58 protein-coding genes and 1 riboswitch (2 of these 59 running past the window's edge) are annotated in these 55286 nt (G+C 70.0%); of the genes, 15 read left to right on the top strand and 43 right to left on the bottom strand.

The window, feature by feature from the left end:
* The 3 genes from AB0N22_RS03200 to AB0N22_RS03190 form a co-directional block, all read right to left on the bottom strand.
* Positions 1–458: the 5' end (the start) of a PQQ-binding-like beta-propeller repeat protein gene (locus tag AB0N22_RS03200; protein WP_364635995.1), read on the bottom strand. The gene continues 2290 nt to the left of window position 1, outside the view; the window shows 458 of its 2748 coding nt (coding positions 1–458); its start codon is at positions 456–458; the stop codon falls past the left edge of the window.
* Positions 455–1750 (bottom strand): hypothetical protein, encoded by a 1296-nt coding sequence (locus AB0N22_RS03195; RefSeq protein ID WP_364635992.1) that lies wholly within the window; start codon positions 1748–1750, stop codon positions 455–457. Before AB0N22_RS03195 ends, AB0N22_RS03200 begins: the two co-directional genes overlap by 4 nt.
* 70 nt (positions 1751–1820) lie before the next feature.
* Positions 1821–3041: a pyridoxal phosphate-dependent aminotransferase gene (locus AB0N22_RS03190; RefSeq protein WP_364635989.1), complete on the bottom strand. Its 1221-nt coding sequence runs from the start codon at positions 3039–3041 to the stop codon at positions 1821–1823.
* Positions 3042–3187: 146 nt separating this feature from the next.
* Between AB0N22_RS03190 and AB0N22_RS03185 the strand changes: the two genes are divergently transcribed.
* Positions 3188–3793 carry a TetR/AcrR family transcriptional regulator gene (locus AB0N22_RS03185; RefSeq protein ID WP_364635986.1) on the top strand — a complete coding sequence of 202 codons (606 nt, stop codon included), beginning with the start codon at positions 3188–3190 and terminating at the stop codon, positions 3791–3793.
* 34 nt (positions 3794–3827) lie between these two features.
* The gene (locus AB0N22_RS03180) at positions 3828–5426 is read left to right on the top strand and encodes an MFS transporter (protein WP_364635983.1); all 1599 of its coding nucleotides are present in this window, start codon (positions 3828–3830) and stop codon (positions 5424–5426) included.
* Positions 5427–5496: 70 nt separating this feature from the next.
* On the opposite strand, the gene AB0N22_RS03175 is transcribed toward AB0N22_RS03180, so the two are convergent.
* From AB0N22_RS03175 to AB0N22_RS03165, 3 genes are read right to left on the bottom strand one after another with little or no spacing between them, the layout of a single operon-like run.
* Positions 5497–6435 (bottom strand): RluA family pseudouridine synthase, encoded by a 939-nt coding sequence (locus tag AB0N22_RS03175; protein WP_364635981.1) that lies wholly within the window; start codon positions 6433–6435, stop codon positions 5497–5499.
* Positions 6432–6974, bottom strand: coding sequence for a signal peptidase II (gene lspA / locus AB0N22_RS03170; RefSeq protein WP_364635978.1), 543 nt, complete (start codon positions 6972–6974; stop codon positions 6432–6434). The genes AB0N22_RS03175 and lspA overlap by 4 nt, the downstream gene beginning before the upstream one ends.
* On the bottom strand, positions 6947–7348 hold the full coding sequence (locus AB0N22_RS03165; RefSeq protein WP_159540693.1) for a TraR/DksA family transcriptional regulator: 402 nt from the start codon (positions 7346–7348) through the stop codon (positions 6947–6949). Before AB0N22_RS03165 ends, lspA begins: the two co-directional genes overlap by 28 nt.
* A gap of 82 nt (positions 7349–7430) precedes the next feature.
* On the opposite strand from AB0N22_RS03165, the gene ileS reads away from it, so the two are divergent.
* Entirely contained in the window at positions 7431–10574 is a 3144-nt protein-coding gene (gene ileS / locus AB0N22_RS03160; protein ID WP_364635974.1) for an isoleucine--tRNA ligase, read from the top strand.
* 68 nt (positions 10575–10642) lie between these two features.
* Here the strand turns inward: ileS and AB0N22_RS03155 are convergent, their stop codons facing one another.
* From AB0N22_RS03155 to AB0N22_RS03060, 20 genes are all read right to left on the bottom strand, one after another.
* Entirely contained in the window at positions 10643–11437 is a 795-nt protein-coding gene (locus tag AB0N22_RS03155) for a DivIVA domain-containing protein (RefSeq protein ID WP_364635972.1), read from the bottom strand.
* Between the two features lie 123 nt (positions 11438–11560).
* Positions 11561–11857, bottom strand: a complete 297-nt coding sequence (locus AB0N22_RS03150; RefSeq protein WP_364635969.1) for a YggT family protein — start codon at positions 11855–11857, stop codon at positions 11561–11563.
* 3 nt (positions 11858–11860) lie between these two features.
* Positions 11861–12343 (bottom strand): cell division protein SepF, encoded by a 483-nt coding sequence (gene sepF / locus AB0N22_RS03145; RefSeq protein WP_364635966.1) that lies wholly within the window; start codon positions 12341–12343, stop codon positions 11861–11863.
* A gap of 40 nt (positions 12344–12383) precedes the next feature.
* Complete coding sequence (locus AB0N22_RS03140) at positions 12384–13076, bottom strand: YggS family pyridoxal phosphate-dependent enzyme (protein WP_364635963.1); 693 nt, start codon at positions 13074–13076, stop codon at positions 12384–12386.
* Positions 13073–13798, bottom strand: coding sequence for a polyphenol oxidase family protein (locus AB0N22_RS03135; protein ID WP_364635960.1), 726 nt, complete (start codon positions 13796–13798; stop codon positions 13073–13075). The genes AB0N22_RS03140 and AB0N22_RS03135 overlap by 4 nt, the downstream gene beginning before the upstream one ends.
* 2 nt (positions 13799–13800) lie before the next feature.
* On the bottom strand, positions 13801–14973 hold the full coding sequence (gene ftsZ, locus AB0N22_RS03130) for a cell division protein FtsZ (protein WP_364635957.1): 1173 nt from the start codon (positions 14971–14973) through the stop codon (positions 13801–13803).
* 123 nt (positions 14974–15096) lie between these two features.
* A complete protein-coding gene (locus tag AB0N22_RS03125) occupies positions 15097–15828 on the bottom strand; it encodes an FtsQ-type POTRA domain-containing protein (protein WP_364635954.1) in 732 nt (243 codons plus the stop codon).
* Positions 15825–17222 carry a UDP-N-acetylmuramate--L-alanine ligase gene (gene murC, locus AB0N22_RS03120; RefSeq protein ID WP_364635952.1) on the bottom strand — a complete coding sequence of 466 codons (1398 nt, stop codon included), beginning with the start codon at positions 17220–17222 and terminating at the stop codon, positions 15825–15827. Before murC ends, AB0N22_RS03125 begins: the two co-directional genes overlap by 4 nt.
* A complete protein-coding gene (gene murG, locus AB0N22_RS03115; RefSeq protein WP_364635949.1) occupies positions 17219–18292 on the bottom strand; it encodes an undecaprenyldiphospho-muramoylpentapeptide beta-N-acetylglucosaminyltransferase in 1074 nt (357 codons plus the stop codon). The genes murC and murG overlap by 4 nt, the downstream gene beginning before the upstream one ends.
* A 3-nt stretch (positions 18293–18295) precedes the next feature.
* Entirely contained in the window at positions 18296–19510 is a 1215-nt protein-coding gene (gene ftsW, locus AB0N22_RS03110; protein WP_364635946.1) for a putative lipid II flippase FtsW, read from the bottom strand.
* A gap of 46 nt (positions 19511–19556) precedes the next feature.
* Complete coding sequence (gene murD, locus AB0N22_RS03105) at positions 19557–21020, bottom strand: UDP-N-acetylmuramoyl-L-alanine--D-glutamate ligase (protein ID WP_364635943.1); 1464 nt, start codon at positions 21018–21020, stop codon at positions 19557–19559.
* Positions 21017–22084: a phospho-N-acetylmuramoyl-pentapeptide-transferase gene (mraY, locus tag AB0N22_RS03100; protein ID WP_364635940.1), complete on the bottom strand. Its 1068-nt coding sequence runs from the start codon at positions 22082–22084 to the stop codon at positions 21017–21019. The genes murD and mraY overlap by 4 nt, the downstream gene beginning before the upstream one ends.
* A 53-nt stretch (positions 22085–22137) precedes the next feature.
* Positions 22138–23484 carry a UDP-N-acetylmuramoyl-tripeptide--D-alanyl-D-alanine ligase gene (gene murF, locus AB0N22_RS03095; RefSeq protein ID WP_364635937.1) on the bottom strand — a complete coding sequence of 449 codons (1347 nt, stop codon included), beginning with the start codon at positions 23482–23484 and terminating at the stop codon, positions 22138–22140.
* On the bottom strand, positions 23481–24959 hold the full coding sequence (locus AB0N22_RS03090) for a UDP-N-acetylmuramoyl-L-alanyl-D-glutamate--2,6-diaminopimelate ligase (RefSeq protein ID WP_364639190.1): 1479 nt from the start codon (positions 24957–24959) through the stop codon (positions 23481–23483). The genes murF and AB0N22_RS03090 overlap by 4 nt, the downstream gene beginning before the upstream one ends.
* Positions 24960–25277: 318 nt before the next feature.
* A complete protein-coding gene (locus AB0N22_RS03085; protein ID WP_364635934.1) occupies positions 25278–27023 on the bottom strand; it encodes a penicillin-binding protein 2 in 1746 nt (581 codons plus the stop codon).
* The gene (locus AB0N22_RS03080) at positions 27020–27463 is read right to left on the bottom strand and encodes a hypothetical protein (RefSeq protein WP_364635931.1); all 444 of its coding nucleotides are present in this window, start codon (positions 27461–27463) and stop codon (positions 27020–27022) included. Before AB0N22_RS03080 ends, AB0N22_RS03085 begins: the two co-directional genes overlap by 4 nt.
* A gap of 82 nt (positions 27464–27545) precedes the next feature.
* Entirely contained in the window at positions 27546–28493 is a 948-nt protein-coding gene (gene rsmH / locus AB0N22_RS03075) for a 16S rRNA (cytosine(1402)-N(4))-methyltransferase RsmH (RefSeq protein WP_364635928.1), read from the bottom strand.
* Between the two features lie 224 nt (positions 28494–28717).
* Positions 28718–29167 (bottom strand): division/cell wall cluster transcriptional repressor MraZ, encoded by a 450-nt coding sequence (gene mraZ, locus AB0N22_RS03070; protein ID WP_364635925.1) that lies wholly within the window; start codon positions 29165–29167, stop codon positions 28718–28720.
* Positions 29168–29373: 206 nt separating this feature from the next.
* Positions 29374–29763 (bottom strand): DUF3040 domain-containing protein, encoded by a 390-nt coding sequence (locus AB0N22_RS03065; protein WP_364635922.1) that lies wholly within the window; start codon positions 29761–29763, stop codon positions 29374–29376.
* Positions 29750–30520, bottom strand: a complete 771-nt coding sequence (locus tag AB0N22_RS03060; RefSeq protein WP_364635919.1) for a methyltransferase domain-containing protein — start codon at positions 30518–30520, stop codon at positions 29750–29752. The genes AB0N22_RS03065 and AB0N22_RS03060 overlap by 14 nt, the downstream gene beginning before the upstream one ends.
* Positions 30521–30570: 50 nt before the next feature.
* On the opposite strand from AB0N22_RS03060, the gene AB0N22_RS03055 reads away from it, so the two are divergent.
* Both AB0N22_RS03055 and AB0N22_RS03050 read left to right on the top strand, forming a co-directional pair.
* Complete coding sequence (locus AB0N22_RS03055; RefSeq protein ID WP_364635916.1) at positions 30571–31149, top strand: DUF4126 domain-containing protein; 579 nt, start codon at positions 30571–30573, stop codon at positions 31147–31149.
* Between the two features lie 9 nt (positions 31150–31158).
* Entirely contained in the window at positions 31159–32430 is a 1272-nt protein-coding gene (locus tag AB0N22_RS03050; protein WP_364635913.1) for an FAD-dependent oxidoreductase, read from the top strand.
* Here AB0N22_RS03050 and metF read toward each other — a convergent pair.
* Positions 32427–33320 (bottom strand): methylenetetrahydrofolate reductase [NAD(P)H], encoded by an 894-nt coding sequence (gene metF, locus AB0N22_RS03045; protein WP_364635911.1) that lies wholly within the window; start codon positions 33318–33320, stop codon positions 32427–32429. The two genes, AB0N22_RS03050 and metF, sit on opposite strands and share 4 nt — an antisense overlap.
* Positions 33321–33424: 104 nt before the next feature.
* Here metF and AB0N22_RS03040 point away from each other — a divergent pair, with 104 nt between their 5' ends.
* The gene (locus AB0N22_RS03040; RefSeq protein ID WP_364635908.1) at positions 33425–34387 is read left to right on the top strand and encodes a polyprenyl synthetase family protein; all 963 of its coding nucleotides are present in this window, start codon (positions 33425–33427) and stop codon (positions 34385–34387) included.
* Here AB0N22_RS03040 and AB0N22_RS03035 read toward each other — a convergent pair.
* Positions 34362–34778, bottom strand: coding sequence for a barstar family protein (locus tag AB0N22_RS03035; RefSeq protein ID WP_364635905.1), 417 nt, complete (start codon positions 34776–34778; stop codon positions 34362–34364). The two genes, AB0N22_RS03040 and AB0N22_RS03035, sit on opposite strands and share 26 nt — an antisense overlap.
* A complete protein-coding gene (locus AB0N22_RS03030; protein ID WP_364635903.1) occupies positions 34775–35173 on the bottom strand; it encodes a ribonuclease domain-containing protein in 399 nt (132 codons plus the stop codon). Before AB0N22_RS03030 ends, AB0N22_RS03035 begins: the two co-directional genes overlap by 4 nt.
* Before the next feature lie 135 nt (positions 35174–35308).
* Between AB0N22_RS03030 and pknB the strand changes: the two genes are divergently transcribed.
* From pknB to AB0N22_RS03015, 3 genes are read left to right on the top strand one after another with little or no spacing between them, the layout of a single operon-like run.
* Positions 35309–37375, top strand: coding sequence for a Stk1 family PASTA domain-containing Ser/Thr kinase (gene pknB, locus AB0N22_RS03025; RefSeq protein ID WP_364635901.1), 2067 nt, complete (start codon positions 35309–35311; stop codon positions 37373–37375).
* A gap of 4 nt (positions 37376–37379) precedes the next feature.
* Positions 37380–38252, top strand: coding sequence for a DMT family transporter (locus AB0N22_RS03020; protein ID WP_364635898.1), 873 nt, complete (start codon positions 37380–37382; stop codon positions 38250–38252).
* Positions 38253–38256: 4 nt separating this feature from the next.
* Positions 38257–38787, top strand: a complete 531-nt coding sequence (locus tag AB0N22_RS03015) for a carboxymuconolactone decarboxylase family protein (RefSeq protein WP_364635895.1) — start codon at positions 38257–38259, stop codon at positions 38785–38787.
* A gap of 77 nt (positions 38788–38864) precedes the next feature.
* On the opposite strand, the gene AB0N22_RS03010 is transcribed toward AB0N22_RS03015, so the two are convergent.
* From AB0N22_RS03010 to AB0N22_RS02990, 5 genes are all read right to left on the bottom strand, one after another.
* Positions 38865–39338 carry a DUF1990 domain-containing protein gene (locus AB0N22_RS03010; protein ID WP_364635892.1) on the bottom strand — a complete coding sequence of 158 codons (474 nt, stop codon included), beginning with the start codon at positions 39336–39338 and terminating at the stop codon, positions 38865–38867.
* 56 nt (positions 39339–39394) lie between these two features.
* A complete protein-coding gene (locus AB0N22_RS03005) occupies positions 39395–40699 on the bottom strand; it encodes a class II 3-deoxy-7-phosphoheptulonate synthase (protein WP_364639187.1) in 1305 nt (434 codons plus the stop codon).
* An 88-nt stretch (positions 40700–40787) separates the two neighbouring features.
* On the bottom strand, positions 40788–41264 hold the full coding sequence (locus AB0N22_RS03000) for a DUF427 domain-containing protein (RefSeq protein WP_364635889.1): 477 nt from the start codon (positions 41262–41264) through the stop codon (positions 40788–40790).
* Between the two features lie 25 nt (positions 41265–41289).
* Entirely contained in the window at positions 41290–42306 is a 1017-nt protein-coding gene (locus AB0N22_RS02995; protein WP_364635886.1) for a 6-phosphofructokinase, read from the bottom strand.
* A gap of 38 nt (positions 42307–42344) precedes the next feature.
* Positions 42345–43097, bottom strand: a complete 753-nt coding sequence (locus tag AB0N22_RS02990; protein WP_364635883.1) for a lysophospholipid acyltransferase family protein — start codon at positions 43095–43097, stop codon at positions 42345–42347.
* A gap of 78 nt (positions 43098–43175) precedes the next feature.
* Between AB0N22_RS02990 and AB0N22_RS02985 the strand changes: the two genes are divergently transcribed.
* Entirely contained in the window at positions 43176–43952 is a 777-nt protein-coding gene (locus AB0N22_RS02985) for an alpha/beta fold hydrolase (RefSeq protein ID WP_364635880.1), read from the top strand.
* Positions 43945–44346 (top strand): hypothetical protein, encoded by a 402-nt coding sequence (locus AB0N22_RS02980; protein ID WP_364635877.1) that lies wholly within the window; start codon positions 43945–43947, stop codon positions 44344–44346. Before AB0N22_RS02985 ends, AB0N22_RS02980 begins: the two co-directional genes overlap by 8 nt.
* Here AB0N22_RS02980 and AB0N22_RS02975 read toward each other — a convergent pair.
* The 4 genes from AB0N22_RS02975 to AB0N22_RS02960 are packed head-to-tail and all read right to left on the bottom strand — an operon-like array spanning position 44252 to position 46948.
* Positions 44252–45289 carry an ROK family glucokinase gene (locus AB0N22_RS02975; RefSeq protein WP_364635874.1) on the bottom strand — a complete coding sequence of 346 codons (1038 nt, stop codon included), beginning with the start codon at positions 45287–45289 and terminating at the stop codon, positions 44252–44254. The two genes, AB0N22_RS02980 and AB0N22_RS02975, sit on opposite strands and share 95 nt — an antisense overlap.
* On the bottom strand, positions 45289–46236 hold the full coding sequence (locus AB0N22_RS02970) for an ROK family glucokinase (RefSeq protein WP_364635871.1): 948 nt from the start codon (positions 46234–46236) through the stop codon (positions 45289–45291). The genes AB0N22_RS02975 and AB0N22_RS02970 overlap by 1 nt, the downstream gene beginning before the upstream one ends.
* Complete coding sequence (locus tag AB0N22_RS02965) at positions 46233–46517, bottom strand: hypothetical protein (protein WP_364635868.1); 285 nt, start codon at positions 46515–46517, stop codon at positions 46233–46235. Before AB0N22_RS02965 ends, AB0N22_RS02970 begins: the two co-directional genes overlap by 4 nt.
* Entirely contained in the window at positions 46514–46948 is a 435-nt protein-coding gene (locus AB0N22_RS02960; RefSeq protein ID WP_364635865.1) for an SRPBCC family protein, read from the bottom strand. Before AB0N22_RS02960 ends, AB0N22_RS02965 begins: the two co-directional genes overlap by 4 nt.
* Before the next feature lie 133 nt (positions 46949–47081).
* Between AB0N22_RS02960 and AB0N22_RS02955 the strand changes: the two genes are divergently transcribed.
* Positions 47082–48815 carry an AMP-dependent synthetase/ligase gene (locus AB0N22_RS02955; protein ID WP_364635862.1) on the top strand — a complete coding sequence of 578 codons (1734 nt, stop codon included), beginning with the start codon at positions 47082–47084 and terminating at the stop codon, positions 48813–48815.
* On the opposite strand, the gene AB0N22_RS02950 is transcribed toward AB0N22_RS02955, so the two are convergent.
* The 3 genes from AB0N22_RS02950 to AB0N22_RS02940 all read right to left on the bottom strand — a co-directional run bounded on the left by AB0N22_RS02950 (position 48782) and on the right by AB0N22_RS02940 (position 51484).
* On the bottom strand, positions 48782–50029 hold the full coding sequence (locus AB0N22_RS02950; protein ID WP_364635859.1) for a hypothetical protein: 1248 nt from the start codon (positions 50027–50029) through the stop codon (positions 48782–48784). The two genes, AB0N22_RS02955 and AB0N22_RS02950, sit on opposite strands and share 34 nt — an antisense overlap.
* On the bottom strand, positions 50022–50987 hold the full coding sequence (locus AB0N22_RS02945; RefSeq protein WP_364635856.1) for an NlpC/P60 family protein: 966 nt from the start codon (positions 50985–50987) through the stop codon (positions 50022–50024). Before AB0N22_RS02945 ends, AB0N22_RS02950 begins: the two co-directional genes overlap by 8 nt.
* An 8-nt stretch (positions 50988–50995) precedes the next feature.
* Positions 50996–51175: riboswitch (cyclic di-AMP (ydaO/yuaA leader) on the bottom strand.
* Positions 51176–51250: 75 nt separating this feature from the next.
* Positions 51251–51484 carry a hypothetical protein gene (locus AB0N22_RS02940; protein WP_364635853.1) on the bottom strand — a complete coding sequence of 78 codons (234 nt, stop codon included), beginning with the start codon at positions 51482–51484 and terminating at the stop codon, positions 51251–51253.
* 134 nt (positions 51485–51618) lie between these two features.
* On the opposite strand from AB0N22_RS02940, the gene AB0N22_RS02935 reads away from it, so the two are divergent.
* The gene (locus AB0N22_RS02935) at positions 51619–53322 is read left to right on the top strand and encodes a DEDD exonuclease domain-containing protein (RefSeq protein ID WP_364635850.1); all 1704 of its coding nucleotides are present in this window, start codon (positions 51619–51621) and stop codon (positions 53320–53322) included.
* Positions 53323–53331: 9 nt separating this feature from the next.
* Positions 53332–53607 (top strand): Lrp/AsnC ligand binding domain-containing protein, encoded by a 276-nt coding sequence (locus AB0N22_RS02930; RefSeq protein WP_364635847.1) that lies wholly within the window; start codon positions 53332–53334, stop codon positions 53605–53607.
* A gap of 3 nt (positions 53608–53610) precedes the next feature.
* Here the strand turns inward: AB0N22_RS02930 and trpD are convergent, their stop codons facing one another.
* Together trpD and AB0N22_RS02920 are read right to left on the bottom strand one after the other, a co-directional pair.
* Positions 53611–54651 (bottom strand): anthranilate phosphoribosyltransferase, encoded by a 1041-nt coding sequence (trpD, locus tag AB0N22_RS02925; RefSeq protein ID WP_364635844.1) that lies wholly within the window; start codon positions 54649–54651, stop codon positions 53611–53613.
* A 4-nt stretch (positions 54652–54655) separates the two neighbouring features.
* A complete protein-coding gene (locus tag AB0N22_RS02920) occupies positions 54656–55060 on the bottom strand; it encodes a hypothetical protein (protein WP_364635841.1) in 405 nt (134 codons plus the stop codon).
* A 93-nt stretch (positions 55061–55153) separates the two neighbouring features.
* On the opposite strand from AB0N22_RS02920, the gene AB0N22_RS02915 reads away from it, so the two are divergent.
* Positions 55154–55286 carry the start of a heme-copper oxidase subunit III gene (locus AB0N22_RS02915; protein WP_364635838.1) on the top strand. It continues 437 nt past the right edge of the window, so only the first 133 of its 570 coding nucleotides appear in the window; its start codon is at positions 55154–55156; its stop codon lies beyond the right edge, outside the window.

The following is a 55286-nucleotide window of genomic DNA, read 5'->3' as shown; positions in this document are numbered from 1 at the left end:
CCGTCGGAGACGCGGATCGTCGCGAGCTTCGGGCAGTAGCTGCCCTCGCCGTACACGACCGTGAACGTCTTGACGGCTCGGTCGGGCTCCGACACGTAGCAGGCCGTACCGCCCTCGAGGTCGAGGTCCGCGGTCCACAGCTTGTCGCCGGACTCGAGGTCGTAGCCGGAGATGTCGTCAACCGAGTAGCCGACGACCTTGCGGCCGCTGATGAAGGCGCCCGAGCGGCGCTGCACCTGAGCGGTGTCGAGCGAGCCGGTGAGCTCCTCGAGGTCGTCGGACGCCGCCAGCAGCACCTTGGGCTCCAGCGCAGGACCGACGGCCGGGCCACGAGCGGACGGAGCCTTGTCCGGCAGCGGCAGGGAGGGTCCGTCCTTGTCCTTCGTGTCGTCGCCGCCCCCGGTGCAGGCCGCCAGCGCCAGCAGGAGGCCGGCCACCACAGCCGCGAGCCGCCTCATGCGCCCAACCACTTGCGGGTCGCGGCCAGGAGGTCCTTCTCGCTGCGACCCAGCTGCTTGGCCGCGGCCTTGCGGTCCTTGGCACCGTAGAACGCCGCCGCGGTCTCGAACACCGCGTCACGACCCTTCTCGCTGTCCAGGTACTCGTAGACCGCGCCCGCGCACATGTAGTAGTCGTACTCCCGCGACGTCTGGTGGAACTCGTCGTAGCCCTTGAGGGCGACGGACTGGAAGCCGGGGAAGGCCGCCCGGATCCGTCCACCCTCTGCGGCCAGCAGGCCCGATCCGGGACGCTCGCCCCACGTGGCCAGTCCCTCGACGGCCCAGGTCGGGGCGCGGCCCGTGCCTCCGCGCCACTGCTCGGCCAGCACGTGGACCGCCTCGTGGCACGCCACGTCCTCGAAGTCGGGACGGTTGAACGTCCCCTCGTGCAGGCCCACGCGTCCGGTCGCCAGGGGCAGGTTCTTGTTGCCGGCCACCTTCCGCTGCCCACGCGCGAGCTCCATCGGGTCGAGGAACGGGTGGTAGTAGGCGTGCGCATCCGCATCGCCGACGGCCACGCCGCCCCAGAGCTTGCCGTCGATCGCCGGCCACGTGAGGGCGTAGAAGACCTTGCTGACTCCGCTCGGGTTGGGCATGACCTCGAACGCACGCTTGGCGCCGGCCTCGATGCGACCCGCGAACGCCTTGGCGCGCTTGGCGTCCTTGAGCCGGAACACGATCTGGGCGTGCTTGGTCTCGATGGCGTCGATCTCGGCGACGTCCCAGATCGAGGGGTCGAAGTATGCGTCGACATCACCCACGTTGGTGAGCTCGAGCGGGGCATCGGTGGACTTCTTGCGGAAGCCGGCCCGCATGCTCTCCACGACCTGCTGACCGTCACAACCCTTGACGGTGTGGGCGAAGACGAGGTCGCCGTTGTACTCGACGAGGCCACCGGCGGCGTTGCGGGTGCGCCCGCCGGGGAGTCCGATGTACCACTCGCCCTCGATCGTCCCGAGCCGGTCGAAGTTCGCCATGCGACGGGTCCAGCGCTTCTCGAAGTCCTCGAGGGCGAAGCCGTCGGCGTCGATGACGCCCATCAGCTGCTTGACGTCACCTGACCGCAGAGCCTGGTTGAGCCGCCCGGCCAGCTCCTTGAGGTCTGCCTCGTCGACGACGTTGCCCGTCCTCGGCTTGACGATGTTGGGGCCCTTGGGCGACGGCTTGGCACCTTCGCTGTCCTTGCCGCCGCTGCATCCCACGAACAGCAGTCCCGCTGATCCCAGCAGCAGGGTGCGTCGGTCCACCATCTCCATTGATCCCCCAGATCGTCGAAGCGACAGCCTATCCGCGACGCGGAGGCGACGCAGCCCAGGTGGGTCAGGCCTGCCGATAGGTGCTGAGGAAGTTGCCCAGTCGCTGGATCGCCTCGGCGAGGTCGCGGGCCCACGGCAGGGTCACGATGCGCAGGTGGTCGGTGTCCGGCCAGTTGAAACCGGTTCCCTGCGTCAGCAGGATCTTCTCCTGGAGCAACAGGTCGAGCACGAGCTGCTGGTCGTCCTTGATCGGGTGGACCTCGGGATCGAGCCGCGGGAAGGCGTACAGGGCACCACGCGGAGCCACGACGCTGACGCCGGGAATCTTGCGCAGCTCGTTGACCGCCGTGTCGCGCTGCTCGAGCAGCCGGCCACCGGGGAGGATGAGCTCCTTGATCGACTGGTAGCCACCGAGAGCGACCTGGATCGCGTTCTGCGCCGGGACGTTCGGGCACAGCCGCATCGACGCGAGCAGCGTGATGCCCTCGAGGTAGTCGCCGGCGCGGTCCAGAGGTCCCGTCACGACGAGCCAGCCCGCGCGGTAGCCGCACACCCGGTACGCCTTGGAGAGACCGTTGAACGTCAGCGTGAGGACGTCAGGTGCGACGCTGGCCAGCGGGATGTGGACCGCGTCGTCGTAGAGGATCTTGTCGTAGATCTCGTCTGCCATGAGGACGAGATCGTGCTTGCGGGCGAGGTCGGCGATCGCGTTGAGCGTCTCGCGGGAGTAGACCGCACCCGTGGGGTTGTTCGGGTTGATGACGACGATGACCCGGGTGCGGTCGGTGATCTTGGACTCGAGGTCGGCGAGGTCGGGGTTCCAGTCGTTGTCCTCGTCGCAGCGGTAGTGCACGGGCACGCCGCCGGCGAGGTTGGTGACCGCGGTCCACAGTGGGTAGTCGGGCACCGGGACGAGCACCTCGTCGCCGTTGTCGAGCAGCGCCTGCAGGGCGATCTGGATCAGCTCCGAGACCCCGTTGCCGATCCACACGTCGTCGATGTCGATCGTCGGGAAGCCCTCCTGCAGCTGGTAGTGGTGCACCACGGCGCGTCGGGCCGACTGGATGCCGCGCGAGTCGGAGTACCCGGCTGAGCTGGGCAGCGCCGCGATCACGTCCTGGAGGATCTCCGCGGGCGCGTCGAAGCCGAACGGCTGCGGGTTGCCGATGTTGAGCTTCATGATCCGGTGGCCCTCGGCCTCCAGGGCGGCGGCTCGTGACGCGACAGGTCCGCGGATGTCGTACAGGACATCCCTCAGCTTCTCGGACTGGCGCACGATGCTCATGCCCTCATTGTCCACGACCACAGGCCCCGCTCGGGCAGGTGCACCTCCGTGACGCGCCTCACGCGGGCCGATCTTGCGCCCGCAGCGGGCCGGGCCCTAGGCTCTTGAAACGAAACCGTACCGTTTCATCCAGCAGAAGAGGTCTCGTGTCCCCCACAGCCCAGCAGTCGCCTGCCGGCACGCCGACGCGTCCCCGTGTCGAAGGCGGGCGCGAGCAGGAGATCTTCGACGCCACCCTCCAGGTGCTCGCCGAGGTGGGCTACGACCGCCTGACCCTGGACGCGGTCGCGGCGGAGGCGAAGGCCTCCAAGGCGACCCTCTACCGCCGCTGGAACGGCAAGGCGCAGCTCGTCATCGACGCCCTCATCTCCTACATGGGCGAGCCGGTCGCCACCGACACGGGCAGCCTGCGCAGTGACTTGATCGCGACCTACTGCGGGATGGGCGGCGTGACCGATCGCCAGCAGATGGCGCTCGTCGGGAGCCTCATCACCGCCGTCAGCCGCGACCCGGAGTTCGCGGAGGTCTATCGCCGCGACGTCATCGGGCCCAAGATCGCCGTGAACGACGCGATCTTCGAGCGCGCCAAGGCTCGTGGCGAGATCGACCCCGACGTCGACCTCGCACTGGTCAGCCCGTGCCTGCCGGGCATCGTCCTGCACCGCTTGTTCTTCCTCGGTGAGACACCCACCGAGGACCTGATCACCCGGGTCATCGACCAGGTCATCATGCCGGCCGTCACCAGCGGCTGAGCGCACTCGTCACCACCTACACCGAAGGAACCCCATGACCGACGTCGAATCTCTCGATCCTGCGGAGTCGAGCCCTCCCGTGACCACTCCTGCCCCGCACGCGGGGCTGGCCCTGGTGCTGATCCTCATGGCCCAGCTCATGGTCGTGCTCGACGGCACCATCGCCAACATCGCCCTGCCCTACATCGGGTCCGACCTGGACATCTCGCAGGCCAACCTGACCTGGATCGTCACCGGGTACGCACTGGCGTTCGGCGGCCTGCTGCTCCTGGGCGGCCGTCTGGGTGACCTCTACGGGCGCCGCCTGCTGTTCATCAGCGGCCTGACGCTCTTCGCGATCGCTTCCCTCCTGGGTGGTCTCGCCCAGAACGAGGGCCTGCTGCTCGGCTCCCGGGCTCTGCAGGGTGTGGGCGCGGCCATGGCTGCCCCCGCGGCCCTGGCCCTGATCACCACGACGTTCCCGGCGGGCCCGCAGCGCAACCGCGCGATGGCGGCGTACGCCACGATGTCCGGCATCGGTGCCGCCATCGGGCTCATCCTCGGCGGCTGGCTGACCGGCCTCGACCAGCCGCTGGGTGTCGACGGGTGGCGCCTCACGTTCCTCATCAACGTCCCGATCGGCCTGCTGGCCGCCCTGGCCGCACCGCGCGTCCTCCGCGAGTCCGAGCGGCACACCGGCTGGCTCGACGTCCCGGGCGCCGTCACGGGCACCCTCGGCCTGCTGGGGATCGTCTTCGGGCTGTCCCGCGCCGGCGAGGAGGCATACGGCTGGGACCACGTGCAGACCATCGCGTCGCTCGCTGTCGGCCTCATCCTGCTGGTCAGCTTCGTGATCATCGAGTCGCGCGTCGAGCACCCGCTGCTGCCGACCCGCATCTTCGCCAACCGCACGCGAGCCACCAGCTTCGTCGCGATGATGATCGCGCCGGCGGCGATGTTCGCGATGTTCTTCTACCTGAGCCTGTTCATCCAACAGGTCATGGGCTACTCGTCGCTCAAGGCGGGCTTCGCGTTCCTGCCGTTCTCGTTCGGCATCGTGATCGGCGCCGGCCTCGTCTCCAACCTGGTCAGCCGGGTGGCGCCCCGGTTCCTTGCCGGCATCGGCACGTTGCTGGCCGCGGTCAGCCTGTTCATGTTCTCGCGGATCCCGATCGACGACTCCACGGCGGGGGCCCTCGCATCCGCCGCCCAAGGGTCGGCCGACGTCTCCTACTGGGGCCACATCTTCCCGTACGTGCTCGTGATGGCGATCGGCATGGGCATGGTGTTCGTGCCGCTCACGCTGACCGCGGTGCACCACGTGCAGGCCGAGGACTCCGGCATCGGCTCGGGCGTGCTCAACACGATGCAGCAGGTGGGCGGCGCGCTCGGGCTCGCCGTGCTCAGCACGGTCGCACTGCACTTCTCCGGCAACTCGCTGGACGAAGCCGCCGGGCCCGTGTCCAAGGCCGCGAGCGATCCGGGACTGGCCGAGCGGGCGCTGTTCTTCATCTCGTTCCACGACGGCGCCACGAACGCCTTCCTGGTCGCGGCGGGACTGATGCTGGCTGCCTCGGCGATCATCTGGGTGTTCCTCGACGTGAAGCACACCGAGCTGGCCACCGACGGCCCTGAAGGCGTCCACGTCGGTTGACCCTGCAGGTTCGACCCGCACGACGACGACCCGGCTCGCTCACGAGCCGGGTCGTCCGCGTCGGTCGGGCTCAGTCCAGGTCGCGGACCACGGCGAGGGCCTCGTCGAGGTCGGCCGGGTAGTCGGAGTCGAACTCCACGTAGTCGCCCGAGCGCGGATGGGCGAAGCCGAGCTTCTTGGCGTGCAGCCACTGCCGGTCGAGGCCGACCTTCTTGGCCAACGTCGGGTCCGCTCCGTACATGAGGTCGCCGACGCACGGGTGGTGGAGCGCGCTCATGTGGACGCGGATCTGGTGCGTGCGGCCGGTCTCGAGCTTGATCGTCAGCAGGCTGGCGTAGCGGTGGGCCTCGAGGGTGTCGTAGTGCGTGATGCTCTCGCGACCCCCGTCCTTGACCGTGAACTTGAAGTCGTGCTTGGGGTGCCGGGCGATCGGCGCGTCGATCGTGCCCATGTGCGGATCGGGGTGGCCCTGCACGAGCGCGTGATAGGTCTTGTCGACCGTACGGTCGCGGAAGGCCTGCTTCAGCACGGTGTAGGCGTGCTCGGACTTGGCCACGGCCATGAGGCCGCTGGTGCCCACGTCGAGGCGGTGCACGATGCCTTGACGCTCCGGGGCACCGGACGTCGAGATCCGGATGCCGGCACCGGCGAGGTGGTCGAGGACCGTCGGGCCGTACCAGCCGACGCTGGGGTGGGCAGCCACGCCGACCGGCTTGTCGACCACGACGAAGTCGTCGTCCTGGAACACGATGCGCATGCCCTCGACCTCGGCGGCCACGACGGCGATGCGGCGCGGCGCCGGGATCGATGCCTCGAGGATCGACCCTGGCGTGACCCGGTCCGACTTGGCCGGCGCAGCACCGTCGAGGGTCACGAGGCCCTCGGCGACGAGCTCGCTGGCCCGCGTCCGGGAGAGCCCCAGCAGGCGGGCGAGGGCGCTGTCGACGCGCTCGCCGGCGAGGCCCTCGGGCACCTGGATGACCTTGTGCTCGAGTCCGTCAGCCGTCATGACCTCACCTGTCGTGTCCCGTCGAGCCCGACGCCGCGCCACGTGCGCCAGATGATCACGACGGCCGCGACCGTCAGCGCGATGTCGGCCACGTTGCCGACGAACACCCCGTAGTCGATGAAGTCGACGACATGGCCCTTGAGCGGCGCCGGCTCGCGGAACAGCCGGTCGCACAGGTTGCCCACGGCGCCGGCGAACAACAGGCCGAGGCCCACGGCCCAGCCGCGGTCGCGCAGGCGTCGAGCCATGCGAGCCACCGCGATCGAGACGGCGATCGCCACGATCGTGAGCACGACCGTGAACCCGGCGCCGGTGCCGAGTGCGGCGCCACCGTTGCGCAGGAACGTCAGCGACAGGACCTGCGGGATCAGCTCGATCGACTCACGGCCCTGCAGCTTCTCGACCGCGAGGGCCTTGGTCGCCTGGTCGACGACGAGCGTCAGGGCAGCGATCACCACGAACAGTCGTACGTAGGTGTGTGTGGCGGTCGGGCCGTGGTCGTCGCCAGGGCTCAGCGACGCTCCTCGCGCTGCTTGCATGTCATGCACAGTGTCGCACGGGGGAACGCCATCAAACGATTCTTGCCGATCGGCTCCCCGCAGATCTCGCACTGGCCGTAGCTGCCCTTCTCGAGGCGGTCGAGCGCCTTCTCGGTCTGCAGCAGCAGCTCGCGCTGGTTGGCGGCGAGGGACATCTCGGCGTCACGCTCCAGCCCCTTGGAACCCACGTCGGCCTGGTCGTTGCCGGCACCGTCGACGCCGTCGCGCAGCAGGTCCTGCAGCTCGCGAGCCGACTGGTCGAGCTCACCGCGCAGCCGCACGAGATCGGCTTCGAGCTCGGCCCGGACGGCCTTGGTCTCGGCGGCGGTCCAGGGCTTCTCGTCAGCTCGTACGGCGAGCTTGGTGTTTGGCATGCACGAAGATTAGACCCCCGGTGGGGCAAAGCCAACTCGCACCGCCGCCGTGTCGCGGCTGGTCACCCGTAGAATTGGACGTGTGACTCAGCACGCGTCGTATCGCCCTGTCCCCGCCCACGTCGATCTGCCGACATTGGAGCGCGACATCCTCCAGCTGTGGGCCGAGCAAGGCACGTTCGCCGCGAGCCTCGACACTCCCGCGGACGCCCCCCGATGGACGTTCTACGAGGGCCCTCCGACGGCCAACGGCACGCCGGGCACGCATCACGTCGAGGCCCGCGTGTTCAAGGACATCTTCCCGAGGTTCAAGACCATGCAGGGCTACCACGTCGACCGCAAGGCCGGCTGGGACTGCCACGGGCTCCCCGTCGAGATCGCGGTCGAGAAGGAGCTGGGCTTCAACGGCAAGCCCGACATCGAGGCGTACGGCATCGCCGAGTTCAACGCCAAGTGCCGCGAGGCCGTGGTCCGCAACGTCGATCTCTTCGAGGAGATGACGGACCGGATGGGCTACTGGGTCGACATGGCCAACCCCTACCGCACGATGGAGTCGTCCTACGTCGAGAGCGTGTGGTGGGCGCTGTCCACGATCTTCGACAAGGGCCTGCTGACCGAGGACTTCCGGGTCGCGCCCTATTGCCCTCGGTGCGGCACGACCCTGTCGGACCACGAGCTCGCCCAGGGCTACGAGACCATCACGGACCCGTCGGTGTACGTCCGCTTCCCGCTGACGTCAGGGCCTCTGGCGGGCCGGGCGTCGATGCTGGTCTGGACGACGACACCCTGGACCCTCGTCTCCAACACCGCGGTCGCGGTCAACCCCGAGGTCACCTACGTCACCGCGACCAACGGCTCCGAGACGCTGGTCGTCGCCGAGCCGCTGCTCGCCAAGGCGCTCGGCGAGGGCTGGACCGCCACAGGTGAGACCTTCAGCGGTCGCGACATGGAGCGCTGGACGTACGAGAGGCCGTTCGAGCTCGTCGAGTTCCCGAGTCCTGCGCACTTCGTCGTGCTGGGCGACTACGTCACGACCGACGACGGCACCGGCCTGGTGCACCAGTCCCCCGCGTTCGGCGCCGACGACATGGCGGTCTGCAAGGCGTACGACCTGCCGGTCGTCAACCCCATCACCCCGGACGGGCACTTCGAGGTCGACGTGCCGATGGTCGGCGGCCAGTTCTTCAAGTCGGCCGACCGGGTGCTGGCCGACGACCTCGTTGCACGCGGCCTGATGTTCAACGAGCTGGCCTACGAGCACTCCTACCCGCACTGCTGGCGCTGCCACACGCCGCTGATGTACTACGCCCTCCCGGCCTGGTACATCCGCACGACCGCGGTCAAGGACAAGCTGCTCGCCGAGAACGCCGGCACCAGCTGGTTCCCCGAGACGATCAAGAACGGTCGCTACGGCGACTGGCTGACCAACAACATCGACTGGTCGCTGTCGCGCAGTCGCTACTGGGGCACGCCCCTGCCGATCTGGCGCAACGACCAGGACCCGAGCCGGCTCGTGTGCGTCGAGTCCCTCCGCGAGCTGTCGGAGCTGTCCGGCCGCGACCTGGCCGACCTCGACCCGCACCGCCCCTACATCGACGAGGTGACCTTCGAGATCGAGGGGCAGGAGGGCACCTACCGGCGCGTGCCCGACGTCATCGACGCGTGGTTCGACTCCGGATCGATGCCGTTCGCGCAGTGGGGCTACCCACACGTGGAGGGCTCGAAGGAGAAGTTCGAGCAGGCCTATCCCGCGCAGTACATCTGCGAGGCGATCGACCAGACCCGTGGCTGGTTCTACTCGCTCATGGCCGTCGGCACGCTGGTGTTCGACCAGAGCTCGTACGAGAACGTGGTCTGCCTCGGCCACATCCTCGCCGAGGACGGCAAGAAGATGAGCAAGCACCTCGGCAACATCCTGCTGCCGATGCCGCTGATGGACGAGCACGGTGCCGACGCGCTCCGCTGGTTCATGGCGTGCTCGGGATCCCCGTGGGCCCCCCGCCGCATCGGGCACACCGCACTGTCGGAGATCGTCCGCAAGGTGCTCCTGACGTACTGGAACACCACGGCGTTCCACGTGCTCTACGCGGGCACCGAGGGATGGACGCCCAGAGAGGGCGAGGTGCCGCCCGTCGCCGAGCGCGAGGTGCTCGATCAGTGGCTGCTGTCCGAGCTGCACACCCTGGTCCGTGACGTCACGGAGGCGCTCGAGAGGTTCGACACGCAGACGGCCGGTGCGCGCATCGCGACGTTCGTCGACGACATGTCCAACTGGTACGTCCGCCGGTCGCGCCGTCGCTTCTGGCGTGGCGACATGGCCGCGTTCGCGACGCTGCACGAGACGCTCGACGTGCTGACCCGCCTGATGGCTCCGCTGACTCCGTTCATCGCCGAGCGGGTCTGGCAGGACGTCATCCTGCCGGTCACGCCGGGCGCTCCGCAGTCGGTGCACCTCGCCGACTGGCCGGTCGCCGACGAGTCGCTGATCGTCGACGGGCTCGGAGCCCGCGTCGACCTGTCCCGTCGGGTCACCGAGCTCGGCCGGGCCGCTCGCGCCGAGGCCAAGGTGCGCACGCGTCAGCCCCTGCGTCGCGCCCTGGTCGCGTCGAGCGCGTGGCAGCGCCTCGGTGAGGACCTGCGTGGGCAGGTGTGCGAAGAGCTCAACGTCGGCACGCTGGAGTCCCTGGCCGACGCCGGCGGCGATCTCGTCGACCACTCGGCCAAGGGCAACTTCCGCAACCTCGGCAAGCGGTTCGGCAAGCAGACCCCGCAGGTCGCCGCTGCGATCGCCGCCGCTGATGCGGCCGCACTGGCAGCGTCGCTCGCCGCGACGGGCAGCGGGACCGTCGAGGTGGACGGATCGCCGGTCGAGGTCGGCGTCGACGACGTCATCATCTCGGAGCGTCCTCGCGAGGGCTGGTCCGTCGTCAACGACCAGGGCGAGACCGTCGCGCTCGACCTCGAGCTCGACGACGAGCTGCGCCTGGCCGGGTTCGCCCGCGAGGCGATCCGCGTCATCCAGGAGGCCCGCAAGTCCTCCGGCCTCGACATCAGCGACCGCATCACGCTGTCGTGGTCCGCGTCAGGACAGATGGCCGATGCGCTGCGCGCGCACGACGCCCTCATCGCCGACGAGGTGCTCGCGACCTCGATCACCGAGGGCGACGGCGCCGCGGACTTCACGGACGACGAGCTCGGCATCGGTTTCACGCTCGCCAAGGCCTGACGCCCCAGCTGACATGACGAAGGGCCCGTCACCTCACGGTGACGGGCCCTTGTCGTGTCAGACGGTGCTCAGAAGCTCTCGTCGTCGCCCAGCAGGGAGCGGAGACGGCGCGGACCCGCGTCGGCCGGAGCCTGGACGGGCTGAGAGCCGTTAGAGCTCTCGTTGGCCGCGAGCTGGTCGAGCTGGCTCTGGAAGTAGTTCTTGAGCCGTGCGCGGTACTCGCGCTCGTACGCCCGCAGGTGCTCGACCTCACGCTGGATCTCGTAGCGATCGCGCTCGATCGTGGCAACGGCCTGCTGGCGGCGCTCGTTGGTCTCGTCGTCGAGCTTCTGCGCGCGGATGCGGGCATCGGTCTCGAGCCGGTCGGCCTTGCCACGTGCCTCGTTGACCAGTCGCTCGGCCTTGGCGCGAGCCTCGCCGACGATGCGGTCTGCCTCTTCCTTTGCCGCTTCCATGAGCTGGTCGGCGTTGGACGAGGCGATCTCGAGCAGGCGGGCCGCGGCGGACGACGCATCGCCCATCGACGGCGCCGTGCGAACCGGCTCCGGAGTCGGGGCGGGCGCCTGCTGGACCGGCTCGGGCGGCGGAGGCGGCGAGTACTGCTGCACGGGCTCCTGGACAGCCGGGGTCGGGGCAGCCTGGGGCGCCGGGGTGGCCGGCTGGACTGCGGGGATGAGACCGGTGGGTTCGCCGGTCGATGCGGCGGCTACCTTGGCGCGAAGTTCTTCGTTCTCGACCGTGAGTCGCTCGAGCTCGGCCTCGACCTCGTCGAGAAACTGATCCACTTCGCCCATGTCATAGCCCTCGCGAAGACGGACAGGCGTAAAGCGCTTGTTACGCACGTCCTCTGGCGTCAATGGCATGAGTACACCTCGGGGTTGGGGTTAGTCCTGGGGACTCTGAGCCTCCACCGTACTCTGCCCGAGTTCACTTCTTCCACAGGAGTCCCAAACTCAGCGGGTCGCAGAGGGACTCTTGGGAACCTCTCAGCGAGTGCCGAAGATCGCCCCGACGACGCTGCGCAGGATCACGATCGCGATCAGCAGCAGCATCGGGGACAGGTCGAGCATGACCGTGCCGAGCCGCAACGGCGGGATCACCCGGCGCACGGCCCGCAACGGCGGGTCGGTGATCGAGTAGAGGCCTTCGCAGAACACCAGCACGATGCCGCGGGGCCGCCACTGCCGGGCCAGCAGCTGGACCCAGTCCAGGACGAACCGGGCGATCAGCAAGATGATGCACAGGAGCAGGATCAGGTCGAGGATGCTGCCAACCAGCTCCATGCGTCAGCTCTGGTTGTAGAAGCCGCCGGCAGCGATGCGCTGCTTGTCCTCGTCGGTCACCGTGATGTTCTCGGGCGACAGCAGGAAGACCTTGGCGGTGACGCGGTTGATCGAGCCGTGCACGGCGAACACGAGCCCGGCCGCGAAGTCGACGAGCCGCTTGGCGTCGTCGTCGTCGATCTCCGAAAGGTTCATGATGACCGGCACGCCGGAGCGGTAGTGCTCGCCCACCGTGCGTGCGTCGTTGTAGGTGCGCGGCGTCACGGTCTCGATCCGGGCGAGGTCGGACGCGTTGGACGCGCGACGCTCCGGGCGACGGTCGGGACGGCGGTGGTCGTCGATGCTCGAGACCGGCGCCGGACGCACGACAGCGGGCTGCCGGTGCACGGGCGCGGGGTCATCGATGTCATCCTCGAACTCGTCGTCGAAGTCAGCTTGTTCCACGAGGCCGAGATACTCGCCGACCTTCCGCATTGCGCCAGCCATGAGAACTCCGTGTGTGCGATCGGAAATGACAAGACTGAGATTACCCCGCGGAGGGACGCTCACCGAGTATCGAACGCCCGATGCGCAGGTGTGTCGCGCCGGCGGCGATCGCGGCCTCGAAGTCGCCGCTCATCCCTGCGGAGATGATCGTGGCGTCCGGGTGATCACGGCGCAGCTCGCCTGAGAGGCGTACGAGGTGATCGAAGTGCGGTGCGGGGTCCTCCCCCAACGGCGCGACGGTCATGAGCCCGGACAGGCTCAGGTGGTCGGACCCGGCGATCGCGGCGGCCAGCTCCGGTATGCCCGACGGCACGACGCCCGAGCGTCCCGGGTCGGTGGCATCGAAGTCGACCTGCACGAGGCAGGGCAGCGTACGACCGGCAGCCTCGGCGCCGCGGGCCAGCGAGCTGGCGAGCTTGACGCGGTCGACGCTGTGGACCATGTCGGCGTAACGCGCCACGGCGCCGGCCTTGTTGGTCTGGAGGCCGCCCAGGAAGTGCCAGCGGACAGCCGCCTCGACCTCTGCGGCCTTGTCGCCCGCCTCCGGGTGCCGGTTCTCCCCGACATCGGTGACGCCGAGCTCGGCCAACAGCTCGACGTCTGAGGCGGGATGGGTCTTGGTGACCACGACCAGCGTGATGTCCTCGCGAGCACGCCCGGCGCTGTCGCACGCAGCCGTGATGCGTTCCTCGGTCCTGGCCAGTCCGTCACGCAGCTCGTCGAGGCGGTTCATGCCCTGATCATCGCAACAGCCCCGAAGCGGCCGGAGTCCTGGCCCTGCCGACGGTAGGAGAAGAACCGCTCGTCCTCGATCGTGCAGTCGTGCTCGCCGAGGTCCGTGACGTCGTCGACACCGAGCTCGCGCAGCTGGGCGACCACGCCGGCGCCGACGTCGATCGCGGGGGTCCCCCACGACGTCGTCGACCGCGCCTCGGGCACGACCTCGGCGACGGCGTCCGCCATCTCCTGCGGCAGCTCGTAGCACCGGCCGCAGGCCCGTGGTCCGACCCGGGCTGCGATCGACTCGACACCACGCCCGCGCAACGCGGCGACGGCGGCAGGCACCACACCCTTGACGAGGCCTTCACGGCCGCAGTGCACGACCCCGGCAACCGGATGGTCGTGGCCGACCAACACGACGGGCGTGCAGTCGGCCACGCGCACGAGGACGCCGACTCCGGGCTCGTCCGTGAAGAGCGCATCGGCCACCGGGATCTCACCGTCGCCCAGGTCGTGCGTCCACGCCACGTCGGCGCCGTGGACCTGCGTCATCCGGACGAGCCGGTCGAGGCCCAGCTCGGCCGTCACGGTCGCGAGGTTGCGGCTCACCGTCGCGGGGTCGTCGCCGTTGGACGTCCCGAGATTGAGCGATGCCCACGGGCCATCGCTCGCGCCGCCCGATCGATCGGTGAACGCGAGCTCGACCCGACCGATCGTCTCGCGGTGCAGGAACAAGCTCAGCGCAGGAAGTCGGGCACGTCGAGGTCGTCGCCGTAGTCGGTGGGGACCGGGTCCGGCGGGACGGTCACGTTGCCGGCCCCGTCCTCGGGGACCTTGGGTCCGTCGAGGTAGGGATCGGGCTCGAGGAAGCTCTGGGCCGTCGGCGGCGGTGGCGATACCTCGGCCGCCGGCTCGGGCTTGGACTCCTTGAGCAGCGCGGGCTTCGTGGCGTCGCGCAGCATCGGCTCGCCGCCGTCGAAGCCGGCCGCGATGACCGTCACGCGCACCTCGTCGCCCAGCGCGTCGTCGATCACCGCGCCGAAGATGATGTTGGCGTCGGGATGCACCGCGTCGGCGACCAGACCCGCGGCCTCGTTGATCTCGAACAGCCCGAGGTCGGAGCCACCGGCGATCGACAGCAGCACGCCGCGGGCGCCCTCGATCGATGCCTCCAGCAACGGGCTCGAGACGGCGCTCTCGGCAGCCACCGCTGCCCGGTGCTCGCCGCGCGCCGAGCCGATGCCCATGAGGGCGGACCCGGCGTCGGACATGACCGACTTCACGTCGGCGAAGTCGAGGTTGATCAGGCCCGGGGTCGTGATGAGGTCGGTGATGCCGGAGACGCCCTGGTGCAGGACCTGGTCGGCCTGGCGGAACGAGTCGAGCAGGCTCACGTTGGGGTCGCTGATCGACAGCAACCGGTCGTTGGGGATCACGATGAGCGTGTCGACCTCGTCGCGCAGCGCCTGGATGCCGGCATCGGCCTGGCCCGAGCGGTTGCGTCCCTCGAACTTGAAGGGCCGGGTCACGACGCCGATCGTCAGCGCTCCGAGCGAGCGGGCGATGCGGGCCACGACGGGAGCGCCGCCCGTGCCGGTGCCGCCACCCTCTCCGGCCGTCACGAAGACCATGTCGGCGCCCTTGATGGCGGCCTCGATCTCCTCGGCGTGGTCCTCGGCGGCGCGCTTGCCGATCTCGGGGTTCGCGCCGGCTCCGAGGCCGCGCGTGGAGTCGCGACCGACGTCGAGCTTGACGTCGGCGTCGCTCATCAGCAGCGCCTGGGCGTCGGTGTTGATCGCGATGAACTCGACACCCTTGAGCCCCACCTCGATCATGCGGTTGACGGCGTTGACGCCGCCACCGCCGATGCCGACGACCTTGATCACGGCGAGGTAGTTCTGTACCGCCATCGTGTGTCCCTTCCGGGGATTGGAAACTCTAACCCTGAGGTGGAGGTTTATAGTTATGTCAACCTGTGACTCATGTGAAACGGTACGCGCGCGGGTCCGCCTCACCGGGCCGACACGCCGCGACTACCCGGTTGTCGTGGGCTGATCCGGCGCACTGACGTCGTACCGGTCGGCCTTGATGCGCAGCAGCGCGCGCAGGACCGTCAGCTTGTGGTCCGAGTCGGCCCGGCTCCCCCACACCACGGTTCGCCCCTTGGTCAGGTTGAGCTCGATCGAGTCCTTGGTCGCGGCACTCACGGCCTGCACCTGCTTGCGCAGGGCCGGGTCATCCTCCTCGATCAGCCGCACCACCGCGGCGACCGACTCCAGGGTCTGCTGGCGCAGGCGCGGGGCGGTCGCGGTCACCTCGGCCTCGAGCAGACCCTTGGGCGGCTTGGCGTAGGTGCGGAACGCGATGCCGTAGCGGTCGAGGCCCCGGATGACCCCGCCGACGGTCAGCCACGCGACTGGCGTGCGCTCGACGACCGTGATGCGGACGGTGTGCAGCCAGGATCGCGAGACCGTGACGCTCTCGACCCGGTCCATCGAGGCGACCCGTGACTCGATCGCGGCCACGTCGATCCGGGCGAGCGGCTGACCGATGCGCACCGCGGCCGCACGGCGCACCTGTCCCTCGCTCAACGTCGTCTCGCCGTCGACCGCGACCCGCCTGACGGCCAGGACGCCGGAGAACATCACGAGCCAGGTCAGGGTGCCGACCAGCACCAGCACCAGCGCGGCGACCGCAGCCCGCTTGAACCGGCGCCGGCGCTCGTACGCGGCGCGGGCGGTGAACCGCTCGTCCTGCTGGGTCATGCCTGGAGCGCTGCCAGGACCGCCGGGCCGACAGTCGTGATGTCGCCGGCGCCGAGCGTCAGGAACAGGTCACCGGGACGAAGCTCCGGGGCCACGACCTCGGCCAGCCGCTCGACGGGACCGCCGAGGGACACCTCCGTGCCGCGCACCGCGTCCACGATCAGCGCGGACGTCACAGCGGGATCGGGGTCCTCGCGCGCCAGGTAGATGTCGGCGACGAAGACCCGGTCAGCGCTCGAGAGCGCCTCGCCCATCTCGGCACCGTAGAGCCGTGTGCGGCTGACGAGGTGCGGCTGATAGGCGACGACCAGCCGGTCCGCACCGGCGATCGAGCGCGCTGCGGCCAGGTCCGCGCGGATCTCGGTGGGATGGTGCGCGTACGAGTCGTAGACCCGGACGCCGCCGGCCGCCCCCAGTAGCTGCATGCGCCGGTTGGCACCCGTGTAGGCCGTCAACCCGGCGGCGAGGAGGTCGCCGTTCTGCCCCAGCAGCAGCCCGGCACCGAGCGCCAGCAAGGCGTCCTGCGCATAGTGGGCGCCGGGCACCGACAGACGTACGTCGCCGAGGTCGACGCCGTGCAGCGAGACGGCGAACGCCGACGACGAGCCCTCCACGACGAGGTCTCGGCCGCGCAGGTCGGCGTCGTCGGCGAAGCCCGCGAGCAGGACCTCGAGCCCGCGCTGCCTGGCCGGGCCGACCAGCGCGCGGGCGCCGGGGTCGTCGGCGTTGAGGACCACGAATCCGCCGACCGACTCGATGAACTCGTCGAACGCCGCGGCGTAGGCCTCGACGGTGCCGTAGTTGTCGAGGTGGTCGGCGTCGACGTTGGTGACGATGGCGCCTTCTGGCGAGTAGTGCAGGAAGGCGCCGTCGCTCTCGTCGGCCTCGGCCACGAACAGGTCGCCACGGCCCAGTCGCGCGTTGGCCCCCAGGCTCGCGACCTCGGCGCCGATCGCGAAGGACGGCTCGGCCCCCGCGGCGATCAGGGCGCAGGTCAGCATGCCGGTCGTCGTGGTCTTGCCATGCGTGCCGGCCACGGCCACGGTGCGCCGGTCCTCCATCAGCGCGCGCATTCCTGCGGACCTCGGCCACACCCGGATGCCGAGGCGCTGGGCCTCGACGATCTCCGGATTGTCCTCGCGCACCGCGGTCGACGCGATCACGGTGTCGACGCCCGCGACGTGAGCCGCGTCATGACCGACGAAGCACGTGATGCCTTCGCTGCGGAGCGCGTCGACGACGGCGGACTCGCTGGCATCGCTACCGCTGACCGCGATGCCCTGCTGGGCCATGAGCCGGGCGATGGCGGACAGGCCCGCTCCCCCGATGCCCACGAAGTGGACCGCGCCGAGCTCGCGTGCTGAGGGGATGGTGTCGGGGACGGGGATCCTCACGGCTGCGCCGCCTCCCGGACCATCTCGGCGAGCTTGTGGTCAGCGTCGCGCGGCACGATGCCCGATGCCGCCGCCGACATCGCGGCGAGCCGGCCCGGGTGCGTGACGAGCGGGATCACGACGTTGTCGATCCAGGCCGGGGTCAGCGCGGCATCGTCGATCAGCAGCGCTCCCCCGGCCTGCACCACCGGATGGGCGTTGTGAGCCTGCTCGCCGTTGCCGATCGGGAGGGGCACGAAGGCCGCGGGCAGCCCGACCGCCGCCACCTCGGTCACGGTGTTGGCGCCGGCACGGCACACGATGAGGTCCGCGGCCGCGTAGGCGAGGTCCATGCGGTCGATGTACGCAGTGACGACGTAGGGCGGGTCGTCCGGCCCGGGACTGACCGTGACCTCGTCCGGCCGCCCTGCCGCATGGAGCACCTGCACCCCGGCGTCGGCCAGGTCGCGCGCAGCGGCCGCCATCGTCTGGTTGATGCGCCGGGCGCCCTGCGAGCCCCCGGTCACCAGCAGCGTGGGCCGGCCGGGGTCGAGGCCGAAGTGCGCCCGTGCCTCCGCGCGTACGCCTGCCCGGTCGAGACCCGAGATCTGCCGGCGGATCGGCAGACCGATGTAGCGGGCGTGCGGCAGGTCGGTGTCGGGGAAGCTCGTCGCGACGTGCTCGGTGAACCGGGCGCCGAGCTTGTTGGCGATGCCGGGGATCGCGTTGCCCTCGTGAACGACCAGCGGGATGTGCCGCCGACGCGCGATCAGGTAGGCGGGGACCGACACGTAGCCGCCGAACCCGACGATCACGTCCGGCCGTACGCGGTCGATGACCTCGCCGGTCGCCTTGACCGCGGCCCGCAGCTTGCTCGGCACCTGCACCATCGCCTTCCCGGGGCGACGCGGCAGCGGGACCGGGGGGACCAGCTCGAGCGGGTAGCCCGCCTGCGGGATCAGCGTGACCTCGAGACCGCGCGGGGTCCCGAGGCAGGTGATCTCGACGCCGAGCTCGCTCAGCACTGCGGCCGTGGCCAGGAGCGGCGAGGTGTGGCCGGCGGTCCCCCCACCGGCAAGCAACGCACGCACTGTTCAGCTCCTCCGTGAGACGCGGCCCTGCGCGCGGGTGGCGCGGCCGGCGGCGAGGGCCCGCTTGGCCCCGGGTTCGGTCTTGGCACAGTTAAGCAGCACCCCCATGGCGACGAGCGTCACCAGCAGGCTCGAGCCACCGTAGGAGATCAGCGGCAGCGGGATGCCGATCACGGGCAGCAGGCCCAGCACCATGCCGATGTTGATGATCGACTGGGCCATGAGCCAGATCGTGATGCCGGCCGCGGTGTAACGGGCGAACGGGTCCTTGGTACGACTCGCGATGCGGATGCCGGCGAACGCCAGGACCACCAGCAGGAGCAGCACCACGAGCGTGCCCAGCAGGCCGAGCTCCTCGCCGATGACCGCCAGGATGAAGTCGGTGTGCGCCTCGGGAAGCGAGCCCCACTTCTGCCGGCTGCCGCCCAGGCCGACGCCCCAGAAGCCGCCGCGGGCCAGCGCCATCATGCCGTGGATCGCCTGGAAGCCGGCGCTGTCGGGGTCGGACTGCGGGTCGGTGAAGTTGAAGAGCCGGGCCACGCGGTGCGGCGCCGTGGCGACGAAGAACACGAGCACGACGAAGATGCCGGCGATCACGGCGCTCATCTGCTTGGCGGGCAGGCCCGCGACCCAGAGCATCCCGCCGATGAGCGCGAACAGCACGAGCGCCGTGCCGAGGTCGTGCTGGCCGACCACGAGCGCGGCGACCGCCCCGGCGATCGGGACCATCGGGGTGAGGACGTAGCGCGGGGTCGAGAGGTACTTCTGGCGCCGGGCGTAGAGGTCGGCGATCCACAGGACGAGGGCGAGCTTGGCGAACTCGGACGGCTGAAGCTGGAAGCCGCCCGGCAGCGCCAGCCAGTTGCGGTTGCCGTTGACGTCGACACCGACGAGGAACGTGGCGCCGATGAGCGCCACCGTGCCGAGCAACATCGGCAGGACCAGCCTGCGGATGATGCGCAACGGGATCCGGGCCGCCACGACGGCACCCATGACCCCCAGCACCGCGAAGATCAGCTGCCGCTGGACGATCGCGAACGAGTTGTCATAGGTCCTGAGGGCGAACACCGAGCTGGCGCTCAGCACCATGATCAGGCCGAGCCCGACCAGCAGGGCGGTGGCGCCGAGCACGAGCTGGTAGGAGGCGAGGGGGCGCTCGAGCGTACGGCGAGCGGCCTCGACGATCGCCGGGGACCGGCGCTCAGCGGTGGCTGTCATGCCAGCTCCGCATCATGCTCACTCCTGCGCCTCGGGGAAGGAAGGTTCAGGACCTGTCACGCAAACGCAGCACTGCCGCGGCGAAGCTGTCGCCTCGTGCGGAGTAGTTGCGGAACTGGTCCATGGACGCGGCACCCGGGGCCAGCAGCACGGTGTCGCCCTCACGGGCGAGCGATGCCGCGACCTCGACGACGCGATCCATGGGATCAGTCTCCCCGGTGTCGACCTCGACGACGGGGACATCAGGCGCGTGTCGCGCGAGTGCCTCGGCGACCAGCGCGCGGTCTCGACCGACCAGAACGGCTGCCCGGAGGCGGTCCCGGGTCGCCAGCACGAGCTCGTCGAAGCTCGCACCCTTGGCCAGTCCCCCGGCGACCCAGACGACGTGCTCGAAGCTCTGCAGCGACGCCTGGGCGGCGTGCGTGTTGGTGGCCTTGGAGTCGTCGACCCATCGGACGCCGTCGATGCGGGCCACCTCGGCGATGCGGTGCGCATCGGGCCTGAACGACCGGAGCCCGTCCCGCACGGCCCGTGGCGTCACGCCGTGCGCGCGGGCCAGCGCCGCGGCGGCCAGAGCGTTGGCGACGGTGTGAGGTGCCGGTGGCTCCCCCTCGGCCCGGGCCAGGTCGTGGATGCTGCCGAGCTCCGCCGCGCTCGAGAGCCGGCCGGCGATGAACGCGCGGTCGGCGATCGCGTCGTCGACGAGCCCGATCATCCCGGGCGCCGGGATGCCGAGCGTGAACCCGATCGCGCGGCACCCCTCGACGACGTCGGCCTCCTCGACGAGCCGCTCGGTCACGGGGTCCTGCACGTTGTAGACGCACGCCAGCTGCGTACGGTCGTAGATCCGAGCCTTGTCCGCGGTGTAGGCGTCGAGGCTGCCGTGCCAGTCGAGGTGGTCCGGAGCCACGTTGAGCACGGCGCTGGCCTCGGCGGACACCGACGAGCTCCAGTGGAGCTGATAGCTCGAGAGCTCCACGGCCAGCACGTCGAACCGCTCGGGGTTCATGACCGCCTCGAGAACCGGGATCCCGACGTTGCCCACAGCGGGGGCGTTCAGTCCCTCGGCCCGGAGGATCGACTCGAGCATCTGCACCGTCGTGGTCTTGCCGTTCGTGCCGGTGACGGCGAGCCACGGCGCGGGGTTCTCGCCACGCAGGCGCCAGGCGAGCTCGACCTCGCCCCACACCGGGATGCCACGCCGGCTCGCCTCGAGCAGGAGCGGCGACGCGGGACCCCAGCCGGGCGACGTGACGACGAGGTCGACGTCGGCGGGCAGCTGGGCCGTCGAGCCGACTCCCAGGCGTACGTCGACCCCGAGGATCTCGAGCAGGGTCGCCTTCTCGCGCAACCCGTCGTCGTCGCCGTCGTCGAGCGCGATGACGGTCGCGCCGAGGTGCTGCAGCGTGTCGGCGGCGGCGAACCCGCTGACGCCGAGGCCGCCCACGACGGCCCTGACGCCCTCCCAGGACGAGTCCCGGCCCAGACCTTCGAGCTCAGGACCGGTCATGCCCCGGTGACCCACTCGGCGTAGAAGATGCCCAGCCCGGCTGCGACGCACAGGCCGCTGATGATCCAGAACCTCACGACGATCGTGATCTCGTCCCAGCCCAGCAGCTCGAAGTGGTGCTGCAGGGGTGCCATCCGGAAGATGCGTCTTCCCCCGCTGAGCTTGAAGAACCCGACCTGGAGGATCACCGAGGCCGTGATCGCGACGAACAGGCCGCCGATGACGACCAGCAGGAGCTCGGTCCGGGTCATCAGGGCGAATCCGGCCATGGCGCCGCCGAGGGACAGCGATCCGGTGTCGCCCATGAAGATCTTGGCCGGTGACGCGTTCCACCACAGGAACCCGAAGCACGCACCGGTGAGGGCGGCCGCGACGACCGCGAGGTCGAGCGGGTCGCGCACCTCGTAGCACTTGGGTCCGGCGTTGATCGCCGAGCAGTTCTGGTTGCTCTGCCAGATGTTGATGATGACGAACGCGCCGAACACCATGACCGACGCGCCGGTGGCCAGGCCGTCCAGTCCGTCGGTGAGGTTCACGCCGTTGCTGGTGCCGGCGATCAGCAGGAGCACCCAGATCACCAGCAGCGCCGTGGGCAGCTCAGGACCGTTGAAGTCCCGGGTGAACGAGATGAAGTGCGTGATCGGGGTCTGCCCCGTGTCGTCCTCCATCCGGATCGCGAGCCACGCGAAGACCAGGCCGACGAGTATCTGGCCGAAGAACTTGGCCTTGCTGCGCAGCCCGAGGTTGCGCTGCTTGAAGACCTTGATGAAGTCGTCGAGGAAGCCGATCACACCGAGGCCCGCGAACAGGAACAGCAGCAGCAGGGCGGACGCACTGGGCTCGGTCTGGGTCGCCAGCTTGGCGACGAAGTAGGCCACCAGGACCGAGGCGATGATCACGAGACCGCCCATCGTGGGCGTGCCCCGCTTGGTGTGGTGCGACGTGGGACCGTCGTCGCGGATGAGCTGCCCGTATCCGTGCTTGACCAGGACCGAGATCGCGAAACGGGTGCCGATGAGGGTCCCCAGGAGGGACAGAGCTCCTGCGATCAGGATGGCCTTCATCGGGTGGCTGGTCCTTTCCCGGGGGCGTTGGGCATGCTCCGACGAGTATGCCGTCAGGGTTGCAGCAAGGCGTCCGCGACCCGCTCGAGCCGGCCACCCCTCGATGCTTTCACAAGTACGACCTCGTCCCCCGACAGGCTCGCGGACAGTGTGCGAACCGCCACATCGACGTCGTCGACGAGCACGGCGATGTCCCCGGCCCCCTCGGCGATGCCACGTGCACCCTCGCCGACCACCACGACCTGGCTGAACCCGAGGTCGGCGGCGAGCCGGCCCACCTCGACGTGCGCCTCGTGGCTGCCGTCGCCGAGCTCGAGCATCTCGCCCAGTACCGCGACCGCCTGCCCCTCGCCGATCGCGGCGACGGCTCGCAGGGCGGCCGCCATCGACTCGGGGTTGGCGTTGTAGGCGTCGTTGACCACGACCACGCCGTCGGCGCGCACGTGGCGCTCCATCCGCATCGGTGAGCGGGGCTGTGCGGTCGCGAGTCGCTCGACCGCAGTCGTGAGGTCCACACCGAGCATGACGGCCACGGCGACCGCCGCTGCCGCGTTGGAGGCCTGGTAGCCGCCGAGCAGAGGGACGTACGCCGGGACGGTCCTGCCGTCGTACGTCAACGCGAAGCGCGGACAGCCCGTGGCGTCCAGCTGGACGTCGCTGACCCCCATGTCGCCGGTCTCCCCGAAGGTGACGACCGCTGCCTCGGTCCTGGCCGCCATCGCGGCCACCAGCGGATCGTCGGCATTGAGCACGACGACACCGTCGGCCTCGACGGCTTCGGCGAGCTCGCCCTTGGTGCGGGCGATGATCTCCGCCGAGCCGAACTCACCGATGTGGGCGTGCCCGACGTTGAGGACCACGCCGACGTCGGGCGGGACGATCTGGCAGAGCTCGGCGATGTTGCCCAACGACCGGGCGCCCATCTCGACGACGAGGTAGCGGGTCAGCTCGTCGGCTCGCAGCACCGTCAGCGGGACGCCGAGCTCGTTGTTGAAGTTGCCCGCCGTCGCGACGGTCATGCCGTCGGGCTCGAGGAGATGGGCGACGAGGTCCTTCACGCTCGTCTTGCCGCTCGAGCCGGTCATCGCGACGACCGTGACGTCCTCCAGCTCGTCCACCACGTGGCGGGCCAGCCGGCCCAGCGCTGTGACGACGTCGTCGACCACCACCGACGGCGCCTCGACGGCTCGGGACGCGAGCACGGCGGCCGCACCACCGGCGGCGGCCTGGGCGGCGTACGCGTGACCGTCCACGTGCTCGCCCGCGATCGCGACGAAGAGCCCGCCCGGCTCCGTCGCCCGGGAGTCGAGGGTGGCGGGGGCATCGACGACGATCGCCCCGTCGCCATGGACCACACCCCCGGTGATCGCGGCGATCTGCGCCAGCGTCAGCGGGATCATGCCTGCTGCCCGATCAGCTCGACCAGGACCTCGCGGTCGTCGAACGGGTCCACGACGCCGTTGACCTCCTGGCCGCGCTCGTGGCCCTTGCCCGCGACGACGACCGTGTCGCCGAGATGGGCCAGGTGGACGGCGTGGGCGATGGCCTCGCGACGGCCGGGGACCTCGACCGCGACGCCGGGGCCCGCAGCGGCGCCCTCGAGCACCGAGGCCCGGATCGACGCGGCCCGCTCGGTGCGGGGGTTGTCGTCCGTCACGATCACGACGTCGGCGTGGCGAGCGGCGGCCTCACCCATCAGGGGGCGCTTGCCGTGGTCGCGGTCGCCGCCGGCCCCGATCACGATGATGAGCCGGCCGGCGGTGACCGGACGGAGGGCGGTCAGGACCGCCGTGACCGCGTCCGGCTTGTGCGCGTAGTCGACGATCGCGGTGAACGGCTGGCCCACCTCGACCCGTTCCATGCGGCCCGGCACCCCCGTGCTCGCAGCGATCCCCGCGGCGAGCTCTTTGGGGTCGTGGCCGGCCTCGGCGAGCGCGGCGATCACCGACAAGGCGTTGGAGACGTTGAAGACGCCGGGCAGTGGGACCGTGAGGTCGATCGCGAGCTCGTGGGGTCCCAGCACCTCGAGATCGGTGCCGAGCCGGTGCGGCCGGATGTTGACCGCACGCCAGTCGGCGGGGTTGCCGTCGGTCGAGAACGTGGTGACCGGCAGCGGCGTCAGCTCGCGCAGACGACGGCCGTGCGGGTCGTCCACGTTGATGACGGCGTGCTTGGCGTGCTCCGGGGTGAACAGGGCGGCCTTGGCGAGGAAGTAGTCCTCGAGGTCCTTGTGGAAGTCGAGGTGGTCGCGGCCGAGGTTGAGGAAGACCCCGATGTCGAACGTGAACCCGTCGACCCGGCCCTGCACCAGGGCGTGGCTGGACACCTCCATCGCGCACACCTCGACCGCCTCCTCGCGCATGACGGCGAACAGCGCCTGGAGCTGCGGCGCCTCGGGGGTCGTGAGCGTGGACGCAGCCGGGACCCGGCCGATCCGCGTGCCGATCGTCCCGACCACGGCGGAGACCCGGTTGCCCAACGCCGCCTCGGCGAGATAGGTCGACGTCGTCTTGCCCTGGGTCCCCGTGATGCCGACCGTCGTGAACGCCGCGCTGGGGTCGTCGTAGAACGTGCTGCTCAGCCGCGCGAGCTCGCGACGGGGGTCGTCGACGACGATCATCGGCAGGTCGCCGATGATCGCGGCACCCTCGGGGTCGGTCAGCACCGCGGCGGCACCGAGGTCGCGCGCGACCCCGGCGAAGGCCGCGCCGTGGGAGTTCGCCCCTTGCAGGGCTGCATAGAGGTCACCGGGCTCGACGTGCTTGGTGTTGAGCGAGATTCCCGTGACGATCGCCTCCGAGGTCGCCACCGCGTCGAGCTCCGCCGCCAGCTCGGCGAGGGTCCATCGCGGCGTCTCCCGCGGCCGTACGCGCATCTCCTCAGTCACCCCCCGACCCTATCCGCCGGGAGAACTCGCGCCACGCCGAGCCACGGCCCCAACCCAGCCCAGCAATCAGGCGAGATGAAGGTCGGGCGAAGCCCGACAGGCGCCCCGTGACGAGCGCAGCGATCACGCGAGTCGAAGGTCGGGCGAAGCCCGACAAGGCGGCAGCGGCGGAGCCGCTCAGAAGGGCGCCAGCCGAGACCCAGCCCAGCAATCAGGCAAGATGAAGGTCGGGCGAAGCCCGACAGGCGCCCCGTGACGAGCGCAGCGAGTCACGAGATGAGCCGCGAGGAACGAGCGGCGTGGCGCCTACCAGGTCTGCTTCACCTTCGGGCTCTTGGAACCCGTCGGTGCGACTCCGAAGCGCTCGAGCGCCATCGACATGATGTCGTGGAAGACCGGTGCAGCGGTCGAGCCGCCGCCGGCGTTGCTGTACGGCTTGTCGAGCACGATGTAGGTCAGGAATCGGGGGTTGTCGGCCGGCGCGAAGCCCATGAACGACACCGTGTTCTGACCCCGGATGTAGCGGCCGGTGGCCGGGTCGACGCGCCATGCCGTGCCGGTCTTGCCGGCGACCCGGTAGCCCTTGATGGCCGCGGCGGGCGCCGTGCCGTCCGGAGCCGTGACGGCCTCCATCATGCGGGTGACGGTGGCGGCCGCGTCCTTGGAGACGACGCGCTTGCTCGGCTTGGCCGGGACCTTGGTCTCCGTGCCGTCGGCGTCGCGGGTGGAGCTGACGACGGACGGCTCGCACATCTTGCCGGCGTTGGCGATGGCACCGACGGCGCGGACCATCTGCAGCGCGGTCACCGAGACGCCCTGGCCGAACGAGATCGTGGCGTGGTTGGCCTTGGTCCACTCCTTGCCGTTCTTGAGGATGCCGTCGGACTCGCCGGGCAGGTTGGCGCCCGACATCTGGCCGAAGCCGAACTTGCGGAAGTAGCCGTACATCGTCGAGTTGCTCATCTGCTGCGCCGCGACGATCGTGCCGAGGTTGGAGGACTTGGCGATGACGCCGGCCGCGGTCAGGTTGATGACGCCGTGCTTCCAGTAGTCGCCGATGTGGAAGTTGTCGATCTCCATGCCGGACGGGACGACGATCGGCGTGTCCGACGCGATCTTGCCCTGGTCGGCCAGCGCGGCCATCGTGATGGTCTTCATGACGCTGCCGGGCTCGTACACGTTCTGCACGGCGCGCGAGACGGTGTTGGAGTCGACCATGCCGCTGTCGTCGTCGGCGTTGAACGTGGGCGCCTGCGACATCTGCACGATCTGGCACGTCTTGGTGTCCATCGTGATCGCGAGGCCCCAGTCGGAGCTCGACTCCCGGACGGCGTCAGCGAGCCGCTGGTCGGCGTACCACTGCAGGTCGCGGTCGATCGTGGTCGTGACGTCGCGACCGGGCACCATCTTCGTCACGGTGCTGTCAGCCATCGGGATGCGGACACCGGTGTTGGGATCGATCTCGTACGTGCTGGCGCCGTCGGTGCCGGTCAGCGTCTTGTCGTACTGCTGCTCGATGCCCGCAACGCCCTTGCCGGCGCCGTTGACGTAGCCGACCAGGTTGGCGGCGAGCTTGCCGCCCGGGTAGGTCCGCAGGGTCTCCTTCTCGCTGAAGACGCCCGTCATGTCGGCCTCGGCGATGGCCTTCAGCGCCTTCTTGGCGGTCCAGGCGGGGACGTCGCGGACGAGGTAGACGAAGCGGGAGTCCGGCGTGCGGAGCTTGTCGATCGTGTCGAAGTAGTCGATGCGGTCGCCGAGCTTCTCGCTCAGGATGCGCGCGATCTGCGGGGCGTACGGCGCTGTCATCTTGGGGTCGGCCGTCAGCGTCAGGCCGTCGACGCTGGTCGCCAGCTCGGCGCCGTTGCGGTCGAGGATCGCGCCGCGGGGTGCCGGGATCGTGCTCTTGGCCGTGCCGTCCTCGATGGCCTTGGCCGCGTAGGCGCTGGCATCGAGGCCCTGGATCTGGAAGAGCCGCACGCCGAAGACACCGAAGACCCCGACGACCATCGCGAGGCACACGCGCAGCCGGCGCCGGGACACGGTCTTGCTCATGGCGTCACGCTCCGGATGTTGGTCTTGCCGGGCTTGGCGGCCTCCGGCTTGCCGAGGACCTCGCCGTCGGAGAGCCGCAGGAACGCCGGGTTGGTGTTGGGCACCATGCCGTACTGGATGGCGCGCCGCGCCACGTTGGCCGGGCTCTGCAGCTTGTCGACCTCGCGGGACAACAGCTGGCGCTGCGTCTCCAGCTCGGCCGACTGGCTGTTGAGCTTCTGGGCTTCGAACGACTGCGCCTGCAGGATCGTGCTCATGATGATGAGGCCGACGAGGCCGACCGACAGGATCGTCAGGACCACGACGACGAACGGCGCCTTGCGGGCCCTGCTGCGTACCGGACGGACGAGGCGGAGCCCGGCGGCCTTGGCGCCCTCGGTCGAGAACCGGGGTGCGGGCGCGTCGGGAGCGCTGATGGTCCGCGCCAGCTGCGGGCTCATGCGGGGTCCCCGCAGAAGCGTGAGCGCGTGGCAGGAACTCGGGGTGCCGGGGAGCACAGCGAACGGTTCTGTGGGGTGGCGTTCATGCGGCAACCCGCTCGACGACGCGAAGGCGTACGGACCTGGCGCGTGAGTTCTCGTCGATCTCGGCGTCGGTCGCCATCTCGGCGCCACGCGTGACCAGGCGGAAACGCGCCTCGTGCCCCTCGGGCACGAACGGAAGGTCGCGCGGGACGTCGGTCGTGGTGACCTCGGTGAACGCCCGCTTGGTGATCCGGTCCTCGAGGGAGTGGTACGCGAGGACGACGACCCGCCCACCCGGCGCCAGGATCTCCAAGGATGCCGGCAGGGCACGGCGGTAGACGCCGAGCTCGTCGTTGACCTCGATGCGCAGCGCCTGGAACGTCCGCTTGGCGGGGTTGCCGCCCGTACGCCTGGCGGCGGCCGGGATCGACGTACGGATGAGGTCGACCAGCCGGGCGCTGTCGGTGAACGGCTCGCGGGCTCGCTCGGAGACCACGGCGTCGGCGATGCGCTTGGCGAACTTCTCCTCGCCGTACTCCCGCAGCACCTTCGACAGCTCGCGCGAGGTGTAGGTGTTGAGGATGTCGGCGGCGGTCAGCTCGTCCTCGGGGTTCATGCGCATGTCGAGCGGCGCGTCCTGGGCGTACGCGAACCCGCGGTCGGCCAGGTCGAGCTGCATCGACGAGACCCCGAGGTCGAAGAGCACGCCGGAGACCGTGCGGAAGCCCGCCTCGGCCACCACGTCGGCGATCTCGTCGTAGACGGCGTGAGCGAACGTCACCCGCTCCCCGAACGCGGCGAGGCGGGTCTTGGCCCTGGCCAAAGCCTCGGGGTCGCGGTCGATGCCGATGACGTGCAGGTCGGGGAAGCGCTCGAGCATCGCCTCGGTGTGACCGCCGAGGCCGAGCGTCGCATCGACCACGACCGGACGGTCGACGGCGACCGAAGGGGCCAACAGGTCGAGGACCCGCTCGAGCAGGACCGGGACGTGGCTGGCCTCGGTCATCGCGACCCCAGCTCGAGGACGAGGGCCGGTGTGCCCATGAGTCGCTCGCCGTCGCCAAGCTCGTGCCGCGCCGGCTGCCTGCTCTGCTCGATCCTCATGTCACCTCGTCCCGTCTGTCGTCGTCCTGCCCGGCTGATGTCGTGTGGCCAGATCTGCGTCCGCTGGGTCTGACACCGGGGAAGTGATGTCAGAACCATGCGGGCGCAGATCTCGCCGCGCGACTGTCAGAAGATGCCGGGCATCACTTCCTCTGACATGTCCGCGAACGGACCCTCTTGAGCGTTCGAGAACTCGGTCCAGCGGCCCGAGTCCCAGATCTCGATGCGGTCCATCGCTCCGACGACCGTGCAGTCGCGGTCGAGGTGCGCCCACTCGCGGAGCACCGGCGGCACGGAGATGCGTCCCTGCTTGTCCGGAACCTCTGACGAGGCACCCGAGAAGAACATGCGGGTGAAGTTGCGGGCGGCCTGGTTCGTGAACGGCGTGTCGCGGACCCGGTCGGTGAAGGCGTTGAAGGCCTCGGTCGTCCACCCGTAGATGCAGTTCTCCTGCCCGCGGGTGAGGACGATGCCGTGCTCGAGCCGAGGACGGAACTTGGCCGGAAGGAAGAGCCGGCCCTTGTCGTCGAGACGAGGGGTGTAGGTGCCGAAGAAGTTTGCGACATCCGGGTTCACCTCTCTCCTCCTCGCCGCCGGTCAGTTCCTCCATTTCGCCCCACCATACCCCACGATCCCCCACTTCGCCCTCACTTTAGGCATGTTTCAGCACATTTTCGTGCCGCCGCTCCACGGCGGAGGGCAGCTCGAAAATGCCGTCAGGGCAAAGAAAAACCGCCCCCGAGGGGGCGGCTGTGGTGGAAGTGGAGTGAAGTGGGGCGGATCTAGCGCTCGTCGCCGTCCCTGCGGCGCTGCCAGCGCTCCTCCATGCGATCGACGAACGTGCCCGAGGCCTTGGGCGGCTTGCCGCCCGGGCTGCGGACCGGCTCCTCGCTGCTGCGGCCGATCCCGCGCTTCCAGGCGGTCATGAAGAGATAGGCCGCGCCGAGCATCGTCACGAATCCGACGACGCCGAGCCAGGTCATGGCCGAGACCGCGCCGGCGAAGAGCAGGACCAGCCCGCCGAGGAACCCGAGGACGGCCAGGATCGCCACACGTCGGTTGTGCGCCATGAACTTCGATCCACGGAGAGTGGACGCGAAGTCAGGGTCTTCGGCTGCCAACGACTGCTCGAGCTGATGGAGCAGCCGGGCCTCTTCATCAGAGAGCGGCACTGTTGCCTCCTGGATCGGGTGTTGCTTCTGGCAAGTCTAGGCGGGCGATCGTGTGCAGACCAGCCGAAAGCGAAGTGAAGTCCTCGGAGGTGCTCAGCAGGCGCTCCAACGCGTACAGGGCGTCGCGCGCGCCGGGCTCGGCGTCGACGATCGCGCTGGGCACCAGGTCGGCGAAGACCCGCACCCCGGTGGTCGCGACCGGAGAGAAGCCGTGCGAGGTCAGCAGCAGCTGGAGCTCGGTCACGACGAACCGTCGCGGCCCCATCGTGCGTACGTCCCACGAGCTGGCGGAACGGCCCAACAGGGACTGGGCCGTGACGAAGTCGCCGGCCAGGGCACGCGCCGCGACGGCGGCGTTGCGGCCCGCGACGACGACGCTGACGTGACCGCCGGGACGCAGGACCGTGGCGATCGTGGCGAGCGCCTGCCCGGGATCGTCGACGTGCTCGAGCACGTCGTGGCAGATCACCAGGTCGAACGACGCCGGAGCGACATGGTCGAGCAGGTCCGCGGCGTCACCCTGCACGGCGTTGACCCCCTGCGCCAGGCCGGCCTCGACACCGCGGCGGTGCAGCGAGGCCAGGGCGTCGGGGCTCGGGTCGACGACGGTGACGCGGTGCCCCGACGTCGCGAGACGCACGGCGTCACTGCCCGTTCCACCCCCAAGGTCGAGCACGTCGAGGGCGTCGCCGGGTCCCGCCACGTCGACGGCATCCACGACGGACTGCCACATCAACTCGGTGCGGACCGGACCCATGACGGACACTGTGCCACAGCGTGGATCACGTCTTCCGATAGCGTCCCGGCATGGAGTCCTTGACGGCCCTCGTGTTCTCCAGCGGCTGGGCGAGCGGCATCAACGCGTACGCGACGGTGGCCGTGCTCGGCCTCGCCGACCGGCTCAGCGACACCGCGGCGATCCCCGACACCCTCGCGCGAACCGACGTGCTGGTCATCTCGTTGGTGATGTTCACCGTCGAGCTCGTCGTCGACAAGGTGCCCGTCGCGGACTCGATGTGGGACGCGGTCTCCACCGTCGTACGTCCGGCCGTCGGCGCGTTCGTGGCCTATCACTTCGCCGGCGACACGAGCGGGACGGAACAGGCCTTGCTCACGGCTCTGGGCGGAGGCACCGCCTTGACGTCGCACGGCATCAAGGCTGGTCTTCGCCTCGCCGTCAACACCTCCCCCGAGCCGATCAGCAACGGGATCGTCAGCACCGCGGAGGACGTCGGAGTCGTCACCGTCGTCGCCCTCGCGGTGTCCCACCCGTGGATCGCCCTGGGGATCTCCGCGTCACTGCTGGTCGCGGGTGCTGTCACGGTCGTCCTGCTGTGGCGCGTCATCCGCAAGGCGTGGCGACGGCACCGCCGGGTCACCACGTAGTCTGCGCGCATGGCGAACGTCGTGGTCGTGGGTGGCGGCTTCGCCGGTCTGTCCGCCGCGGCCCGTCTGGCCAAGCTGCGTCATCAGGTCACGCTCCTGGAGACGAGCCAGCAGCTCGGCGGCCGGCTCAACGGCATGACCGTCGGGGGCCGTACGTGGAGCCTCGACCTGGACACCGTGACGCTGCCGGGAGTGTTCCGCGACCTGTTCCGCAAGTCGGGGCGACCCTTGGAACGGGTCCTCGACCTCACGAAGACCGACGGCCGGCGGCACGTCTTCAAGGACAAGTCGGTCCTGGACCTTCCCCTCGGCAACCGCGGCGACCAGCACGCCGCACTCGTCGAGACGTTCGGCGAGGACGAGTGGTCGCCCTGGGTCGACTCCTGGGCCGAGCCCTGGGACCTCATCCGCCGCACCGCCCTCGACCAGGTCTTCGAGGGCCGCGCTGCTGTCGACCGCACCATGCGCAAGGCCCTGCGCCCGCGGCGCAGCATCGCGACGCTCGCCCAGAAGGACCTGGACGACGACCGGCTGCGCAAGCTCGTGCTCGACCCCGTCCGTCTCGCCGGGCAGGACCGGCACGCGACGCCGGGATTCGTCGCGGTCAGCCACTACGTCGAGCGGTCCTTCGGCCGCTGGCGGTTCGCCGGCGGGCTCCCCGCGCTCGCCGCCGCGCTCGAGACGCGTCTGGGCGAGCGGGGCGTGACGATCGAGCTCGGCGAGTCGGCGCACGAGCTGGTCCTCGAGGCCGGTCGGGTCCGCGGCGTCGTGACCTCACGACGTACGGTGCCGGCGGACATCGTCGTGTGGTGCGCTCCGGCATGGCCCGCTCCCCTGCCGCCGGTCACGCTGATGCCGGTCATACCGGCATCCAGGACCTTGGTCGCCCTGTCGGCCGACGCGCCAGACCTGCCCGACGAGATCCTCGTCCACGCCAATCCCCCGATCAGGATGTGGTCGGGCGGCGACGGCCTGTGGACCATCGAGCACCGCAGCGGTGAGGATCCCCTGCGCGCGCTCGTGCGCTTCGGGATCGACGTCCGGCCGTACGTCGACGAGCGGGTCGACCTCAACCCCACTGACGTCCTCGGACTCGGGCATGCCGGCTGGGCGTGGACGGGCTGGACCAGCGCCTTCGAGCTCCCTGGCGTGGCGCCGGCTGCTGGGATCCACTTCGCCGGCGCGCACGCCCACCCGGGCGCGACCCTCGAGGGCATCGGCATGGCCACCGCGGCGATCGCCGATGCGATCGGCCCGGCCCCGCGCCAGACGTACAGCTAGAGCAGGTCGTCGGCCCGGAGCGCCTCGAAGATCTCGCGGGTCGCCTTCGACCGGTTGAGGGTGATGAAGTGCAGGCCCGGCGCCCCTCCGGCGACCAGGTCGCGGCACAGCTGGGTCGCGAGCTCGATGCCCTTGGCGCGCACGGCGACCTTGTCGTCCTGGATCGGCTCGACCTGGTCCAGCACCTCCCGGGGCAGCTCGGCTCCTGAGAGCTCGGCCATGCGGGCGACCTGGGCGAAGTTGAGGATCGGCATGATGCCGGGGACGATCGGGATGTCGCAGCCCTTGGCGCGGACGCGCTCGACCAGGTCGAAGTAGTCCGATGCCCTGAAGAACAGCTGCGTGATGGCGTACTCGGCACCGGCGTTGGCCTTGTCGACCAGCACCTGGGCATCGTGGTCGAGGCTCGCGGCATCGGGATGTCCCTCAGGGAAGGCCGCGACGCCGATGCGGAACCCGCCGAGAGAGGTGGCCAGCTCCACGAGGTCGATCGCGTGGTCCATGCCGTCCGGGTGCGGCTCCCAGGTCGCGCGGGGGCCGCCCTTGGGGTCTCCGCGCAGGGCCAGCACGTTGTCGACGCCGGAGGCGGCGTACTGCTTGAGCACCGACTCGATCTCGCCCTTGGTCTGCGCGACGAGGGTCAGGTGCCCGACCGGACGCATGCGGGTCTGCTCCGCGATGCGCGCGGTGATGCGGACCGTGCGTTCCTGGCTCGTGCCGCCAGCGCCGTAGGTCACCGAGACGAACGTCGGGTCAAGCGGCTCGAGGTCGGCGATGGTCTGCCAGAGCACAGCTTCGCCATCGTCGTCCTTGGGCGGGAAGAACTCGAACGAGTAGCTCACCGACGGCCCACGGATGGCGTCGACAAGGGACTGGTCATGAGACGGCATGGTCCAACGGTATCGTCCGGGCTGTGAGTCCACGCCCCGTTGATCCCGAATTCCGGGTTCGTGTTGATCACACCCTGGAGTCCTTCGTCGATCGGCAGCGGGGCGTGCTCGCCGAGCTGGGTCCTGACCTGCAAGGCCTCGCGGACGCCGCGATCGGCTTCGTCGCCGGCGGGAAGCGGCTGCGCCCCCAGTTCTGCTTCGCCGGGTGGCTCGTCGCCGGCGGCGATCCCGAGGAGCCGGGCATCGTGACGGCAGCGGCCGCCCTCGAGTGGCTGCAGGCCAGCGCGCTCGTGCACGACGACCTCATGGACGGCTCCGACACCCGGCGCGGCCGGCCCAGCATCCACCGCGCCTTCGAGGCGCGGCACCGCGAGGAGTCCCGGCACGGCGACCCCGTCGGCTTCGGGACGTCGGCGGCCGTCCTGCTCGGCGACCTGATGCTGTCATGGTGCGACGAGCTGTTCCGGAGCAACGGGCTGCCGCACGCAGGCGACGCCTTCTCCTTCCTCGACCGGTGCAAGACCGAGGTCGTCGCGGGGCAGTTCCTCGACGTCGCGGGGCAGACGCGGGAGTCGCTCTCGGTCGCCGAGGCCATGACGGTCGTGCGCTACAAGTCCGCCAAGTACACCGTCGAGCGGCCACTGCACATCGGCGCCGCCCTGGCCGGTGCCGGTCCCGAGCTCATCGCCGCCCTGACCGAGGTCGCCCTTCCGCTCGGCGAGGCGTTCCAGCTGCGCGACGACGTGCTCGGCGTCTTCGGCGATCCCGAGCAGACCGGCAAGCCGGCCGGCGACGACCTGCGGGAGGGCAAGCGCACCGTGCTGGTCGCCCGCGCCGCCGAGCTGACGGACGAAGCCGGGCGCGAGCTGCTCCGGACCTCCCTGGGCACGGCCGAAGGCGTCGATTCCGTGCGGGACCTGATTCGTACGTCCGGCGCGCTCGCGGCCGTGGAGGGTGACATCGCCCGGCTCGAAGCTCAGGCCGACGAGGCGATCGACCGGCTGGGAGCCGACGCGCGCGACGTGCTGGGTCCCCTTGCGCTCACAGCAACCCGTCGAACTCGCTGATCTCCAGGTCGTCCCGCACGATGACCACCAGCACCGCCGCCTGGCCGCAGGCGTCCCGCAGCACGTCGAGGATCGCGCTGGTCTGGACCGGGTCGAGCTCCGCGAGACGGCGCAGGCCGTCCCAGACGATGAGCGTGGGCTGCACGGCGAGATCCGCCAGGACGTCGAACAACGCGTCGAGGTTGCGACCGAACCAGTCCGGGAGCGCCCATGCGCGGGCGACCTCGTCGTAGAACTCCTCGAACGACGAGACGTTGCGGGTGTCGAGGCCAAGCGCCTCCCAGCCCGCTGCCTCGGCCTCCCCCACCAGGTCGCGGTCGGGCCGGCCCCGCCAGGCGAACAGGCCCGGCGTCACGGCACCGGACAGCACCGAGGCGAAGGTCGCGGTCATCGACGGGCCTCCACACGTACGAAGGATCGGTAGTGGTCGGCGGTGTAGTAGAGCTCGCCACCTCGCCCTGCGACGATGCGACGGGCACCCCGGTCGGACTCGCCGGGCGTCGGCACGGTGTACTCCCGCCAGTAGCCACGCTCGTGAGCGGGCAGCCGGCGTTCACGGTTCATGAAGACCGCGCCGTCACGGTCAAAGGGATACGGTCCGCCGGCCTCGATCAGGGCGATGGTCTCGAACGCCTGCGGTGGCAGCCCCTGGCCCGAGCCCGTGGCAGGGGTCTGCGACGACGCCGACGCCCGCGGCTCGTCACCTGTTGTCTGGCCGCGGTTGCCGAGAACCACGAGCACGACGCCGGCAACCAGCAGCAGGACGATCCATCCACCGCGGCGCATGAGCCCATCGTCCCTCATCCGGCGTGGGGAACGTCACGAGAAGACCGTGACACGCCCACCGTCACGGTGATGATGTGGAAGAGTCTCTAGAATCAATGGACGGGTCGGGGGATCCATATCTCGAGGGAGTGCGGCGTGACAGTGACGGGCGACGAAGCCCTCGTCGGGCGCGTCCTCGACGACCGCTACCTCGTCGGCGACCGCATTGCACGCGGGGGCATGGCCAGCGTCTTCCAGGCCGTCGACCGTCGGCTCGACCGCGCCGTCGCGATCAAGGTCATGCACCACGGCCTCGGTGACGACCAGCAGTTCACCGACCGCTTCGTCCGCGAGGCGAAGTCCGCCGCCAAGCTCAACCATCGCAACGTCGTCTCGGTCTTCGACCAGGGCCGCGACGGCGACGTGACCTACCTCGTCATGGAGTACGTCCCCGGCCGGACCCTGCGGGACGTCATGCGCGAAGAGGCGCCGATGCCGCCCTATCGCGCCCTCGAGCTGCTCGAGCAGGTCCTCGTGGCGCTGTCGGCCGCGCACGCCGCCAAGATCATCCACCGCGACGTCAAGCCCGAGAACGTCCTCATCACCCCCGACGGCGACGTCAAGGTCGCCGACTTCGGCCTCGCCCGCGCCGTCAGCGCGGCGACCACGGCGACCGGGGGCACACTCATCGGCACGGTCTCCTACCTGGCACCGGAGATCGTGACCAACGACGGCGCCGACGCACGCTCCGACGTCTACGCCTGCGGCGCGATGCTCTACGAGATGCTGACCGGGCTCAAGCCGCACGCCGGCGAGTCGCCCATCCAGGTCGCCTACAAGCACGTGCACGAGGACATCGGCCCGCCGTCCGCGGTCAGGGCCGGCATCCCCGCGTACGTCGATGCGTTGGTGGCGCGAGCGACCGTCCGCGACCGCGACCAGCGCTCCACCGACGCCCGGGTGATGCTGCAGCAGGTGCGATCGGTGCAGCGAGCCCTCGACGCCGGCCTAGCCGACGACCCGGACCTGGTCGCCGACCTCAAGCCCGGCGCGCGGGCCACCAGCGGCGACAGCGCCCCGACCGTACCGGTCCCCCGGGCCGCATCGGCTGCATCCGCCGCTTCGGTCGCCTCGGCGGCCGACTCCGAGGCAACGGAGGCCGTGCACGTCAGCGAGGCGACGGTCCAGTGGTCCGACGGGCTCTCCTCCTCGGCGCGCGTCGACCCGGAGCCTCGCGCCGGTCTCGACACCCCACCGGTCCTGCCGCCCACCGCCGACCGTCCGATCGGGCTGCACCCCGCCATGTCAGCGGACGACTACAAGAAGGCTCGGGCCGGCGAGGCGAAGTCCCACCGCGGCCGGAACCTCCTGATCCTGACGATCGTCCTGGCGCTGGTCGTGTTCGCGGTCGGTTACTGGTTCAGCGTCGGCCGCTACGACGACACCCCCGTTCTGGTGGGCAGCGCCGAGACCTCGGCGCAGGAGACCGCCGAGAGGGCCGGCTTCGAGTTCAAGGTCTCCGAGCGACAGTTCTCCGAGAAGTTCGAGCTGGGCCAGGTCATCGAGACCGACCCGGGCCCGGGCGACAAGATCCTGCCCGGCAGCACGATCGAGGCCGTCGTCTCCAAGGGGCCGGAACGATTCCTGATCCCCAAGAACATCAAGGGCATGACCCTCGCCGCAGCCACGGCAGCGCTCGAGGAGCAGAAGCTCGACGTCACCGACACCAAGCAGGTGTACGACGAGAAGGTCCGCAAGGGTCGCGTCGTCGGCCCCGTCAACTACACCTACACCGACCAGCTCAAGCGCGGCACCGGCGTCGTGCTGGCCGTGAGCCGTGGCCCCCGGCCGATCGAGATCGAGGACTACCGCGGGCGGCCCTTCAGCGAGGCCAAGAACGGCCTCGAGGAAGCCGGCTTCAAGGTGTCCGCGAGCGAGGTCTTCAGCGAGGACGTCGACAAGGGCGACGTCCTCGCCCAGACCCCCAACGAGGGCACCGGGACCAAGGGCGACACCATCACGCTGACGGTCTCCAAGGGTCCAGAGCTGATCGAGGTCCCCGACGTCGTCGGCCGACCCCGCGTCTCCGCGCTGGTGATCCTCAAGCGTGCGGGGTTCAAGGTCATGGCGTTCGGCGCCGGCAACTTCACGGTCAAGGCCCAGACCCCGTCCGCGGGTGCTGAGCGGCGCAAGGGCACGACCGTCACCATCGTCGGCTTCTGAACCCGTGCGGACCCGTCTGGCTGCGGCAGCGCTTCTGGGCGTCACCGCGGTGTGGGGCTCGACGTTCTTCCTGATCAAGGACCTGCTCGACCGCGTGCCGGCCGCCGACTTCCTCGCCGTACGGTTCACGATCGCCTTCGTGGCGATGCTGCTGCTGGCACCCCGCGCGATCGGCCGCCTCTCCCCCGAGGTGCGGCGCCGCAGCGCGTACGCCGGTGGCATCTACGGCGTCGCCCAGATCATGCAGACGGTCGGCCTCGGCCACACGGACGCGAGCGTGTCCGGGTTCATCACCGGGTTGTACGTCGTGGCGACCCCCGTGCTCGCCTCGCTCGCGTTCCGGCAGCGCGTCTCCCGGACGGTCTGGATCGCGGTCGGCCTGTCGACCCTGGGTCTCGGGATCCTGTCGCTGCGCGGCTTTGCCGTGGGCTTCGGCGAGTCGATCACGTTCGTGTGCGCCCTCCTCTACGCCGTGCACATCGTCGTGCTGTCGCGGTGGTCGACGGCCCGGGACGCGTACGCGATGGCGACGATCCAGATGGGGGTCATCGCGATCCTGTGCTTCGTGGCGGCAGCTCCCGGCGGGCTCACGCTGCCCGACCGGTCCGCCGACTGGGCCGCGACGGTCTACATGGCACTCGTCGCCGGCGCCCTCGCGATGGTGGCCCAGACCTGGGCCCAGAGTCAGCTGGACGCCGCGCGGGCCGCGCTCCTGATGACGATGGAGCCGGTCTTCGCAGCGACGTTCGCCATCACGTTCGGCGACGAAGGGCTGGGCTGGCGACTGCTGCTCGGCGGCGCGCTCGTCCTGGCTGCCATGGTCCTCGCGGAGTCGTCGGGACGGAGTGAGACGCGCGTACAAGTTCCCCTAGACTGACGCGATGGACGAACCCCGCATCGCGCCCGGTGGGCTCAAGGAGCTCGGACTCGTCAACTACGGAGTGAGCGTCCTCGCCGGTCGCGTGATCGGCGGGCACAAGCCCAACGTCTTCACGACCCTGGGGCGACAGCGCCGACTGTTCCGCGGGTGGCTGTACTACAGCGGCAGGCTCATGCCCGGTGGCCGGCTGCCGCGGCGTGACAGCGAGCTCGTCATCCTGCGCATCGCGACGATCCGCGAGTGCGAGTACGAGCGTCGTCACCACGTGCGCATCGGTCGCAAGGTGGGGATCACGCCGGCCGAGATCGACCGCCTCGCCGACGAGACGTGGCCCGGCTGGAGCGACCGGGAACGGGCCCTCTTCGCGGTCGCCGACCAGTTCGTCGACGACAAGTTCATCGACGACGCGACCTGGGCGGCGGTGAGCGCACACCTCGACGAGGCCGAGCTGATCGAGCTCCTGCTCCTGTGCGGGCAGTACGACTCCCTCGCGACGGTGCTGCTGACCCTCAAGGTGCAGCCGGAGGCCTGAGCCCCACCCCTGCGATTCATGACCATGTGCACCGGTCGCGGGCGACCAGGGGGTGCACGCCCTCACACATCGCGAGGTCAGAGGGCCTTGAGGTAGCGCCGGGTCATCGCCCTCTGCAGCAGCCGGCCCACCGGCCCGGCGAGCCTCGTGCGCCACAGAGCGGGGTTGGAGAACGCCGTGACGATCGCGGTCACCTCGCCCGTCGCCGGGTCCCGCTCGACGGCGAAGCGCTCCTCCCCCGTTTCCGGGTGCCCGGGCAGCGTCCCGTACGCGAATCCGCGCCGGTCCGGCTCGTCCACGACGTCGACCACGCGGCACGGGATCTGCTGGCCGTAGAACCTGAAGGTCACGTCCGCGCCCAGCGTCGCCCGTGGAGGGCCGCTGGTGCGTCGCACGCCCGATCGCTCCTGCATCTGCCAGGTCATGATCGCCTCGGCAGCCTCGTCGAGGTCGACGACACCGAGGGACCGCGTCGCGCGTACGTGGTGGTAGCCGTCGGGCAGCGGCTCGCGAGCCGTCGCGCCGACCTCGGCGTACGTCAGGTCAGTCATGCCCCGACCATTGCCGAGAAGCCCTTGCGATCGATCCCGACGCCACGTGAGGTCACCTAGCCACGACCGGACAGCATCTCGGACACCAGGAAGGCGAGCTCGAGGCTTTGGGCCCGGTTGAGGCGAGGGTCGCAGAGGGTCTCGTAGCGGTGCGTGAGGTCCTCGGCCGACAGCTTCGCGCCGCCGCCGACGCACTCGGTCACGTCGTCGCCGGTCAGCTCGACGTGGACGCCGCCGGGCCACGTGCCCAGGGCTCGGTGCACCTCGAAGAAGCCGCGAACCTCGTCGATGACGTCGTCGAACTCACGCGTCTTGTAGCCGTTGGACGTTTCGAACGTGTTGCCGTGCATGGGGTCACAGACCCACGCGACCTCGATGCCGGCGGCGGTGACCTTCTCGACGAGGTGGGGCAGCCCGTCGCGGATCTTGCCCGCGCCGAAGCGGGTGATGAACGTGATCTTGCCCGGCGTGCGCTCGGGGTTGAGCTTCTCGTAGAGCGCGATCGCGTCGTCGGCGGTGCTGGTCGGGCCGAGCTTGACGCCGATGGGGTTGGCGATCTTGCTCATCAGCTCGACGTGAGCGCCGTCGAGCTGGCGGGTGCGCTCGCCGATCCAGACGAAGTGGCTCGACACGTCGTACGGGCGCTCGGTGCGCGAGTCGATGCGCGTCATCGAGTGCTCGTACTCGAGGATCAACGCCTCGTGGGACGAGAAGAAGTCGACGGTGTGGAACTCGTCGGGGTCGACGCCGATCGCATCCATGAACGCGAGCGCACGATCGATCTCGGCGCCGATGCGCTCGTAGCGCTCGCCGACAGGGCTGCTCTTGACGAAGTCGGTGTTCCAGGCGTGCATCTGGCGCAGGTCGGCGTAGCCGCCGGTCGTGAACGCGCGCGCGAGGTTGAGCGTGGCGGCCGACGCGTTGTAGACGTCGACGAGTCGCTGCGGGTCGTGCGCGCGGGACGCGGCGTTGAAGTCGAAGCCGTTGACGGCGTCGCCGCGGTAGGCCGGCAGCGTCACCCCGTCACGAGTCTCGGAGTCGCTGGACCGGGGCTTGGCGTACTGGCCGGCGAGGCGGCCGACCTTGACGACCGGGACGCTCGCGGCGTAGGTCAGCACGACCGCCATCGACAGCAGCACGCGGAGCTTGTTGCGGACGTTCTCGGCCGTCACGCCCTCGAAGGTCTCGGCGCAGTCACCGCCCTGCAGCAGGAACGCCTCGCCGCGGGCGACCTCGGCGAGCCGGTCGCGCAGGGCGTCGCACTCGCCCGCAAACACCAGGGGCGGCATCTTCCGCAGCGTCTGCACCGCGGCGTCGCGGGCGGACGGATCGACATACGTGGGCTGCTGGGCAGCACCCATCGCATGGAGGTCGTCAAGGCTGGGAATGCTCACCCATCAAGGGTACTCGGCAGGCTCATGTGTCCCCGCACACGCTCGCTCTCGTGGACTACCAGCCGAGCGTGCCGGGAGCGCCCTTGAAGGGCCCGCTGACGCGCGACGTGATCCAGCCCCCGTAGAAGTCACCGTCCTGCGCCTGGACGACCTCGCCGTCGACCGTGCACTCGTCGACCTTGCCGGGATAGATGGCCACGTGTCCGGCGAGGTCCGCGAACCGATCGCTGGGTGCCGGGTAGGTCCAGGCGCCGTGCCGCACGGTCCGGCCTCCTCCGAGAAGGTCGAAGTAGGACGCGCGTCCCTTCCACTCGCACACGGTCGAGCCCGTCGCCGGGCGCAACGCACCGGCGACGAATGCCTCGAGCGGCAGGTAGTAGGTCGGCGGGTGGCTCGTCTCGCACACCCGCCAGGATGACGCCGTCTCGGCGACGACCTGGCCGCCCAGGCGGACCACGAGCCGCTCGTCACTCGGCTCGATCGACGGCGGACGCGGGTAGTCCCACACGTTCTCGACAGCACGCTCAGCCATGCTCTCGAGCGTACGTGTCCACCGGTCAGCCGAAGAGGACCTCGGCCTCCTCGTAGAGCTCGGGACGTACGACCTTGAGCTCCTTGGTGCCCTCGGACAGCGGCACCCTCGCGATCTCGGTGCCGCGGAGCGACATCATCGTGCCGAAGTCGCCCTCGTGCACCGCCTGGATCGCGTGCAGCCCGAACCGGGTCGCGAGCCAGCGGTCGAACGCCGTGGGCGTGCCGCCGCGCTGGATGTGACCGAGCACGACGGCCCGGGCCTCCTTGCCCGTACGCTGCTCGATCTCCGACGCGAGCCGGTCGCCGATGCCGCCCAGGCGGACGTGGCCGAAGGCGTCCTTCTCGCCGCTGATGAGCGACATCGAGCCGCCGTCCGCGGGGACCGCGCCCTCGGAGACCACGATGATCGGTGAGTAGTGCGTCGCGAAGCGGCTCTCGACCTGGGCGCACACCTTGTCGATGTCGAACGGGCGCTCAGGGATCAGGATGATGTTGGCGCCCCCGGCGAGACCGGCGTGCAGCGCGATCCACCCCGCGTGCCGGCCCATGACCTCGACCACGAGCACCCGGTGGTGGGACTCCGCGGTCGTGTGCAGGCGGTCGATGGCCTCCATCGCGATGTTGACCGCGGTGTCGAAGCCGAACGTGAAGTCGGTGCCCGACAGGTCGTTGTCGATCGTCTTGGGGACGCCGACGACGTTGACGCCGAGATCGGCGAGCTTGGTCGCGACGCCGAGGGTGTCCTCACCGCCGATCGCGATCAACGCCTCGCACCCATTGGCCGCGAGGTTGTCCTTGATGCGCTCGACGCCGTTCTCGATCGCGAACGGGTTGGTGCGCGACGAGCCCAGAATCGTCCCACCGCGGGGCAGGATGCCGCGGACTGCGTTGATGTCGAGCTGGATGGTGTCGTTCTCGAGCGGACCACGCCAACCGTCGCGGAAGCCGACGAACTCGTGGCCGTACGTGGAGACGCCCTTGCGCACGGCCCCACGAATGACTGCGTTGAGCCCGGGGCAGTCGCCTCCCCCAGTGAGCATGCCGACGCGCATCGAGCTTCCCTTCGTTGGTGGTTGCGTTACTCGGGCTTGATCTCGTCCCAGACCTCGTCCGCCTCGGCGCGGGCGGCGACCTTGGCGGCCTCGCGCTCGGCGTCACGATCGCGCTTCTTGGCGTCCTGGGCGTAGAGGTCGACGTACTCCTGCTCGGACAGCCGCATGATCTCGTACATGATCTCGTCGGTGATCGCCCGAAGGATGTACCGGTCGTCCTGCATGCCCTCGTAGCGGCTGAAGTCCAGCGGCTTGCCGAAGCGCACCCCGGGACGGGCGAACCTGCCGAAGACCTTGCCGGGAGGGGCCACGACGTCGGTGCCGATGACGGCGAGCGGGATGACCGGGACGCCGGCCTCGAGCGCCAGGCGGGCGACACCCGTGCGGCCGCGGTAGAGCTTGCCGTCGTGCGAGCGAGTGCCCTCGGGATAGATGCCGCAGACCTCGCCGTCGGCGAGGAGTCGCAGCTGCGTCTTGATCGCGCCGGCCGCCGCGGAGCCGCTCGTGCGGTCGATCGGCACCTGGCCCGCGCCGGAGAAGAACGTCTTCTGCAGCCAGCCCTTGACGCCTGAGCCCTCGAAGTACTCGGCCTTGGCCACGAACGTGACCCGACGCGGGATGACGAGCGGCATGAACAGCCAGTCGGCGTACGAGAGGTGGTTGCTCGCCAGGATGACGGCACCCTCCTTGGGCACGTTCTCGGTGCCCTCGGCCCACGGCCTGAAGATCAACTTGAGCAACGGGCCCAGTGCGAGGAACTTCAGGAACCAATAGAACACGGACAGGACACTACTCTGAACCGGACGCCTTTCGCATGAGGCGACCCGATCCTCACCGTCATGGGGGAAGATGGACCCATGACCTCGACGACGTCACCTGGACTGCTGCCCGGAGCCGAGCCGTTCTCCGCCGACGGTGGGCGCGTGGGCGTGCTCCTCAGCCACGGTTTCACCGGCTCGCCGGCCTCGATGACGCCGTGGGGCAGGCAGCTCGCCGACCTCGGGCACACGGTGCGGGTGCCGCGACTGCCCGGCCATGGCACGACCTGGCAGGACCTGAACTCGACGACCTGGGAGCAGTGGTACGCCGAGGTCGACGCGGCCCTGACCGACCTGCGCTCGCGGTGCGACCACGTCGTCGTCGCCGGCCTGTCGATGGGCGGCTGCCTGGCGCTTCGCCTTGCGGAGCAGCGACCCGCCGACGTCGATGCCGTCGTGCTGGTCAACCCCGCCGTCAACCTCGCCCGCTTCGACCTCAAGCTGCTCCCCGTCCTCAAGTGGCTCGTCCGCTCGATGCCCGGCATCGGCAACGACATCAAGAAGCCCGGGCAGGACGAGGTCGGCTACAGCCGCACGCCCCTCAAGGCGCTCGCGTCGCAGCTCGTGATGTGGAAGGACGTCCGCACCAACCTCGACAAGGTCACCCAGCCGCTGCTGATCTTCAAGTCCGAGGAGGACCACGTCCTCGACCCGACGTCGGTCGACCTGATCCGGGCCGGCGTCTCGTCCGCCGTGGCCGAGGTCGTGGCGCTGCCCGAGAGCTATCACGTCGCGACGATCGACAACGACGACCAGCTCATCTTCGACCGCACGGCCGCATTCATCGCCGAGCACACGGGCGATCCCGATGACTGAGCGGGACGACTTCGACAAGATCGTCGAGGGCCTCGAGCTCGACCTGTCGTTCATCGACGAGCCGCAGGAGCAGCCTGTCGAGGAGCCCGAACCGGCATGGTCACCACTGACGGACGACGACATCGATGCCGCCGAGACCGAGGAGCCGTTCTACCGCAAGGTCGAGCCCACGCCTCTGATCCCCCGCCGCCGCGGCATCATGCTCGCCTGGGCAGGAGTGCTCGGAGCGCCGCTGACGCTCGTCGTCGCGACGATGGCCGGCGTCTTCCTCGACCGGCCGATCGTGGCGGCCGCCGCGCTCACTTTCGTCGGCGCGGCGATCTACTTGATCTTGCAGTTGCCCGAACACGGGCCCTCGCGGAGGGATTGGCCGGACGACGGCGCCGTGCTGTGAGCCGGGCCATGTCCGCGGCACCGATGAGGCCGGCCTCCGGGCCGAGGTGGGCCCGCACGATCCTCGCCTCGGCGCGGTAGCCCCGGCCGGTCAACGTACGGCTGAACGCGGCTCGCGCCGGGTCGACCAGCAGCTCACCGGCGTCGCTGACCCCGCCACCGATCACGAACATGCCGGGGTCAAGAGCCGCGGCCAGGTTGGCGATGCCGACGCCCAGCCAGTCGCCGACCTCGGCGATCCACTCGATCGCCTCGTCGTGGCCGGCCTGCGCGTGCTTGGTCACGAGGTGGCCCTCGATCGCCGAGACCTCGCCACCGGCCTCGGCCAGGATGGTCTTGCCGAACTCGGTCCCTTCGGTCGCGGCGGCCCGGGCGCGGCGGGTCAGGACGCGGCCGCTGGCGTACTGCTCCCAGCAGCCTCGGTTGCCGCACTCGCACTGGTTGCCGTCAGGGACGACCTGCATGTGGCCGAACTCCCCCGCGATGCCGAACTGACCGCGGTAGGGCTGGCCGTCGATGACGATCGCGCCGCCGATGCCGGTGCCGAGCGTGATGAGCACGAGGTCGGCCTCGTTCTGGGCCGCGCCGTAGCGCCACTCCGCCCAGCCCGCGGCATTGGCGTCGTTGTCGACCAGCACCGGCAGTCCCGTGCGGCGGGCGACCGCGTCGCGCAGCGGCTCGTGGCGCCAGGCGAGGTGCGGGGCGAACAGGACGGTTGACTGCGTCGCATCGACGAACCCGGCTGCCCCGACCCCGATGGCACGGATGTGGTGCTCGCGGCGGAACTCCTCGGTGATGTCGGCGATCGCGTCGATGACCTCGAGCGGCTCGGTCGTGGGGGTCTCCCGCTTGAGCCGGGCCAGCACGTGACCGTCCTCGTCGACGACGCCGGCAGCGATCTTGGTGCCACCGATGTCGATGCCGACGGCCAGCTTGTCGGCCATCAGGCGGGCTCGGTGCGGGAGAGATCGGCGGCGCCGATGATGCCGGCCTCGTTGCCGAGCGCGGCCAGGCGGAGCGCCGCCTCGGGGCGGTGCGCACGTGCGGGCAGGTTGGTCTCGAACGCCTCGAGGATCGGGTTCATCAGCAGGTCCCCGGCCGCTCCGACACCACCGCCGATCGCGATGACGCTGGGATCGAGGATCGTCGTCAGCACGGCGATTCCCTCGCCCATCCACCGACCGAGGTCGGCGAGCAGCTCGACCGCCAAGGGGTCGCCCGCCTGGGCCAGCTTGGTGATGCCGGGGCCGGTGATCCGGTTGGGGTCGCCGTCACCGAGGGCGGCGATCGCCCCGGCTCCGTCGTCGTCGTTGGCCACCCGCTCGCGCGCGTTGCGGACGAGGGCACTGCCGCTGGCGTACTGCTCCCAGCAGCCGTGCTGCCCGCAGCCGCACAGGATGCCGTTGGGCACGACACGCATGTGGCCGATCTCGGCTGCCACGCCGAAGCCGCCACGGAAGAGCTGGCCGCGGTGCACGATGCCACCGCCGATGCCGGTGCCGATCGTGACGAGCAGCAGGTCGTCGGTGTCCTCGCCCGCGCCGAACCGGAACTCGCCCCACGCCGCGGCGTTGGCGTCGTTCTCCACGACCACCGGCAGGTCGACCAGGGCGCGGACGTGCTCGCCGAGGGCCTCCTCGCGCCAGTCGATGTTGGGCGCGAAGCGGACCGTCGAGCGATCCTCGCCGACGAACCCGGCAGCGCCGATGCCGATGCCGGCAGCGTTCTCGTCGCCGACGAGGCGCTCGACGAGGTCGGCCACGATCGCGGGGATCTTGGTCGCGTCGTCGGGGGTGGGCTCAGATGCCGAGTCGAGGATCTTGCCCTCGTCGGACACGAGTCCGGTCGCGATCTTGGTGCCGCCGATGTCGACGCCAACGGCCAGTGTCATGAGTCGTCCCGTGGGGTCAGAGCGGTGTCGATGAGCTCGCGGAGCGAGCGGGTGAGCTGTGCAGCGGAGTCCGTCACCTTGGCGACGGCCTCCGGGTTGTCGCGCACGAAGCCGGCGACCTGGCACACGGGGCACCACGTCGTCGTGCACACGTGGGACGAGCTGTCGGTGGCCTCGGCGGCGTGGGGCTGCGAGGCCATGACGCGGAACAGCTTGAACGCCTCCTCGGCGACCGAGCCGACGGGGTCCGAGGCTGCGGAGCTGGAGCTCTGCTCGCTCACAGCGACTCGACCTGTTTCTTCAACCCCTTGAGAGCCGTGTCGATGATGACCTTCTCGGCCTTGCGCTTGAGCATGCCCAGCAGCGGGATCGAGACGTCCACGGCGAGCTGGTAGGTCACGCGCGTCCGGGCGTCGTCCACCGGCTCGAGGATGTAGGCGCCGTCCATCGACTTCAGCATCGAGCCCTTCTCGGCAAGGCTCCAGGACACGGAGCGGTCGCCGTCCCACGTGTAGCCGAGGTCGTACTCGTCGCGGATCGGCGAGGCGTCCAGCACGAAGTGCACCTGCTTGGCCCGCCCGTCGCCGGCGTCGACGATGTCGGCCGCCTTCACGCCCGTGGCCCAGTCGGGGTAGGCCCCGAAGTCGGCGATGACGTCCATGATCTGGTTCGCCGGAGCGTCGATGACGATGTCGCTCGTGGTCCGCGCCATCACCCCTCCTCGTCCGGCTCGATGTGAGTTCCCATGCTAGTGGTGTTGCTCCCGGGTGCCGCGCTCGGGAGGTGGCATGCAGGAGCGCCCACCGATTCCGTGCGCCGGCGCCCGTGAGAGTAGCCTGCCGTACGTGACACAGGCGCATGCACCCGAACTGGGCAACCTCTCCGACGACATCCTCGACCGCCTTCAAGAGCACGCAGACGACGTCGCGCTGGCCCGCATGGTGGGCGGTGAGTGGCAGGACGTCACCCTGGGCGAGTTCCACCGGGACGTCCTGGCCGTGGCCAAGGGCCTCATCGGCGCCGGCGTGGCACACGGCGACCGGGTCGCCCTGCTGTCCAAGACACGCTACGAGTGGACCGTCGCTGACTACGCCATCTGGTGGGTGGGCGCAGCGACCGTGCCGATCTACGAGACCTCGGCAGCGGCGCAGATCGCGTGGATCCTGTCCGACTCGGGAGCCGTCGCGGCGATCGTCGAGTCCGACACCCACCTCGCGAGGGTCAAGGAGGCCATGGCCGAGGCGCCGGACCTGCGTGACGTCTGGGTGCTCGAGGACGGTGCGATCGACCAGATCACCGAGCGGGGCGCGGACGTCAGCGACGCCGACGTCGAGGCGCGCCGCGCTGCCCTGTCGAGCGACACCCTCGCCACCTTGATCTACACGTCCGGCACGACGGGACGGCCCAAGGGCTGCAAGCTCTCGCACGGCTCGTTCCGCTACGAGCTGGGCGCCGCGATCCCCGAGCTCCCGGAGCTGTTCGAGCGCGAAGGCGCCTCCACGTTGCTGTTCCTCCCGCTCGCGCACGTGTTCGCCCGCATCATCCAGGTCGGCGCGATCCGTTCGGGCGCCAAGCTCGGGCACACCGCGGACGTCAAGGACCTCGTGACCCATCTCGGGTCGTACCAGCCGACCTTCGTGCTGGCCGTCCCCCGGGTGTTCGAGAAGGTCTTCAACACCGCGAGCAGCAAGGCGTACGCCGACGGCAAGGGCAAGATCTTCGACCGCGCCGCCCAGACCGCGATCGCCTACAGCAAGGCGCTCGACAACGGGAAGCCTGGGCTCGCCCTGCGGACTCGTCACGCGGTGTTCGACCGGCTCGTCTTCGGCCGGCTCCGGGACGCGCTGGGCGGCCACGCCGAGTGGGCGATCTCCGGCGGCGCCCCGCTCGGCGACCGTCTCGCGCACTTCTACCGCGGCATCGGCGTCACGGTCCTGGAGGGCTACGGCCTGACCGAGACGACCGCCGCGTTGTGCGTCAACACGCCGGACGACCAGCGCATCGGCACCGTCGGACGCCCCCTGCCGGGCACCGAGGTGCGCGTGGGTGCTGACGGCGAGCTGAGCTTCCGCGGGCCGCAGGTGTTCACGGGCTACTGGCACAACGACGAGGCGACGGCCGAGGCGCTCGACGCCGACGGCTGGTTCGCCACCGGTGACCTCGGTGAGGTCGACGCCGACGGCTACGTGCGCATCACGGGCCGCAAGAAGGAGATCATCGTGACGGCGGGTGGCAAGAACGTGGCGCCCGCCGTGCTCGAAGACCGCGTGCGGGCCCATCAGTACGTCAGCCAGTGCCTCGTCGTGGGCGACGGCAAGCCGTTCGTGGCCGCGCTCGTGACGGTCGATGCCGAGGCCTGGACCGGTTCCCTCGACGACGACACGCTGCGCGCCGAGATCCAGAAGGCCGTCGACGACGCCAACTCACAGGTCTCGCAGGCCGAGTCGATCCGCAAGTTCGTGATCCTGCCCGAGGACTGGACCGAGGACAACGGCTACCTGACGCCGTCGTTCAAGGTCAAGCGCAACGCAGTCCTGCGCGACTTTCACGACACCGTCGAGGCGCTCTTCGCGAGGTAGTCAAGCCATGCGGCGGTGAGCTGGTCGGTGGTGATGCCGAACGACGTGCGCAGGGCGTCATCGAGCTCGGCGCCGCCCATGACGGCCTCGTAGAACCCGACGACCCGCTCGTCCCCGTAACGCTCCCCCAGCATCCGGAAGATCATCCACGCCGACTCGTACACCGCGCCGAGGCCGTGGCCCTCGGCATCGAAGTCCTCCGCCGACGGCAGGCGCTCGGGCGTACGACCCGCCCTCACCTCGGCCAGGATCTGGCCCGCGCTGACGGCCAGCGACGCCGAGTCCTCCCGGAGGGCGACGAAGTCGGCGAATCCCTCGATGACCCAGCTCTCGGTCCGCGCTCCGACCGCGTCGGTGAGCAGGTGGGTCGCCTCGTGCGTCACGACGACCTGGGCTGCGCGCTGATCCATCGTCGCGAACACCGCCGGGTTGAGCACCACGACCGTGTCGGCCGATGTGCCCCCGCGGCCGTCCAGCCTGGTCGTGACCGCGGCGATCTGCCGGACCTGGTCGAGCGGCTGACCCACCAGCCGCGCCATCTGGGTCTGGGACCGCGGCGAGACCACGGTGACGTCGCCCTTGGTGTCCGGGACGACTCTCGCGACAGCGGCTCGTGCACGCGACGCCATCGACTCGACCGGCACCTCCGCGTCCCCACCATCGACCCGGACGACGACGGCACCGGGCTCGCGCTCGACGGAGACCGCACCGGCCAGCCAGAGCGGCAGCGCGCCGTCCCGAGGCGTCGCCGCGATGATCGAGAAGGTGTCATCGGACTCGGGCGTCACCCGGAACGCGACGGTCGACGAGTGATCGGTCGTCCCGGCCAGCCCGATGCCGTCGCCGGCACGCCAGCTGACCTCGACCGAGGCCAAGGCGGAGCCATCAGCCCGATCAGGGACCTCGCCGCCGCTCACGTAGCGGAGCTCGACGGAGGTTGCGCCTAGCGCGGCGCGGGACCGCCAGGCCTCTCGGGCAAACGCCTTGGCGGCGCGGGAGGTACCCGCCGCCGCGACGAACTCCGCCTCGGAGTCGGCCTCGGTCAGGGCGCGGAACTGGGTCGTCAGCCGCGAGGGAGCATCAGCAGGGATGCCGACGTTGTTGTCGTCGGAGCCCTGCCACGGGCGCTGCCAGACGAGCAGCGCAGCACCCAGGGCGACCAGGACGAGGACGGCGGCCGCGTTGGGCCCCAGTCTTCGACCTGGGTCAGCCAACCCGCCCGCCGACGCTGAAGCCGCTCAGGCTCGTGATCTCGACGCTCTTGCCGGGGCGAGGAGCGTGGACGACCTTGCCGCCGCCGAGGTACATGCCGATGTGCTGCATGTTGCCGTACGCGACGAGGTCTCCGGGCTGCAGTGCGTCCATCGACACGCGGCTCGTGGCGGCCATCTGCGGGCCGACGACGCGCGGGAGCGAGACTCCCGCGGCGGCCCACGCCTTCATGACCAGACCGGAGCAGTCCCAGCCGTTGGGGCCCGTGCCGCCGTAGACATAGGGATCGCCGAGCTGGCTCAGCGCGAAGTCGATCGCGGTCTTGGCGCGGCCGGAGGCGTCGACCTCGGGCATCGACGTGTCGCTGGCGTTGAACTTGGCCTGCTGGGCGGCGGTCAAACGCGCGAGCTCGGCCTTGGCATCGGTGTAGTGCTCGCGGATCTTGTCGCGCTTGGCGTCGGCGTCCTTCTGCGCGGCTGCCAGCTCGGCCTTGCGGTCCTGCAGCTGGGCGCGGCGGTTCTTGAGCTCCTTGCTCGTCTCGCCGAACTTCTCGAGCGCATCGGCGCGGGTGCTGTTGAGCGCCTGCACGGCACCGAGGCCGGCGAGGAACTGGTCGGGGTCGCCGCTGCTCAGCAGGTTGACGCTCGGGCCGAGCGGCGCGTCCATCTGCTGCTGGGCGATCGCGTCGCCGAGCTCGGACTTCTGGCGGTTGTAGTCCGCCAGGTCGCGATTGATGTCGGCGGTGAGGTCGTCGATCTCGGCCTGCGTCTGCTTGGCCTCGACCTCGAGCGCGTTGACCTGCTCGTTCATCGCCTCGGCCTTGTGGAACGCCGCTTCGACGTCCTTGGGCGTCACAGCCGGATCGGCCGCGGACGGGACGGCGAACAACCCTCCCAGCAGAGCCAGTACAGCGGCGGTGGCGAATCCTTGACGACGTGTTCGGGTAGCGGGCAAGCGCACGCAGAACTCCTATGTAGCCTCGACGCCTACCGGGTGAGCTGACGGGTTCGGGCCAAGGTCTGCCCTACGGTCGTGCGTGTCCCTCGACGAGCTCAGGACGCGCGGTTCCGATTCACCCCACACACATGGGTCCCCGGTTCGCCTCAGACATCTTCCCCATGACTGCAGCGATTCGGCGGTGCGGCCGGCGCCGTCCGGGGGGGACGACGTTCACCGGTCACACAAGGGACCACTGTAAGGGGCAGTCGGGGTCAGTTCAACTCTCAACCAACCTGTGTCTCGGGTCCCGTGACCGGGGTCACCAAGCGCAGCGGCGGGGTGAGACCCGCATCCGCGAGCACGCCGAGGGCGGCCATCTCGTCGGCGTCGATCTCGATGCCGGCCGGCGGGGCGCCGAGCAGGACCGTCACGATGCAGTCGCCGCACGCGCTGGGGCTGCGGACGAGACACCGGTCGCAATCGACGACCACGGAGTCGGTGGGGAAGTTCTCGGTCATGGCTGCACCTCCTGCTGGTTGCCACATGCCCCGTCACTCGGGGACGACCACGACGTTAGGAGCCGGCTCGGACAAAAACGCCGCGGGTTGCAGGTTCCGGCTCTGTGTCGGTACCCCCACCTACGGTGAACCACATGGAGGTAGTTCAGGCGTCGTTCGACGAGCTCGGGCGTGCCCTGTCCGACACCACGTTCTGCGTCGTCGACCTCGAGACGACCGGCGGCTCCGCCGCCAAGGGCTCCAAGATCACCGAGTTCGGCGCGGTCAAGATCAGGGGCGGTGAGGTCCTGGGCGAGTTCCAGAGCTTGGTCAATCCAGACGAGGTGATCCCCGCCTACATCACGGTGCTGACCGGCATCACCAACCAGATGGTCATCGGCGCCCCGCGCATCGCCGAGGTGTTGCCGAGCTTCCTCGAGTTCGCCCGGGGCAGCGTCCTGGTGGCCCACAACGCGCCGTTCGACGTCGGGTTCCTCAAGCACTTCAGCCGCGAGCTGGGCATCCCCTGGCCGGGTTTCGAGACGCTCGACACCGCGACCCTCGCCCGCCGGATCCTGTCCCGCGAGGAGGTTCCCAACTGCAAGCTCGCCACGTTGGCTGCGAAGTTCTCGGCCACCACGACGCCCAACCACCGGGCGCTGTCCGATGCCCGCGCGACAGTCGACGTCCTTCACGGCCTGTTCGAGCGACTCGGCCCCCTCGGCGTCACGACCCTCGAGGAGGTGTCGACCTACACCGCCAAGGTCAAGCCCGAGCAGCGCCGCAAGCGACACCTCGCGGAGCACCTGCCCGAGGCGCCGGGCGTCTACCTCTTCCGCGACGCCCGAGACGAGATCCTCTACGTCGGCACGTCCCGCAACCTGCGCGTCCGCACCCGCTCCTACTTCACGAAGGCCGAGACGCGCACGCGGATGGGCGAGATGGTGATGCTGGCCCAACGCATCGAGGGCATCGTCTGCGCGACCGCGCTCGAGGCGCAGGTCCGCGAGCTGCGGCTCATCGGCAAGCACCGCCCGCCCTACAACCGCCGCTCGCGGTTCCCCGACCGGCTCAGCTGGCTCAAGCTCACCCGCGAGCCGTGGCCGCGGCTTTCGATCGTCCGCAAGATCCTCGATGACGACGCCGACTACATCGGGCCGTTCCGCGGTCGCGCGGCCGCCGAAGGGGCACTCACGGCCCTCCACGACTCGTTCCGCATCCGGCAGTGCACCACCAAGCTCGCCAAGAGGTCCCGCATCTCACCGTGCGCCCTCGCCGAGATGGGCCACTGCCTGTCGCCCTGCGACGGATCGACCGACCTCGAGACGTACGCCCTCGAGGTCGCGCACGTCCGCCACGCCATGACGGGAGACCCTGAGGAGCTCGTCGCGGCGATCCGCGCCCGCATGCTCGACCTCGCCCGCACCGAGCGGTTCGAGGACGCTGCCATCTGGCGTGACCGGCTCACCGGCTTCCTGCGTGCCGTGGCCCGAACCCAACGCCTGCGCGAGCTGACCGGCACGCCCGAGTTGGTCGCCGCAGCACCCCACCCCGAGGGATGGGAGATCCACGTCATCCGCTTCGGCCGGCTGGCCGCGGCCGGGGTCATGCCGCGCGGCACCCACCCGATCGGCTGGGTCGACGCCCTCCTCGCCACGGCCGAGTCCGTCGCGCCGGGATTCGGGCCAATCCCGGCGGCGACCGCCGAGGAGACCGAGACCCTGCTGCGCTGGCTCGACTCCCCCGGCATGCGCATGGTCCGCGGGTCGTGGCACACCCCGCTCGGCGGTGCGGCCCGCCACCTGTCGCCGTTCGAGGACGCCAGCGCGTCGTGGCAGGGACTCCAGCGACCGGGCTAGGGTGAATCCGTGATCACCGCCATCGTCTTCATCCAGGCCGAGGTATCCCGGCTGTCCGAGATCGCCGAGCAGATCGCCGACATCGACGGGGTCAGCGAGGTCTACTCCGTCACGGGTGATCTCGACCTGCTGGCCATGGTGCGCGTTCGCCAGGTCGACGACGTCTCGTCGGTCGTCGCCGACCAGCTCAACAAGGTCGACGGCGTGATCGCGACCCAGACCCAGATCGCGTTCCAGACCTTCAGCCAGCACGACCTCGAGGAAGCCTTCTCGATCGGGCTGTGAGCCTCAGACCATGGTCTGCGTGGTCCGCGCCCAGCTCTCCAGCACCGAGGTCGCCGCACCGGAGTCGATCGAGCCCTGCGCCCGCTCGATGCCGGCCCGCAGCCGCGACTCGAGGTCGCCCGATCCCGCTTCGTGGGCGGCGATCGCAGCGCCCGCGTTGAGCACCACGGCCGTACGCACGGAGGACTGCTCACCGGCCAGGACCCGCTCGAACACCTTGGCGTTGAAAGCGGGGTCGCCGCCGGTCAGCTCCGAGACCGGCGTGTAGTCGAACCCGAGGGCTCGCGGGTCGATCGTGTCCTCGCTGACCGCGCCCGAGGCGCCGTCGGCGATCCACACGCTCGAGGTCGTGCTGGTCGTGATCTCGTCGAGCCCGTCGTCGCCGCGGAACACGAACGCGTCGGCCCCTCGAGCGGCGAGCACTCCGGCCATGATCGGCCCCATCCGGGCGTCCGCGACGCCGACCGCCGATGCGGCGGGCTTGGCCGGGTTGACCAGCGGGCCGAGGAAGTTGAACGTCGTGGGGATGCCGAGCTCGCGCCGCGGCACGGCCGTGAAGCGGTAGGACGCGTGGAACACCGGCGCGAAGCAGAACGTGATGCCCACGGCGTCGAGGACCTCCGCGAGCCGGGTCGGCGGCACGTCGAGGCGGACGCCGAGCTCCTCCAGCACGTCGGCGGCGCCGCTCGCGCTGGATGCCGCACGGTTGCCGTGCTTGACGACAGGGACCCCGGCACCGGCGATGACCACGGCGGACATCGTCGAGATGTTCACGGTCTTGGCGAGGTCTCCCCCGGTGCCGACGATGTCGACGACGCGGCCGTCGACCGCGAACGGGACGGCGTGCCGGTACATCGCGTCGACCAGGCCCTGCACCTCGGCCAGCGTCTCGCCCTTGGCGCGCAGCGCGACGGCGAACCCGGCGATCTGGGCCGGCGTGGCGTTGCCGGAGAGGATCTCCTCCATCGCCCAGGTCGTGGACCCGGCGTCGAGGTCGCGCCTGGCCACGAGGGCGGAGAGAACCTCAGGCCATGTCGTCGACACGGCGTCAGCCGGGCTGGAGCACGCCGCGCGCCAGGTCGATGACGACCTCGGCAAGGCGGATCGGCTCGATCGGGTGTGGCAGCGCGGCCTCGGCCCGCGACCAGGTGGCGAGCCAGGCGTCCTGCGGACGTCCGGTCAGCACGAGCACCGGAGGCGCCTGGTAGATCTCGTCCTTCATCTGCCGGGCGATGCCCAGGCCTCCTGCCGGGACGGCCTCGCCGTCGAGGATCACCAGGTCGATGCCGCCCTCGTCGAGGTGCTGGAACACGACCGGCTCGGTCGCGCACTCGACGTAGTCGAAGGGCGGAAGGTCGGGGTGTGGGCGAGCTCCGAGGGCTGACAGCACGGCAGCGCGCACGTCGCGATCGTCGCTGTAGACCAGGACACGTAGGGGCTTGTGCTCGCTCACGGGTCGATCGTACATAATGATCGCGTGGCGACTACATCCGTGATTCCTGCTTCCCGACTCCATGGCCAGGAAGGCCGTCCGTCGATGGTGACGGTGGGGACCATCGTGTGGCTCTCCAGCGAGCTGATGTTCTTCGCCGGGCTGTTCGCGGCCTACTTCACGATCCGCAACATCTCGCCCAACTTGTGGGAGCAGGAGACCGAGCTCCTCAACATCCCGTTCGCGA

This window comes from Aeromicrobium sp. NPDC092404, assembly GCF_040684095.1.
Classification (GTDB): domain Bacteria; phylum Actinomycetota; class Actinomycetes; order Propionibacteriales; family Nocardioidaceae; genus Aeromicrobium.
The sequence above is the reverse complement of the archived record's forward strand: the minus strand, read 5'-3'. Positions and strand labels throughout refer to the sequence as shown.

Coding starts and splice junctions, on each gene's coding strand:
- AB0N22_RS03195 (WP_364635992.1), bottom strand. CDS start 1,750: ATGGTGGACCGACGCACCCTGCTGCTGGGATCAGCGGGACTGCTGTTC.
- AB0N22_RS03190 (WP_364635989.1), bottom strand. CDS start 3,041: ATGAGCATCGTGCGCCAGTCCGAGAAGCTGAGGGATGTCCTGTACGAC.
- AB0N22_RS03180 (WP_364635983.1), top strand. CDS start 3,828: ATGACCGACGTCGAATCTCTCGATCCTGCGGAGTCGAGCCCTCCCGTG.
- AB0N22_RS03175 (WP_364635981.1), bottom strand. CDS start 6,435: ATGACGGCTGACGGACTCGAGCACAAGGTCATCCAGGTGCCCGAGGGC.
- lspA (WP_364635978.1), bottom strand. CDS start 6,974: ATGCAAGCAGCGCGAGGAGCGTCGCTGAGCCCTGGCGACGACCACGGC.
- AB0N22_RS03165 (WP_159540693.1), bottom strand. CDS start 7,348: ATGCCAAACACCAAGCTCGCCGTACGAGCTGACGAGAAGCCCTGGACC.
- AB0N22_RS03155 (WP_364635972.1), bottom strand. CDS start 11,437: ATGCCATTGACGCCAGAGGACGTGCGTAACAAGCGCTTTACGCCTGTC.
- AB0N22_RS03150 (WP_364635969.1), bottom strand. CDS start 11,857: ATGGAGCTGGTTGGCAGCATCCTCGACCTGATCCTGCTCCTGTGCATC.
- sepF (WP_364635966.1), bottom strand. CDS start 12,343: ATGGCTGGCGCAATGCGGAAGGTCGGCGAGTATCTCGGCCTCGTGGAA.
- AB0N22_RS03140 (WP_364635963.1), bottom strand. CDS start 13,076: ATGAACCGCCTCGACGAGCTGCGTGACGGACTGGCCAGGACCGAGGAA.
- ftsZ (WP_364635957.1), bottom strand. CDS start 14,973: ATGGCGGTACAGAACTACCTCGCCGTGATCAAGGTCGTCGGCATCGGC.
- AB0N22_RS03125 (WP_364635954.1), bottom strand. CDS start 15,828: ATGACCCAGCAGGACGAGCGGTTCACCGCCCGCGCCGCGTACGAGCGC.
- ftsW (WP_364635946.1), bottom strand. CDS start 19,510: ATGACAGCCACCGCTGAGCGCCGGTCCCCGGCGATCGTCGAGGCCGCT.
- murD (WP_364635943.1), bottom strand. CDS start 21,020: ATGACCGGTCCTGAGCTCGAAGGTCTGGGCCGGGACTCGTCCTGGGAG.
- mraY (WP_364635940.1), bottom strand. CDS start 22,084: ATGAAGGCCATCCTGATCGCAGGAGCTCTGTCCCTCCTGGGGACCCTC.
- murF (WP_364635937.1), bottom strand. CDS start 23,484: ATGATCCCGCTGACGCTGGCGCAGATCGCCGCGATCACCGGGGGTGTG.
- AB0N22_RS03090 (WP_364639190.1), bottom strand. CDS start 24,959: ATGCGCGTACGGCCGCGGGAGACGCCGCGATGGACCCTCGCCGAGCTG.
- AB0N22_RS03085 (WP_364635934.1), bottom strand. CDS start 27,023: ATGAGCAAGACCGTGTCCCGGCGCCGGCTGCGCGTGTGCCTCGCGATG.
- AB0N22_RS03080 (WP_364635931.1), bottom strand. CDS start 27,463: ATGAGCCCGCAGCTGGCGCGGACCATCAGCGCTCCCGACGCGCCCGCA.
- rsmH (WP_364635928.1), bottom strand. CDS start 28,493: ATGACCGAGGCCAGCCACGTCCCGGTCCTGCTCGAGCGGGTCCTCGAC.
- AB0N22_RS03060 (WP_364635919.1), bottom strand. CDS start 30,520: ATGGGTCCGGTCCGCACCGAGTTGATGTGGCAGTCCGTCGTGGATGCC.
- AB0N22_RS03055 (WP_364635916.1), top strand. CDS start 30,571: ATGGAGTCCTTGACGGCCCTCGTGTTCTCCAGCGGCTGGGCGAGCGGC.
- AB0N22_RS03050 (WP_364635913.1), top strand. CDS start 31,159: ATGGCGAACGTCGTGGTCGTGGGTGGCGGCTTCGCCGGTCTGTCCGCC.
- metF (WP_364635911.1), bottom strand. CDS start 33,320: ATGCCGTCTCATGACCAGTCCCTTGTCGACGCCATCCGTGGGCCGTCG.
- AB0N22_RS03035 (WP_364635905.1), bottom strand. CDS start 34,778: ATGACCGCGACCTTCGCCTCGGTGCTGTCCGGTGCCGTGACGCCGGGC.
- AB0N22_RS03030 (WP_364635903.1), bottom strand. CDS start 35,173: ATGCGCCGCGGTGGATGGATCGTCCTGCTGCTGGTTGCCGGCGTCGTG.
- AB0N22_RS03015 (WP_364635895.1), top strand. CDS start 38,257: ATGGACGAACCCCGCATCGCGCCCGGTGGGCTCAAGGAGCTCGGACTC.
- AB0N22_RS03010 (WP_364635892.1), bottom strand. CDS start 39,338: ATGACTGACCTGACGTACGCCGAGGTCGGCGCGACGGCTCGCGAGCCG.
- AB0N22_RS03005 (WP_364639187.1), bottom strand. CDS start 40,699: ATGGGTGCTGCCCAGCAGCCCACGTATGTCGATCCGTCCGCCCGCGAC.
- AB0N22_RS03000 (WP_364635889.1), bottom strand. CDS start 41,264: ATGGCTGAGCGTGCTGTCGAGAACGTGTGGGACTACCCGCGTCCGCCG.
- AB0N22_RS02995 (WP_364635886.1), bottom strand. CDS start 42,306: ATGCTCACTGGGGGAGGCGACTGCCCCGGGCTCAACGCAGTCATTCGT.
- AB0N22_RS02985 (WP_364635880.1), top strand. CDS start 43,176: ATGACCTCGACGACGTCACCTGGACTGCTGCCCGGAGCCGAGCCGTTC.
- AB0N22_RS02980 (WP_364635877.1), top strand. CDS start 43,945: ATGACTGAGCGGGACGACTTCGACAAGATCGTCGAGGGCCTCGAGCTC.
- AB0N22_RS02975 (WP_364635874.1), bottom strand. CDS start 45,289: ATGGCCGACAAGCTGGCCGTCGGCATCGACATCGGTGGCACCAAGATC.
- AB0N22_RS02970 (WP_364635871.1), bottom strand. CDS start 46,236: ATGACACTGGCCGTTGGCGTCGACATCGGCGGCACCAAGATCGCGACC.
- AB0N22_RS02960 (WP_364635865.1), bottom strand. CDS start 46,948: ATGGCGCGGACCACGAGCGACATCGTCATCGACGCTCCGGCGAACCAG.
- AB0N22_RS02940 (WP_364635853.1), bottom strand. CDS start 51,484: ATGACCGAGAACTTCCCCACCGACTCCGTGGTCGTCGATTGCGACCGG.
- AB0N22_RS02935 (WP_364635850.1), top strand. CDS start 51,619: ATGGAGGTAGTTCAGGCGTCGTTCGACGAGCTCGGGCGTGCCCTGTCC.